The sequence below is a fragment of the Rhizobacter sp. P2_D12 genome, from assembly GCF_056404395.1.
On the sequence record NZ_JBFUEB010000055.1, the window covers coordinates 1 to 43092 of the forward strand.

Here is a 43092-nt window from a genome sequence, read left to right on the forward strand (position 1 = left end):
GCGGGCTCCCGACGATGCGAAGCGAGGCGGATGGAGAAGAAGATCCAACAATCGAGATGAGGGTCAGAGCCAGAACGGCCGTGTAAAGGCCGCTTGTGGCCGAAGCGTGCAGAACGAACTGCATGGTGTTCGGGTTGAGGCCCTTTGCTTTGGTTACTTTCATTTGGGCCGCAAATGAAAGTGACTCGCCCGCCGGGGCGAGACCCGGCAACAGCCTCACGCAGTGAAAAGAAGCCCTCGCGCAGCGAGAAAGAAAGAAAAAACGGGCCCCGAAGGACCCGTTGAAAGCACTTTTCAGCGCCAGGAGGAGATCAAGAAAACAAAAGTCGCTAACTACACACTACCCAGGGAAATCGGAAAACTCTTGAGCTGTTATCGGCCGCGTTCCGGCCGACTTGAGCCGCTCAGTGCATCTGGATGCCACCCGAGGCCTTGCCCTTGCCGGCACGTGCCGGCGGGTTGCACAGGCCGCACACGTAGTGCTTGGAGATCTCGTGCGGGTGGCTGACGAAATGGCCGCCGCACTTCGAGCACTTGGTCATCGTCAGCATGCCGTTGTCGACGAACTTGACCAGGCGCCAGGCGCGGGTGACGGACAGCAGCGCTTCCAGCCCTTGGGCCTGCGTCTGCTCGGAATACAGCTGGTAAGCCTTGATGACGGTGTCGATCTCGTCCATCTCGGCCACCTTGTTCAGGTACTCGTGGATGTTCAGGAACAGCGAGGCATGGATGTTCGGCTGCCAGGTCATGAACCAGTCCGTGGAGAAGGGCAGCTGGCCCTTGCTCGGCGACTTGCCGGAGACTTCCTTGTACAGGCGCAGCAGACGCTCGTAGGACAGGTCGGTTTCGGATTCCAGCACCTGCAGGCGGGCACCCAGGTTGATCAGCGTGACCGCACGTTCGATCTGCTTGGCTTCAGTGAGGATGCTCTTGCTGCGGGTCATGTCGGTCTCCTGGAATCTTGTTGGACTGGCGTGCTCTGTCGGGCTCAGGCGGCTTCGTGGTGGCGGCCGGCCATCAGGATGCTGGCGTGCAGGCGGCTCGTGGTGTCGTTCGCCGCAGCCTTGCCATGGTTGGTCAGCAGGCCCCAGACCAGGTCGTCATCCATGCGGAAGCGGCACAGCAGCGTGTTGCTCGCGGCCACCTTCATCATCTGCGCCGGGGTCAGCAGGCCGATCAGCGAAGCGCTTTCGTCGCTGATGCCCAGGCGGTACAGGGCTTGCTCGCGGTCGCTGCGGATCAGGCTCTGCGCCAGCATCAGGTAGGACAGGTTGGCTTCACGGATCTCGGTCAGGATTTGGTCTGCGTTCATGTCTGTTGCCTCGGTGTGTGTTGCGGTTTGCTTGCGACTTGTCTCAACGTGGAATGGATTGTGAAGATTTGATTTGGACGGTGACATCAGGTCAGTTCTGTGGCTTGAGTCCACGTTCTTCCATCAGCCGTGTCAGGCAAATTCCTACACGCCTGACAGGCAAGCCGAAGGCGCGCGCAAGTCCTTGTCGCAGAACGAAAAAAAGACCGCGCGTGGCGGTCTTTCGGGGTCGGGCGGGGGCGTTTCAGGCCTGGATGGCGGCCAGGTCGGCGGCGTAGCGGTCGCTCATGTCGTCCGGCAACGCGAAATCTGCCCGCATGACGCGGGCCGTGGTGCGCTCGCGCGGCGTCGTTTCCACCTTGGTCAGCACCACGCGCATGAAGGCAGCCTTGTCCTTCTGGCATTCGCGCAGGCCGTCGTCGAGGTAGCCGAACTGCGCCAGCTGGAAGCGGTGCTCGAACCAGCCCAGGTACCAGAACCAGTCGGTGTAGTACAGCCACGATTTCTCGTTCAGCGCCCGCAGGTGGGTCGGGTCCTGCCAGGCGGTGGGGGCGTGCTCGTACGGCACCTCGATGATGAAGCTGCCGCCGGTCTTCAGCAGCGCCAGGCAATTGCCCATCAGCTGCGGCAGGTCGGGCACGTGCTCGAGCACGTTGTTCGCGAACACCAGCTCGGCGCTGCCTTGCTGCAGCAGCATGTCGCCGCCATAGGACGAGCGGGCCTGCACCGGCCAGGTCACCGGCTGGCCCAGGTCGAGCACCAGGTCGGGCTGGGCGCGCTCGAGGATGTCGATGTTCAGCCAGCCCGGTTTGTAGTCCTTGCCCGAGCCGAGGTTGATGCGCAGCGGCTGCCAGGCCAGCTGCGGCCGGCGCTCCTGGTGCACCCGGCCGTAGCCGGCGGCGAAGGCCAGGATGTCGGCATAGGCCTCGACCGGATCGGTGGCCTCGAAGCGCTGCAGTTGCGCGCGCGCCTGCTCGAAGAACGCCGGCGTGCCGAAATGGCTGCCGAACATCTCCGCCAGGCTGGCCTCGTCGAACCAGGTCACGCAGTCTTCGAAGGCCGCATGCGGCCGCGTCTGCGCGCGGCGCTCGGACAGCACCGGCGTGCCCAGCGACAGGCAGTGCGACACGCGCGCCTGCTCGAAGCGGCTGGACGGGTAGAAGTGCAGGTTGACCACCGCCTTCGCCTGCAGGATCACCTCGTCGCGCTCGGGGCCGTATAGCGGCTGGTCGAACAGCGCGACGCGCCGGCCGCTGGCCTCGATGCGCTGCAGCATCTCGCGCCGGCGCTCGTTCATGCTGCCGATGAACAGCAGGTCGATCGGGCGCTCTTCCAGCGGCACGGCCTGCTCCGGCTTCAGGTAGGGCGCGTACAGCAGCGGGAACAGCGGCACGTCGTCGGCATGCGTCGTGTACGCGGCGATGTTGTCGGCGTCGTACTCGATTACCGCCGAGGCGGCCAGCAGCTTGACGTAGTCCTCGCCCAGCGCGGCGCCGCCGCGGCCCAGCTGCTCCAGATTCACGAACAGGCAGGTGTAGCGCTCGCGCAGCCCGGTGTCGAAGCCGAGGTGGGCGCCGAACACCAGGTTCACCGCGTCGTGGCGCAGCCGGTTCTTTGCCAGCGTCACGTTGGCGCCCAGGCGGCGGAACTGGTGGCGGAAGTAGCGCGCCTGGTCGAGGAAACCGAGCGAATGCACGTAGCCGGGCGGCTGCACGATGCTCAGGTGGATGTCGGGCAGGCCGTTCATGCGGGGGCTCCTTCGGCGGGCAGCGCGAGGTGGTCGGGCGGCAGGCCTTGCGACCAGCGCTCGGCCATCGCCCACAGCAGGCGGCCGAAGTCGCGCGTCCAGGTGTCGCTGTCGAACAGCGGCGCGGTGTCGCGGGCCGCGACCAGGTGGGCGCGCAGCGCGGCGCGGGCGGGCGCGTCGGCGGCCAGCGCGAGGATGCGGGCCTCGTAGTCGGCGATGCTCGGGCAGGCGAGCTGCGGCAGGCCCACCGCGGCCAGCAGGCTGGCCGCCACGCGCGACGCGAAGGTCTCGCCTTCGTACGTGACGACCGGCACGCCGGCCCACAGCGCATCGCTGGCGGTGGTGTGGCCGTTGCAGGGCCAGGTGTCGATGAACAGGTCGGCCAGCGCGAGCCGGCTCAGGTGCTCGCGCAGCCCGATCTTCGGCGCGAACACCAGGCGCTGCGGGTCGATGCCGCGCGCGGCGGCCTCGGCGCGCAGCTGGCCGGGCGCGTGCTCGTTCCACTGCAGCAGCCACAGCACGGCACCCGGCAGCCGGTGCAGCAGGCGGCACCAGCTGTCGAACACCTCGGGCGACAGCTTGAACGGCTGGTTGAAGCCGCACAGCACCAGCGCGTCCTCCGGCAGGCCGGCCTGGGCGCGGCTGTACGGGCCGGGCAGCGGGCGCTGGCGGTCGTTCGGCTGGTAGCAGCCGGGCATCAGCGCGAGCTTCTCGCTGTAGTGCGCGGCGTGCTCCAGCGGCGAGACGATCGCGTCGCCGATGAAGTAGTCGATGCCGTCGGCGCTGGCGGCACCGGTCGTGCCGGGGAAGCCGAGGAAGCTCGCCTGCACCGGCGCGGCGCGGTGCGCGAAGATCGGCAGGCGGCCGTCGCGCGTGTGGCCCTTCAGGTCGACCAGCACGTCGATGCCGTCGTGGCGCACCTGCTGGGCGACCTCGAGATCGCTGCGCCTGGCCACGTCGGCGAAGCGGTCGGCGCCGCGGCGCAGCCGCTCGCGCATCGGGCTGCCGTCCTCGGGGCCGTGCGAGTACAAGGTGATCTCGAAGCGGCTGCGGTCGAGCTTCTCGAACACCTCGGCCATCAGCACCGCGGTGGCATGCTGGTGGAAATCGGCGGAAACAAAGCCCACGCGCAGGCGCGCGGGCAGCGGGCGAGGCGCCAGCGGCGGCAGCGGCTCGACGCGCTGCACCTGGAAGCGCCAGCACGAGCGCGCGACGCGCAGCTGCGTGAGCGGATCGTCGGTCAGCGTGACCTGTGCGAACACCGAGGCCCAGCTGGCGGCGTCGTCCGGCAGCGCGGTGGCGCTGCGCTGCAGCGCAGCCACGTCGGCCTGCGCGTTCTGCCAGCGGCACAGCTCGCGTTCGACGAAGGCCAGCAGGCCCTGCGCCGCCAGGTCGCCGCTGCCCAGGCCCAGCACGAGCGCGGTGCGGAAGCACTCGGTGGCTTCGGTCTTCATGCCCAGCGAGTTGAACGACAGGCCGAGCCGGTAGTGCGACAGCGCATGGTCGACGTTGCGCGACAGCGCCTCGAACAGCGCGGCGATCGCCGCCTGGTGCTGGCCGGCATTGAACAGCGCTTCGCCCAGGTTCTGCCAATACTCGGCGCCGCGCGGCGTCTGCTCGGGTTGCTGCTGCAGGCAGCTCGCAGCCTCGGCATAGCGGTGCTGCGCACTCAGGCAGTCGGCCGCGATCATGCGGGCGATCGCATCGTCGGGCCGCAGCGCCAGCGCCTTCTGCGCGCTGGCCAAGGCCTTGTCGTGCGCGCCGTTCTTCATCTGCGCACGCGCGAGGTTCAGCAGGAACAGGTGGTCGCGCGGGTTGCGCTGGCTGGCGCGGTGGAAGGCGGTCTCGGCGCGCGCCCAGTCGCCGGCCTTGGCGTGGACCACGCCTTCCTCCCAGTCGCGCTGGGCGCTGCGGGCGGGGGACGACGGCTTGTGGGGCTTGGTATGCATCGCGAAATTCTAGGAAGCGCCCGTCGGGCGAAGCCGCGGAGATGCGCCGCGGATGCCTGCCAGTTCGGCGCTTGGACACATTCCGAAACGTCTTCGCAGACCCTCAAGTTCCGGCCGCAAATGCAGATAGATGCAGGGTCCCAGTCCCGTTGTTCGGGGGATTGCCCAGAAATTTTGGAGGGCAGGTCTCAAGTCCAGAAAGTGGCGGTCCGATAAAGCCTCCAACGGCGACGCAGAAACGGCGCCGGGGTCCGGCAGGCAACAAGAAAGCCGGGCGCAGCAAGCCGCACACCTGGGTGGGCGGTCGTTTAGGCAGAGAGGAAAGCGGTAGAGAAACCAATCTGCCGAGGCAATGCCGGCGCTCTCAGCCGGGTCTCAGTTCAACCGTTATTGGAGTTTTTCAAATGGCAATGTCAGTCAACACCAACGTCACGTCGCTGAATGCACAACGCAATCTGTCGACCACCCAGAACTCGCTGTCGACCGCGATGCAGCGCCTGTCTTCCGGCCTGCGCGTCAACAGCGCCAAGGACGACGCCGCCGGCCTCGCGATCTCGGAGCGCATGGGCGCCCAGGTCCGCGGCATGAACGTCGCGATCCGCAACGCCAACGACGGCATCTCGCTGGCGCAGACCGCTGAAGGCGCGCTGGGCAAGGTCGGCGACTCGCTGCAGCGCATGCGTGAACTGGCTGTCCAGGCCCGCAACGGCACGAACGGCGACAGCGACAAGGATTCGCTGAACAAGGAATTCCAGCAGCTGAGCGCGGAAATCACCCGCGTGCTGGGCGGCACGACCTTCAACGGCATCGCCATCATCGGCGCCAGCGCCGGTGCCAAGGACTTCCAGATCGGTGCCAACACCACGACCAACGACGTCATCACCGTGACGACGACCGACATGACGGCCGATGCCAGCATCACCGCCGTGACGGCCAACACCGTGGTGATCGACAGCACGACGAACTCGGCTTCGCTGAAGACCGTCATCGACAACATCGACGGCGCGATCGACAAGGTGAACAGCGAGCGCGCCATGTACGGTGCGGCGCAGAACCGCTTCGACTCGGTGATCTCGAACCTGCAGACCTCGGTCGAGAACCAGTCGGCTGCCAAGAGCCGCATCACCGACGCCGACTTCGCGTCCGAAACGTCGAACCTGTCGCGGGCCCAGATCCTGCAGCAGGCCGGCACGGCGATGGTGGCGCAAGCCAACCAGCTGCCGCAGCAAGTGCTGTCGCTGCTGAAGTAAGCCGCCAGGCTCGCTTCCAAGGCCCCGCCCGGGAAACCGGGCGGGGCTTTTTCGTTTCGCGGCTCGAATTGGCGGGTCAGACCGGCTCATTTCCCGGTTTAGGACCGCTCCAGTTCTCGGAACAATCACTTCCACAGGTTCCTCGCCCGGGATCTGCGGTCCGGATCCACTGAAGGATGCTGACGGGGCGGTGTGCAGCAGCACACCTTTCATGTCGGTGACCAACGGTGATTCGCGCCGGGTCTGACGCAGGGCATCACCCCCCTGCGGCAAGCGCCGGCGCATTTCGCCGGGAGTCATTGATTCTTGAGGAGTGCTTCATGCCACAAACCATCAACACGAACATCGTTTCGCTGAATGCGCAACGAAACCTGAATTCATCCCAGTCCGCGCTGGCCGTCTCGATGCAGCGCCTGTCGTCCGGCTTGCGCGTCAACTCCGCCAAGGACGACGCCGCGGGCCTGGCCATCGCCGAACGCATGAACGCGCAGGTGCGCGGCATGAACGTCGCGGTGCGCAATGCCAACGACGGCATCTCGCTGGCGCAGACCGCTGAAGGTGCGCTGTCCAAGGTGGGCGACGCGCTGCAGCGCATGCGCGAACTGTCGGTGCAGGCTCGCAACTCGACCAACAGCGGCAGCGACAAGGACTCCCTGAACAAGGAATTCCAGCAGCTGTCGGCCGAAATCGGCCGCGTGCTCGCCGGCACCACGTTCAACGGCCAGCCGATCCTCGCGTCGACCGGCGTCCAGACCTTCCAGGTCGGCGCCAACACGACGGTCAACGACACGATCGACATCAACACCGTCGACCTGACGGTCGATGCCTCGATCACCGCGGTGACCGCGGCGACGACCGTGATCGACAGCACGACCGACTCGACGATGCTCGCGACCGTGATCGACAGCATCGACCAGGCGCTGAACCTGGTGAACGACACCCGCGCCACCTACGGTGCGAGCCAGTCGCGCTTCGATTCGGTGATCTCCAACCTGCAGACGAACGTGGAAAACCAGTCGGCCGCCCGCAGCCGCATCATGGACGCCGACTTTGCCGCGGAAACCGCCGCGCTGAGCCGCTCGCAGATCCTGCAGCAGGCCGGCAACGCGATGGTGGCCCAGGCCAACCAGCTGCCGCAGCAGGTGCTGCAGCTGCTGAAGGGCTGAAGAATCCGGACGGGACGGCGCGGCGCCGGAAAAAAATCCGCGCCCGGCCCTCAAGTTGCATCGCCGAACATCCGATACACGCGATATCGGACTCCCCGTTGGGGGGCCCATCCTTCTTTTAGGACTGTGGCAGCGAGGCTTCCTCCGCTTGCCGTCCACTCTTCCGAAAGGTTCCGGCCATGGCATCAGTTACTTCAGCAGGGATAGGCAGCGGACTGGACGTCGAATCCATCATCACCAAGTTGATGGCGGTCGAAAAGCTTCCGGTCACGCAGCTCCAGACCGAAGCGACCAAGATCCAGACCAAGATCTCGGCGTACGGCTCGGTGCAGTCGTCCGTCTCCGGTTTCCGCGACGCCGCGCTGGCGCTGACCAAGTCGGCGACCTGGAGCGCGACCACGGCCACCTCGGCCGACACCTCGGCGATCACGGTGTCCAGCGGCAGCAGCGCGGCCGCCGGCAACTACGCGGTCAGCGTGCAGAGCCTGGCCGCGTCGCAGTCGGTGGCCAGCACCAGCTTCGCATCGACCAGCTCCGTCGTCGGTGAGGGATCGCTCACCATCGACGTGGGCAGCTGGGACGTGGGCGAGCCGGGCTTCAAGGCCCGCGCGACCATCAATTCGATGAACATCGCGATCAGCGCGACCGACACGCTGGCCGACGTGCGCGACAAGATCAATGCGGCGGGCGGTGGCGTGTCCGCGTCCATCGTGACCGATTCCAGCGGTGCCCGCCTGGTGCTGTCGTCGACGTCCACCGGCGTCGCCAACGGCTTTCGGGTGACGGCCAGCGGCAGCGGCCCGTCGGCGTTCGCGTACGACGCGACCGACGGCTCGGCGGCAATGACGCGCACGCAGACGGCCGCCGATGCCAAGGCGAAGATCAACGGGCTGGACATCACCTCGGCCAGCAACACGCTGAACGACGTGGTGCAGGGCCTGACGATGAACCTGCAGAAGGTCACGACCGGCGACGTGCAGGTCAGCGTGGCCCAGGACAACACCTCGATCAAGAGTGCGATCACCAGCTTCGTGGCGGCCTACAACGGGCTGTCCTCGCTGTTGAAGAGCCAGACCAAGTACGACGACGCGACCAAGACCGCCGGCACGCTGCAGGGCGACAGCACGGCGGTGTCGCTGCAGCGCCAGCTGCGTTCGATGCTGACGGGGACCGGGACGGCCTCGAGCGCCTTTCCGACGCTGTCGTCGATGGGCCTCGAGATCCAGACCGACGGCACGCTGAAGGTGAGCGACACCAAGCTGAACAGCGCGCTGGCCAACCTGCCCGAGATGAAGAAGGCCTTCGCGAACAGCGACGTGGCCGATTCGGCGAACGATGGCTTCGCGCAGAAGCTGCGCGCGCTGGGCGACCAGGTCCTGGGCACCGACGGCGCGCTGGCCACCCGCACCGCCGGGCTGAACAGCACGCTGAAGGACAACGAGGGCCGGCAGGACGACATCACCACGCGGATGACGGACACCGAGAAGCGGCTGCGCGCGCAGTACACGGCGCTGGACACCAAGATGGCCGGCCTGAACACGCTGAGCACCTACATCACGCAGCAGATCGCCARCTGGAACAAGAGTAGTTAGCCCCCCAGTCGCTTCGCTCCTGCCCCCAAGGGGCGCCACGCCTGGGCCCGGCAAAGCCGGATCCCGGCGCGTTGCTTGATGGGTGCTTCGCTGCGCTTGCACTGCTCCGTTCGGGCTGAGCTTGTCGAAGCCGGCGCACACTGCCGTTCGGGCTGAGCTTGTCGAAGCCTCATTCCGCCGCGCTCACGCCTGGTTTCACTTGAGGGCGAAATGGGCCCTGTTTCAGGCGGTTCCATCGGGCTAAAGGCTGCCCGGGCCGGGCCGATAAACAGTGCATCCAGTCACGACGCAGAAAGCCAACGACATGTTCGCTCCCGCCTACGCCGCATCGCCCTTCGGCCGCCGCCAGACCTACCAGGATGTGCAGGTCAGCACCGGCGTCGACGGCGCCTCGCCGCACCAGCTGATCGCGATGCTGTTCGACGGCCTGGTCGATTGCCTGGCCCAGGCCCGCGGCGCGATCCGTGCCGGCAACATCGAGGCCAAGGGACGTGCCATCGGGCGCGCCGTGCGCATCGTCGAGGAAGGCCTGAAGGGCGGGCTGAACCTGAAGGACGGCGGCCAGCTCGCCGCCAGCCTGAACGAGCTGTATGCCTACATGGCGCTGCGCCTGACGCAGGCCAACCTGCACAGCGACGAAGCGGCGCTGGAGGAATGTGCCCAGCTGGTCGAGCCCCTGCGCAGCGCGTGGGCCGAGATCTCGATGAAGACCGCCGCCTGAACGAACACCACCATGATGAAAACCTACAGCCAGATCGACCGGTCGAACGAGAGCGGAGACCACCCCATGAACAAGGCCCTGTTGAACTACTACGAGGCGATCGAGCGCGCCAGCCAGGACATGCTGGAGGCGGCACGCGTCGGCAACTGGGACCACGTGGTCAAGCTCGAAGGCGCCTGCGCCGTGCTGATCTCCCAGCTCAAGCATGCTGCCGCCCAGCGCCCGCTGGATTCGGAAGAGGCGCAGCTGAAGTCGCGCATCATGCAGCGTATCCTGGTGAACGACGCCGAGATCCGCCACCTGGCCGAACCCTGGCTGGAAGACCTGGACGCGCTGCTGGCCGGCAAGCCGAAAACCGTCCACTGAGCACCCCTTGAGCGGAAGGCCCGTGCGCACGGGCCCGATGCCGAACGGAGAAGAGCATGAGCTTGGACACCTTGCCGATGCCGCTGGACGCCCTGTCTGCCGCCCATGGCGGGCTGGAGGACTTTCGCATCACGGCGGTGCCCGAGGTGCTGGCGATGCTCAAGCGCCTGCAGGATGGCAACCTGCTCGTCAACCTGAACGGCAGCGACGGCTCGGTCTACACGACGACGCTGTGGTCGGTGGACCCGGCACGCGGCCTGATCAGCTTCAGCGCCGAGGCCGAAAGCAACCAGGTGCAGGCCCTGATCGAATCGGAGGACGCGGTCGTCGTCGCCTACCTCGACAGCATCAAGGTGCAGTTCGACGCGACCGGCCTGGTGATGGTGCACAGCGGCCGCAATGCGGTGCTGAACTGCGCGCTGCCGCGCGAGCTGTTCCGCTTCCAGCGCCGCAACGGCTACCGGGTGCGCCCGTTGCTGCGCAGCACGCCGACGGCGCGCGTGCGCCATCCGGCGATCCACGAGATGCCGCTCGCGCTGCGGGTGCTGGACGTCAGCATCGGCGGCTGCGCGCTGTTCCTGCCCGACGACGTGCCGCCGCTGCAACCCGGCGTGGTGCTGAACGGCGTGCAGATGGACCTGGACGTGGACACCCGCCTCAGCGTGGCGCTGCGGCTGCAGCACGTGACCTCGCTGAACCCGGAATCGCGCGGCGTGCGCCTGGGCTGCGAGATCGTCAACCCCGGCCACGACGTGGCGCGGCTGCTGCAGCGCTACATCGACCAGACCCAGAAGCGCCAGCGCATGCTGGGCGGCTGAACAGCCCCCCAGTCGCTTCGCTCCTGCCCCCAAGGGGCGCCACACCAGGGGCCTGGCAAAGCCAGTTCCCCGGCGCGTTGCTTGATGGGTCGCGTGCTGCGTTTGCTCCAATCCGGCACCGCCCCACACGACACCAGAGCGAGCGTAGCGCGCGACCCATCAAGCCACTCCCGCGGAGCCGGCTTTGCCGGGCCGCTGGGAGGCGCCCCTTGGGGGCAGGAGCGAAGCGACTGGGGGGCCATATAAGATCCGCTGATGCGAATCGAAATCGAGCCCGGTGTGCGGCTGTTTGTGGACGTCGAAGGCCCCGGCCTCATCCCTGAAGGCGACACCGTTCGCGAGAAACCCACCCTGGTGCTGCTGCACGGCGGCCCCGGCTTCGACCACGTCGCGTTCAAGCCGGCGTTCTCGCGCCTGGCCGACCTGGCCCAGGTCGTCTACTACGACCACCGCGGCCACGGCCTGAGCGACCGTCGCCCGAGCAGCGAATGGACGCTGGACACCTGGGCCGACGACGTGGTGCGCCTGTGCGACGCGCTCGGCGTCGTCAAGCCCATCGTGCTCGGCCAGTCGTTCGGCGGCTTCGTCGCGCAGCGCTACATCGCCCGCCACCCGGCGCACGCGGCCAAGGTGATCCTGTCCAGCACCGCCGGCAGCATGGCGATGCCGCGCAAGCTGGCGATGTTCGAGCAGCTCGGCGGCCCCGAGGCGCGCCGCATCGCCGAACGCTTCTGGGCCGACCCGAGCGAGGCCAACACCGCCGTCTACCAGCAGGTGTGCAAGCCGCTCTACAACCCGAGCCTCGTCGGCCGTACCGACCTGGGGCCGTGGCGCTTCACCGCCCCCGAGATCCTGCAGGCCTTCATCCGCGGCGAACAGCAGCAGATGAACTTGCTGCCCGGCCTGGCGCAAGCCCGCTGCCCGGTGCTGGTGATGGCCGGCGAGCTCGACCCGGTGTGCCCGCTGGAAGACGCCCGCGACATCGCCGAGGCGCTGCCGCCGCAGTGGATGCAGTTCCACGCCTTCCCCGGCATCGGCCACGGCGCCTGGCGCGAGAAACCCGACGACGCGTTTCAAGTGCTGCGCCGCTTCATCTCCGAAGCCGGTTGACGGCATGATGTCGGGTCTGCTGCAACGATCCACCCGCCTGCCGCCATGACCGAAGAACTGTTCCGCGAAGACGCCTCCCTGGACCACTGCGAGGCCCGCATCACCGTGCTGGACGCGCAGGGCGTGCAGCTCGACCGCACCGTGTTCTATCCGCTGGGCGGCGGCCAGGCCGGCGACCGCGGCGAGCTGCAGTTGCCCGACGGGCGCGTGCTGCAGGTCGCCGACACGCGCAAGGGCGCCGCGCCGGGCGAGATCGTCCACGTGCCGGCGCCTGGGCAGGAGGCGCTGCTGGCCAGCCTGGCCGTCGGCCAGCCGGTGACGGCCCGCATCGACCGCCAGCGGCGCGCGCGCCACATGCGCTTCCACACCGCGACGCACCTGCTGTGCGCGCTGGTGCCGCACCAGGTCGACGGCTGCTCGATCACCGCCGACTCGGCGCGGCTCGATTTCCACATGACCGAGCCGCTCGACAAGGAGACGCTGAGCGCCGGCATCGCCCGCCTGGTGGCCGAGGCCCACCCGGTGCGCCACCGCTGGATCAGCGAGGACGAGCTGGATGCCAACCCTGGCCTCGTGCGCAGCATGAGCGTGCAGCCGCCGCGCGGGCTGGGCCGCGTGCGCGTGCTGGAGATCGAAGGCGTCGACCTGCAGCCCTGCGGCGGCACGCACGTCGCCAACACCGCCGACATCGGCGCGGTGGTGGTGACCAAGATCGAGAAGAAATCGGCGATGACGCGCCGCGTGGTGCTCGGTTTCGCATGAACAGGATCCCGCTGTCGATCGGACGAGGCTGGTCATGACAGACGAAAGAGAGTTGCGCTGGGCGGACACGAGGTGGGGCGAGCACCCGCCGGCGCTGCCCACGCTCGACCCGGTGCTGATGGCCGTGCTGCTGGAGCACATCAACACCCGCGTCGCCGTGGTCGGTCGCGACTGGCGCTATGCGTACGCCAACCTCGAGGCGCTGCGCTTCATGGGCCTGCCGGCCGAGCGCGTGATCGGGCGCCACATGTCCGAGGTGCTCGACGAGGGCGTCTACCGCAGCTTCGTGCCGATCTTCGAGCGGCTGTTCGCCGGCGAATCGCTGCACCTGCAGGGCTGGGTGCAGTACCAGAAGCAGGGCCGGCGCTACCGCGAGCAGGCGCTGGTGCCCTACACGCCCGGCGGCGGGCCGGTGCAGGCGGTGGTGGTGTGCGGGCTGGACCACACCGACCTGCGCCTGGGCGAAGAGGAGCTGGCGCTGCGCCAGGAGCAGTTGCGCGCCAGCGAGGCGCTCAAGTCGGCCATCGTCGACCACGCGCTCGCGGCGCTGATCTCCACCGACGAGCAGGGCCGCATCGTCGAATTCAACCCGTCGGCCGAGACGATCTTCGGGCGCCGGCGTGCCGACGTGGTGGGCCTGCCGGTCAGCGAGGTGATCGTGCCGGAGCGCCACCGCGCCGCCCACGAGGCCGGCTTGCGCCGCATGCAGGCCGGTGGCGCGCCGCAGGTGCTGGGCAAGCGCATGGAGCTGCACGCGCTGCGCGCCGACGGCAGCGAATTCCCGGTCGAGATGGTGCTGTGGCGCAGCGACGTCGGCGGCACGGCGTTCTACACCGCGTCGATCGCCGACGTGTCCGAGCGTCACAACGCCACGCAGCAGATCGAGCGCCAGCGCGAGGCGCTGCGCCAGAGCGAGCGCCTGACGGCGATGGGCAGCCTGCTGGCCGGCGTTGCGCACGAGCTGAACAACCCGCTCGCGATCGTGATGGGCCGGGCCACGCTGCTGGAGGAGAAGTGCGAGGACCGCCCCGACCTGCAGCACGACGTGCGGCGCATCCGCGAGGCCGCCGAGCGCTGCGGGCGCATCGTGCGCACCTTCCTGAACATGGCGCGCAGCCGGCCCTCCGAGCGCGGCGCGGTGGCGCTGAACGACCTGGTGCGCGCGTCGGCCGACCTGCTGGGCTACACCTACCGCAGCCACAACGTCGAGCTGCAGCTCGACCTCGACCCGCAGCTGCCGCACGTCAACGCCGACGGCGACCAGATCTCGCAGATCGTGCTGAACCTGATGGTCAATGCGCAGCAGGCGCTGACGCTGACGGTGGGCGAGCGCCGCGTGCACGTGAGCACGGGCGTCGAGCAGCGCCGCACCGACCGCGAGCCGCGCGTCTGGCTGCGCGTGGTCGACAGCGGGCCGGGCGTCGAGCCCGAGGTGCGCGCCCGGCTGTTCGAGACCTTCTTCACCACCAAGCCCGAGGGCCTGGGCACCGGGCTCGGGCTGTCGGTGTCGCGTTCGGTGGCGCGCGACCATGGCGGCGAGCTGGTGCTCGAGGCGTCGACGCGCGGTGCGTCGTTCCGCCTCAGCCTGCCGCTGAGCGGCGAGGCCGAGCCGGTCGAGGCCGAACCCGCGGCTGCGCCGGTCGAGGTGCCGGCGCTGGCCCAGGTGCTGGTGGTGGACGACGAGGCCGAGCTGGCCGACCTGGTGCGCGACATGCTGGAGCGGGCCGGCTACTCGGTGGCCACCGCGACCTCGGGGGCGGTGGCGCTGGAGCTGCTGGACGCGGCGCGCTTCGACGCGGTGGTGTCCGACCTGCGCATGCCCGACATGGACGGCGCGGCGCTGTGGCGCGCCGCGTCGGCGAAGCAGCCGGAGCTGGCGCAGCGCTTCCTGTTCGTCACCGGCGACACGTTGTCGCCGGATGCGAGCGAGTTCCTGAAGGCGACGCGCTGCGCCGGCCTGGACAAGCCGTTCTCGAAGCCCGACCTGCTGGCGCGCGTGGCGGAGATGCTGAAGCCTCAGCCCAGCGTGTAGTGCAGGTCGTAGCTGTGGGCGCTGGCCGCGATCGTGATGGTCAGCGTGCCGGCCAGGCCGGTGAGTTCGCCGGTGCCGGAGTCGGGCACCACGCTGACCAGCAGTGTCGGTGCGCCGCGGTTCATCGTGCCGCTGTGCTGCAGCACGAAGCTGCCGCGTTTGCCGTGCAGCGTGCCGTCGACCCGTTCGAGCGCGACGTAGCCGGCCGAGCCCTGGGTGGCGGTGCCGGCGGCCAGCATCTCGCCCGTGCCGGTGGCGACCAGGTCGCCTTCGTAGCGCTTGTCGAGCGCCCTGCGGCCGAGCGTGCTGCCCGCGGGCTGTTCCTCCATCGGCTGGGGCGACATCTTGACGCTGAAGCTGCCGTGGGCGTGGTGGGTCATGGGTGTCTCCGGATCAGGTGCCGAAGCGTTCGGCGGAACGGGCGCGCGCCTTGGCGGCCTCGACCTCGCGGTCGCGCGGCTGGGCCGTCGTGACCAGCGAATCGATCAGTGTGCGCGCCGAGGCCGCGACCTCGGCCACGGCGCGCTCGAACGCCGCTTCATTGGCCTTCGACGGCACCGTGAAGCCGCTGAGCTTGCGCACGAACTGCAGCGAGGCGTCGCGGATCTCCAGCTCGGTGGCCGGCGGCTCGAAGTTGAACAGCGTCTTGATGTTGCGGCACATCGCAGCCCCTCCTAGCGAAGCTTCCAGGCCAGCAGCAGCGCGACCGCCGCCGGCACGGCGTAGTTGAGCAACAGGATCGGGAGTTCCTCGCCGACCGAGTAGCCGGCCCGCGCGACCCCGATCCACATGTTGACGGCGCAGATCAGCAGCCACAACACAAGGAATCCACCGCCCGCCCAGGTCACTGCCGACGGATAGTGGGCGCTGGACAATCGGGCGAGCACGAACATCGAACCGAGCAGCATCAGGCCGGCAGACAGGAAGTAGAGGGTGCGCATCAGGGGTCCTTGGCAGCGGGGTAGGGTGACGAAGCGGCAGCCTTTCGCCGATTCTGCCGCGCCTCGATGCGCTTGCGGGCCGCATCGGTCAGTCGCCGACGATGGCCAGCGAGAACCCGTCCCAGCCCTTGCTGCCCACCGTCTGGATTGCGGTGGCCGACAGGCGCGGATGGGCCGCCATCAGCTCGAAGAAGCGCCGCACCCCGACCACGTTCGCATCGCTGCTGGCCGCGTCGGCCACCGCGCCGTTGCGCACCACGTTGTCGCCGACGATCGCGGTGCCGGGGCGCGACAGCGTCATCGCCCACTCCAGGTACAGCGGGTTGCTCGGCTTGTCGGCGTCGATGAAGATGAAGTCGAACGGCCCGACCCCTTCGGCCGCCAGCTGCGGCAGGCTGTCGGCGGCACGGCCGGTGCGGATCTCGACGCGGTCGGCCAGGCCGGCGCGCGCGATGTTGATGCGCGCCACCTCGGCACAGGCCGGGTTGGCTTCCAGCGTCACGACGCGGCCACCCGCGGGCAGCGCGCGGGCCAGCCAGATCGTGCTGTAGCCGCCCAGCGTGCCGATCTCGAGGATGCGCCGCGCCCCCTGCATGCGCGCCAGCAGGTGCAGCAGTGCGCCCTGGTTGGGCGCCACGTGGTGGGCTGGCAGCCCGGCCGCATCGCTGTCGCGCAGCGCCTGGTCCAGGACGTCGTCGGCCGGCAGCAGCGTGCTGCAGAAGTAGCCGTCCACCGCGTCCCACGCGCGCTCATTCGCCATCGATGAACCCTTTCTGCAATGCCGTCGCCTCGTCCCCGAAGATCGCCATCGCGGTGCGCATGCGCTTGAAGCCGAAGCGGCGGTAGAACGCCTCCTTGCCCGGCACCGCATAGAGGATGATCTTGCGGTGCCCGGCACACAGCGCCAGCAGCCGCGACACCACCTCGCGGCCGGCGCCGGTGCCCTGGTGATCCGGGTGCACCGCGACGTCGCACAGGTAGGCGCAATCGGCGCCGTCCGACAGCACGCGGCCGGCCGCCACCAGGCGCCCGCCGTCGTCGCGCGCGAAGCAGCTGTAGCGGCTGTTGGTGAACACCGTCTGCAGCAGCGCCGCGGTCTTGGTGCCCAGGGGCGCGGCGCGGTACAGCGCCTCGAGTTCGTCCCAGCCGATGCCGTGCCAGGAGGTGGTCCAGGTCAATGCCAATCGATGCGCTCCGTGCTCAGGCGGCCCGCGGGCGCGCGACACGCTGCGCCGGGTCGTAGAAGAAGGTCTCCTCGGCGATGCGCTCGCCTTCCCAGCGCTGCCACGCCAGCTCTTCCATGTGCGTGCTGCTGCCGTCGGCCCATTCGAAATCGAAGATCCAGCGGATCACGACGTGGTCGCCGTTGACCAGCGCCGGGCGCACGCACTTCGAGCGCACCGAGGCGGCCCGCGCCAGCACCTTGCGCTCGTTCGCGACGTGCGCTTCGCGGCCGACGCGCGGTGCCGCCTGGTTCTCCTGCATCGTCGAGTGCTCGGTGTAGAACACCTCGCAGGCATCGGCATGCGCGTTGCTCTCGACCATCGCGATGAAGCGCTCCAGCGTCTGGGCAGTGGGCATCGGCTGTCTCTTTCCATGGGGGCAGGCGGACATTGTGCGACCAATGTCCCCCAGCGGGCGAGGGGTGACAGCCGATCGACAGCGCGCCTGCACATCATGCACGCCACGTCGCGGCCACCAGCGACGACCACCTGGAGACAACGCATGCAGATCACCGGCATGTTCCATGGAGCGCGCCTGTTGCAGTTCGTCGGCTTCCCCGCCACCGAGGTGCTGGGCCCCGGCGCCAGCGAGGAAGAGATCAAGTCCCTGATCGACCGCCACGGGCAGGTGTTCGTGAAACCGATGTTCAAGGGCGGCATCGGCAAGAACGGCAAGGCCGGCCTGCTGGGGCGCGCGCGCGACCTGCGCAGCGCGCTGGCCGAGAAGGAGCGGCTCTACTTCGCCGAGCACACCGTGGGGCCGCTGCGCGCCAAGGCCAACGGCGTCACCTTCGAGGCCGGCGTGCCGGCGCGCCACGAGGTGTATTTCTCGATCACCGATTCGACGCGCTTCCGGGCCCCGGCGATGACGCTCACGCACCGCGGCGGCGTCGACATCGAAGAGGTCGACCGCAGCGAGATCGCGGTCGTGCCCTTCGATCCGCTGACCGGGTTGAAGGCCTTCGTCGTCGCCAACGCGCTGAGCGAGATCGGCGCGCCGAAAGAGATCATCTCGCCGCTGGTGCAGCAGCTGCCCAAGCTGTGGGAGCTGTTCCACGACTTCGGCATGACGACGCTCGAGCTCAACCCGATCCGCCTGCGCGAGGACGCGAAAGGCCGGCTCACGCCGGTGGCCTGCGACTTCAAGTGCGGCTTCGACCGCGACGATCCGCGCTGGGCACGGCTGGGGCTGCCGCCGCACCTGTTCGCGGCCGACCATTCCGATTTCGAGCAAGAGATCAACCAGCTGCGAACCCACCAGGGCCAGAGCGACGTCTACGTCGTCAACGAGCAGGGCACGATCCTCGCGCCCACCTTCGGCGGCGGTGCCAACTCGCTGGTCACCGAGATGCTGGGCGACGCGGCCATCATCTCGTCCGACTTCGGCGGCAACCCGCCCTACGAGAAGATGAAAGAGGTGGCGCGCATCTGCTTTCGGCACTGGCTGAAGCAGACCAACGTGCTGTTCGTCATCGGCGGCAAATCCAACAACACCGACATCCACGAGACGCTGCGCGCGATCGCCGATGCGCTGCGCGAGCACGTCGGCCGCCATGGCGCGACGCCGCTGTACGTGGTGCTCGGTCGCGGCGGCCCGAACCTGGTGCGCGGCATGGCCGTGCTGCGCGACACCTGCGACCAGCTGGGCCTGCCGTACCGGCTGTTCGGCTTCGATTCCGACATCAGCCAGGTCATCGCCTACGCGAAGCAGGCGGATGCGTGGATGAAGTCCGGCGGCCGCGCGCAATTGGCCGCGAGGCTGGGCCTCGTCGAAACCGCCTGAGGGAGGACCGCATCGTGCACAAGCAAGGGCTGGGCGACTTCAAGTACTACGTGGGCATCGGCTCGCTGTCGCAGGTCGCGACGCGCGCCGACCGCGTCTGCGTGCTCAACATCCTGGGGGCCGAATCGAGCGAGGTCACGCCGGTCGGCCATGCCTGGTCGGGCGGCAACGTGGTGTTCGGCACCGCGCCCGGCAAGGGCGGCCAGGTGCTGCCCACCGCGATCGGCGACATCCCCGTCTACAACAACGTGCGCGACGGGCTGCAGGCGGGGCACCGCTTCAACTGCGGCGTGGTCTACCTGCCGCCTTCGGCGGCGCGCGACGGCGTGGCCGAGCTGATCCGCGTGAACCCCGAGCTGAAGAAGGTGTTCATCGTCACAGAGAAGATCTCGGTGCACGACGCGCGCGAGATCCGCGCGATGGGGCAGCAGGCCGGCGTCGACATCTTCGGCGCCAATGGCCTGGGCGTGGCCGACGCCTGGCACCGCGTGCGCATCGGCGGCGCGCTGGGCGGCGATGCGCCGGGCGACACGCTGCGGCCCGGCTCGATCGCGGTGTTCTCGAACTCCGGCGGCTTCTCGACGACGATCTCGCAATACCTGCGCATGAGCGGCTGGGGCACGACCACGGTCATTTCCAGCGGCAAGGATGTCTACATCCACTATGCCGCGCCGGAGTTCGCGTTCGCGCTGGCCAACGATGCGCGCAGCAAGGCGGCGGTGCTCTACTGCGAGCCGGGTGGCTTCTACGAGCTGGACGCCCACTTCACGAAGCCGGTGGTCGCCTGCGTCGTCGGCCGCTGGAAGCGCCGGCTGACGCGGGCGGTCGGCCATGCCGGCGCGATGGCCGGCGGCGACGACGACGCGCTCGCGAAGGAGCGCTGGTTCCAGGACAAGTTCGGTGTCGACGGCATCTTCACGCCCGAGGCGCCGCGCTTCTCGGCGCGCGGCGCGCTGGTCACCAACATCGCGCACATCCCGGCCGCGCTGATGGCGGTGATGCGCGCCAATGCGACGCTGCCCGATTTCGAGCCCGAGGGCGACCTTGCGCTGAAGCCCTGGTTCGGCTCGGATGCCGGCCTCGCGCTGCCGCCGCCGCTGGCGCTGCCGGTGGTGGAGGCGATCGCGCCTTTCGGCGCCCAGGTGGCGCAGGTGAACCGCCAGGTCGGCTGCAGCGTCGCGCGCCAGCCGATGAAGGATGCGTCGGGCGCGTCGCAGATGGACCCGCTGACGCAGGTCAGCAGCCTGCACGGCGTATCGATGCTGCAGGCGGCGACGCTGCCGCTCGAGGCGATGGTCAAGCTGGCGCTGTTGCACGAGGCGGGCGACGACAACGACCGGCACCTGGTGGCCACCGCGGTCGCGGCGCACGTCAACCTGCACGGCACGCCGGTGCTGGCCGCGGCGCAGGCAGCACGCGATGCCGGCAATGCGCCGAACGCGGTGCTGGCCGCGGCGGCCGCGATCGTCGGGCCGCGCAGCCAGCGGGCGGCGCGCGAGGTGGTGAAACTGCTGATCGATCGCTTCGCGGCGGCCGGTCTGAAGGATCCGCTGCACGACGCCTTCGATGTCGGGCGTGTCGACATCAGCGGCTGCGAGAGCCTGGTGGGCATGCAGCCCGATGCGCGTGCCCAGGCGTTGCTGGTCGCACTGGAGGCACGCGGGGCCCGTTCCGCGATGCTGCGCTGGCTGCGGGCGCTGCCGGGCCATCCGACCGCCGATGCGGTGCTGGCGGCGATCACGACCTCGCTGGCCTGGACGCCGCTGCTGTCCAAGCGCGTCTCGCGCCAGACGGTCGAAAGCCTGCCGTGGTGGATGGCGCTGTTCGGCACGCTGATCGGTGCATCGGCCGATGCCGTGCGGCACCGGCCCGGGCGCTTCGCCGGGCTCGACGACGCGCAACTGCTGGGCCGCTGCAGCCTGGCCGAGATCGCCTTCGCGGCGCTGCTCGGGCTGCAGCCGGCCGACGACGACCTGTTCGTGTTCCAGACCCTGCTCGGCCTGTTGCTGACGAACGGGCCGGGTGCGATCTCGGCGCAGGGGGCCAAGGGCGCGGTGTCGGCCGACGGGCCCGAATCGCCCGAGCGCGTGCAGCTGAACAAGGCGCTGGTCGGCTTCCTGACGCACACCGGCTACACGCACGGCGGTAACGGCTATGAAGGCATCGCCTTCCTGAACGACCAGTTCCGCGACACCGGTCTCACGGACCCGGGCGACCCGCAGCACGGCATCGACCTGCAGGCGCTGGCGGCGCGCACCGCCGAGCGCTATGCACGCTACAAGGCCGAGCGCCGCGGGGCTGGCAGCCTGGACATCGCCAAGCTGCCGGGCGTGAACCACCCGGTGTTCCGCGACAAGCCGGTCAACCACGACCCGCGCGAGGTCTTCATCGCGCAGCTGTGCGAGCAGCACGGCGGCYACAACGCCTTCCATGCCTTTTACCGGGCGCTGGTGCAGGCGCTGTTCGATGCCGGCGTGTCGCGCAACGTCTATTGCGTGAACGTCGATGCGGTGATCGCGGCCTTGCTGCTGAAGATGCTGTGGCAGCGAATGCGCCGCGGCGAATTCGCCGAGCACGACCTGGAGACGGCGGCGTTCACGCTCTTCCTGTACCCGCGCATGCTGGGCTGCGCGGCCGAGATCGACGACCACCTGAACCGCGGCCGCAACATGGACACGCGCACCCCCGCAACGCAGTGCCGCCACATCGCGTAGCCCGGATGCCAATCCGGGAATCGTGACCCTGGATCCCCGGATTGGCATCCGGGCTACCCTGGGGTGATCTCCTGCGCCTTCTTCATCGCCACCAGGCCTTGCTCGATCATCCCCGCGATGGCCGGCGCCAGCTCGTTCGGCAACAGGTCGGCGATCCAGACCAGGCGGCACGCGTGCTCGCCGGCCTCGAACACCTGCACCGATGCGTTGTGGTGGGTCAGGCGCCCGCCGACCGCGGCCCAGGCCAGCCGGCGCTGGGTGTCGTCCACGTCGACGATCAGCTCGCGCGCCTGCATGCCGTTGGCGAAGGTGACCAGGCGGGCATCGCCCTCCAGGCGGCAGTCGGTCACGAAGCCCGGCACCAGGCGGGTGTGCAGCGCGCCGACGTCGCGCACGGCATCCCACAGCTGCTCGGCGGGAACGTTGATCGTCACTTCTCTGCGGATCGAGGCCATCGTGCGCTCCTGGTGGGTGGCGGGACCTTCAGGCTAGTGGATCGCCCGAGGCGTACCCGCCGTTTCCGGACATGTTCATCCCGCCGGCGAATCCTTCCACTCGCGGCGCAGCAGCCCGTACAGCCAGCTGTCGGACACCTCGTCGCCGACGATCCAGCGTTCGCGCAGGTGCCCTTCGCGCACGAAGCCCAGCCGCTCCAGGCTGCGGGCCGAGCCGAGGTTGCGCGGATCGAGGTCGGCCTCGATGCGGTTCAGGTCCATCGCGGTGAAGCCGTGGCGCACCAGCGCGACCAGGGCTTCGTGCATGTAGCCGTGGCCCCAGGCCGCACGTGCCAGTGCATAGCCGATCTCGGCGCGCCGGCAGCCGGGGCTGAGCTTGAACAGCGTGCAGGTGCCGATCAGCGCAGCGTCGCTGCGCCGCTCGATGCCCAGCCGAAGCTCTTCGCCGGCCGCCATCGCCACGCGGTCGTGCTCGATCATCGCGTGCGCGGGGGCGATGGAAGTCCAGGGCGGCGTGCTCCAGTAGCGCATCACCTCGGGGTCGCTGAAGACCTGCAGCAGGGCCGGGGCGTCGCCGTCACGCAGCGGGCGCAGCAGCAGGCGTCCGGTGGCGAGGCGTGTCGATTCGAAAGAAGGCATCGGGGGTTCAGTACAGCGTGGTGCGCTGCCGCTGCGGCAGGTCGCGGTCGTAGGCGGCGCCATCGATGGCCGAATCGGTCAGCGCGGCCAGCATCGTGCCGGCCGATGGCACCGCAGTGGCCGGGCGCGACTCGGGCGGCGCCCAAAGCTTCGAGCGCTGCATCGCGCGTGCGCACTGGAACAGCACGCTCTCGACCGTGACCTCGATGACGCACTTCGGCGGCTGCCCGTCCATCGCCAGGCGCTGCAGCAGATCGGGCGAGACCGAGATGCGCGCGCGGCCGTTGACCCGCATCGTCTCGCCGACACCCGGAATCAGGAACAGCAGCGCGACGCGCGGATCGGCCAGGATGTTGCGCAGGCTGTCGATGCGGTTGTTGCCGCGCCGCTCGGGCAGCAGCAGCGTGCGTTCGTCGACCACCGTCACCAGCCCGGCGGGATCGCCGCGCGGCGAGGTGTCGAGGCCGCCCGGGCCGGCGGTGGCCAGCACCGCGAACGGCGAAGCCTCGATCCACTGGCGGTAGACCGGATGAAGGTGCGTGACCTCCTTGCGGATCGAGGCCTCGCCGACCGGGCCGAACAAGGCTTCGAGGGCGGACAGGTCGCTGATCAGGTGCGGGTCGGTCATGGAGGTCATTCCAGGAATCGGGTCTTCAGCGCGACGGGGAGCTTCTCCACCGCCTGGCGCAGCATCGGCCGGGGCATTGTCGTGGCGAACGCCTCGAGGAAGGCGAGCAGGCGTGACGGGTCGTGCTTGCCGGCCTCGCGGACCCAGGAGCCGACCGCCTTCTGCACCAGCGGGTGCGCGTCGTGCAGCAGCAGCTCGGCAAGCCGGAAGGTGTCGTCGATGTCGCCGGTGCGGATGAAGAACCAGGTCGCGACGATGGCGGTGCGGCGTTCCCACGGGTTCGGTGACCGGGCGAGCTGGTAGAGGGCGTCGCGCGGCCGGTCGGCCAGCCAGCCGCCGACCACGTGCGGCGCGGCGCGATCGACCAGGTCCCAGTTGTTGATGCGGTCGTGCCGGCGCAGGTAGAGCTCGAACAGCGCCTGGCGCTGTGCGGGCGGGGTGCGCCTGGCACGGGCCTGGAAGTCCATCACGCTGACGGCCGCCATGCGCACTTCGTAGTGCGGGTCGTCGAGCAAGGCTTCGACCTGGTCGAGCGGCAAGCCGGCATGGGCCTTGGCGATCGGGAAGACCTGGCCGATGGGGACGCCGAGGATCCGGTTGTCGCTGGAACGGGCGTCGGGATCGGCATGGAAGAACCGGGCGACTTCGGCCACGGCATCCGGGCGGGCCATCGCGCGCAATGCGGCAACGAGTGTGCGGTGCGGTGCGGCGGGCATCGGCGGCTCGCTTCAGCTCATGCGGGCAGCTCGCGCGCCATCAGGAACTTGCTGATGCCCGGCGCAAAGCCCTGCAGCTCGGCGCGTACCTCGTAGCCGAGCGAGCGGTACAGCGCGGGGGCCTGGAAGCTGAAGGTCTCGAGGTAGAAGATGCGGCAACCGCGCTGCTGCGCCTGCTGTTCGAAGGCGCGGACCAGCCGCGCGCCGATGCCTTGCCGGCGGTGCGCCGCGTCCACCCACAGCTGCTGCAGCTCGCAGCACGCGCCCCAGGTGCGCCCGACGGCGCCGCCGATGGCCTCGCCGGACGCGAGCCGCGCGAAGCACGACAGCGGCCGCACCTCGTGCAGCGGCGCGGCGGCGGCGTTCGAGCGGTCGAGGCCCTCGTCGACGAGCCGGCCTTCAGAGGCGGGAACGTCGTCATGCAACGTGATCGAGGGGGGCGAGGCGGGTTCTTGCATCAGGTCGCGTAGGCGTTCGACGCCAGGAATGCCTTCACGGCGCGGCTGCGAAAGTGAGCCGGCGCAGGCCGACGACCAGGCCCAGCAGGATGACGAGCGTTCGGGGAGCGCCAGAGAACATGAAAACTCCATTTGTTGCAGGACGCGCAGCTTACGCACGGGACCGTGGGGCGTCCAGGGGAACGCATGGGAGGACGACCGTGAAACCGACCAGGCGCATGGCCTGCGGGCCGTGTCCGCTAGAACGAGGCGCAGGCACGTGCCTTCACGCGCAGCACCGCCTCCTGCTGGAACCTCGACTTGTACTCGGCAACGATCTCGCGCACCCGCTGCTCGCTGGCCGCGTCGTCCGGGTGGACGAGGTCGAGCACATGCGACGCTTCCTGCACGATGGCGCCATCGGCGCCGCGCCACTGCCCCGACGCCTGCCAGGCGGTGAGGCCTTGCGGGAAACGGGGCGTGACGGCGCTGCCCAGGAATGCAGACCATTCCTCGGGCGAGACGGTGCCGCCGGGCTTGGCCGTGCCGAAGTACAGCGCGTCGTGGATGGACGATTGCCCGGCACCGGTGCAGGCGAGTTGCCGTGTGGATGCGCAAGCGCCGAGGGCGAGCGCCAGGACGCAAACTGCGGGACGAAGGTGCATGGAATCAGGCCTGTCGATCGGGGTGGCGCCTGCGGAACTCCGGCGGATACAGCCACCAGCTCGCCAGCACCAGCAGCCCGAAGAGCGAATAGGCCAGCACGAACACCCAGGGCGGTGCGTCGTGGTAGAGCAGCAGCTGCAGCCAGTGTTCGATGAAGCCGCCGGCGTAGGTGGGTGCGTCGGCCTTCGAGCGCAGCCACATCTCCAGCGTGGTGAGCGGGCAGGTGATGTCGAACCAGGATTCGAGCACGACCACGCCGATGGCCGCGGCGTGTGCCAGCCGGAACCACGGCCGGTTCACCCAGCGCCAGCGGCGCAGGTTGCCGGCGACGACGAGCACCAGCCCGAGGACGACGAAGGCCACGATGCCCAGGTGAAGGACCAACACGGCGTTGGCCAGCAACTGGAAGAGGGTGTCCATGCGGGTCAGTGCTTCTTCGTCAGCGCCACGCCGTCGACCGTCATCTCGCAGCCGCCAGCAAGGCCTTGGAGAGCGGCTGCAGGGCATCTATACTGTATTTAAATACAGTGTTTCTGGCCGGCTTCAGCGTGCGCATTTCCGATCCTCCCCTCGCGTGCATTCCGATGGCGCCGCAGCTTACGGACGGAAACGCCGTGCGTCCAGCGCCTGCCTGAGCCTGCCTCGCGATGCTGCCCCCCTACGCCGAGCTGCACTGCCGCAGCAACTTCAGCTTCCTCACCGGGGCCTCGCACCCCGAGGAGCTGGTGGCGCGTGCCGCCGAGCTCGGCTACAGCGCGCTCGCGATCACCGACGAATGCTCGCTGTCCGGCGTGGTGCGGGCGCACGTCGAGGCGCAGCGCCATGCGCTGCACCTGATCATCGGCAGCGAGATGCGCCTCACGCTGCCCGACGACGGCGGCCCGCACGCGCGCCTCGTGATGCTGGCGCAGACGCGCCGCGGCTACGGCAACCTGTCGCACTGGATCACCGTCGCGCGGCGCCGTGCCTCCAAGGGCAGCTACCTGGCCCATCCGTCCGATCTCGAAGGCGGCGTGCCCGATGCGCCCACGCTGGCCGGCCTGCCCGATTGCCTGGCCCTGCTGGCGCCCGATGCCTCGCAGGCGTTCGAGACGGTGTTCGCCCACGCGATGTGGCTCAAGACCTGGTTCCACGGGCGGGCTGCCCTGCTGGTCGAGCGGTTGCACCGGCCCGGTGACGACGACTTGCTGGCCACCGTGGCCCGCGTTGCGCAGATGACGGGCCTGCGCGTGGCGGCCGCGGGCGACGTGCTGATGCACCTGCGCTCGCGCAAGTCGCTGCAGGACACGCTGACCGCGACGCGGCTGAACCTGCCGCTGGCGCAATGCGGCCTGCAGCTGGCGCCGAATGCCGAGCAATACCTGCGCTCGCGCAGCCGCCTGGCCGGCCTGTACGACGCGCCGTGGCTGGACAACACGCTGTGGCTGGCCGCGCAGTGCAGCTTCTCGCTGAAGGAGCTGAAGTACGAGTACCCGCGCGAGGTCGTCCCCGAAGGCCTGACGCCGATCGCTCACCTGCGCAACCTGACGTATGCCGGTGTGCCCAAGCGCTTTCCGAAAGGTTTGAAGGACGAGCACGCAAAGCAGATCGAGGACGAGCTCGCGCTGATCGAGCAGCTCGGCTACGAGGCCTATTTCCTGACGGTGGCCGATGTCGTGCGCTGGGCGCGCAGCAAGGACATCCTGTGCCAGGGCCGCGGCAGCGCGGCCAACTCGCTGGTCTGCTACTGCCTGGAGGTGACCGAGGTCGACCCGGCCCGCGCCACGCTGCTGTTCGGCCGCTTCATCAGCGCCGAGCGCAACGAGCCGCCCGACATCGACATCGACTTCGAGCACCAGCGCCGCGAAGAGGTCATCCAGTACATCTACGGCAAGTACGGCCGGCACCGCGCGGCGCTCACCGCGGTCGTCATCAGCTACCGGCCGCGCAGCGCGGTGCGCGACGTCGGCCGCGCGCTCGGCATCGACCTGCAGCGCATCGACGCGGTCTCCAAGGGCCACCAGTGGTTCGACGGCCGCGGCATCAGCGCCGAGCGGCTGCGCGAGAACGGCTTCGATCCCGATGCGCTGCTGGTGCGGCAATGGGCCGAGCTCACGGCCGTGCTGGTGGGGTTTCCGCGCCACCTGAGCCAGCATCCCGGCGGCTTCGTGATCGCGCGCGACCAGATCGAGCAGCTGGTGCCGGTGGAGAACGCCGCGATGGACAAGCGCAGCGTCGTGCAATGGGACAAGGACGACCTCGACGCGCTCGGGCTGATCAAGGTCGACATCCTCGCGCTCGGCATGCTGAGCGCGCTGCGCCGCGCGCTGGCCTTCATCGGCGACAAGCAGGGCCGCCCGATGCGCCTGCAGGACATCGCCGACGACGACCAGCCCACCTACGACATGATCTGCAAGGCCGACACCATCGGCGTGTTCCAGATCGAGAGCCGCGCGCAGATGAGCATGCTGCCGCGGCTGCAGCCGCGCAACTACTACGACCTGGTGGTCGAGGTCGCGATCGTGCGGCCCGGGCCGATCCAGGGCGGCATGATCCATCCCTACCTGAAGAACCGGAAGCTGGCGATCGAGGACATCGACTGCCCCGAGGATCTCTGGCCCGCGCTGAAGCGCACGAAGGGCGTGCCGATCTTCCAGGAGCAGGTCATGCAGATCGCGATGATCGCGGCCGACTTCACCCCCGGCGAGGCCGACCAGCTGCGCCGCGCGATGGCCGCCTGGAAGCGCAAGGGCGGGCTCGGGCCGTTTCACGAGAAGCTGGTCGGGCGCATGGTGGCCAAGGGCTACGACCTGGAATACGCCGAGAGCATCTTCCGGCAGATCCAGGGCTTCGGCGAATACGGCTTCCCCGAAAGCCATGCGGCCGGTTTCGCGCTGCTGGCCTACACCAGCAGCTGGATCAAGTGCCACCACCCCGATGTCTTCCTGGCGGCGCTGCTGAACAGCCAGCCGATGGGTTTCTATGGCGCCGCGCAGCTGGTGCGCGATGCGCGCGAGCACGGCGTGCAGGTGCGGCCGGCCGACGTGGGCTGCAGCGACTGGGAGTGCACGCTCGAGTGGTCGCTGGAGGGCCCACGGGAAGGGCTGCGGCCGGTGCGCCTGGGCTTGAACCGCGTCAGCGGCCTGGCGGAAGACGCGGCCCGCCGCATCGTCGAGGCCCGCGAGGCCGGCGCCTTCCTCAGCCCCGAAGACCTGGCGCGGCGCGCCGAACTGAACGCGCACGAGCTGCAGTCGCTGGCCCAGGCCGATGCGCTGCACAGCCTGAGCGGGCACCGCCACCAGGCGGCCTGGGCGGTGGCCGGCATCGACACGCGGCCCACCGCGATGCTGCGCAGCACCCGGATCGACGAGCCGGCGCTGCAGTTGCCGGCACCGGACGAGGCCGCCGACACCGCGGCCGACTACCGCTCGCTCGGGCTCACGCTGAAGCGCCATCCCCTGGCGCTGTTGCGCCCGCAGCTCGACGGCTTCCAGATCCAGACCGCGGCCGTGCTGCGCGGCTACCCGGACGGCCGGCTGGCGCGCGCCAGCGGCCTGGTCACGCACCGGCAGCGGCCGCAGACCGCCAAGGGCACCGTCTTCATCACGCTGGAAGACGAGACCGGCGCAGTCAACATCATCGTCTGGCCGCGCGTCTTCGAGACCCAGCGCAAGGCGCTGCTGGGGGCGCAATTGCTGACGGTGTACGGCCAGTGGCAGCGCCAGGGCGACGTGATGCACCTGCTGGCGGTGAAGATGATCGACCATACCGGATTGCTGGGAGGTCTTGTCGCGCGCAGCCGGGATTTCAAGTGAATCCGGCACGGAACGTGGCACACCTGGAAACCAGGCCTCGCCCGCCGATTCGCTAGAGTTCGGGATTCCCGTCCACGCCTCCCACGCGCCCCGGCTTCATGCTGTTCCTGCTTTCGCCTGCCAAGACCCTCGACTACGACACGCCGCTGCGCACCGCGCACGCGCCGACGCTGCCGCAATTCCTGCCGCAGTCGGCCGAGCTGATCCGGATCCTGAAGACCCGTTCGGTGGACGACATCGCGGCGCTGATGCACCTGTCGCAGCCGCTGTCCGAGCTGAACGTCGCACGCTATGCCGCCTGGTCGCCGCGCTTCACCGACCAGAACAGCCGCCCGGCCGCGCTGGCCTTCGACGGCGACGTCTACGACGGGCTGCGCGCGCCCACGCTCAGCGATGCCGACCTGGCCTGGGCCCAGGACCACCTGTGCATCCTGTCCGGCCTGTACGGCGTGCTGCGCCCGCTCGACCGCATGCAGCCTTACCGGCTGGAGATGGGCACCCCCTTGCCGACGCCGCGCGGCGCCAACCTGTACGACTACTGGGGCGACACGCTGGCCGAGCACCTGAACCAGCGCCTGGCCGCCGACAGCAGCCCGGTGGTCGTCAACCTGGCCTCGAACGAATACTTCCGCGCCGCCAACCGCAAGCGGCTGAAGGCGCGCGTCGTCGAATGCGCCTTCGAGGACTGGAAGAGCGGCCAGTACAAGGTGATCAGCTTCTTCGCCAAGCGTGCCCGCGGGCTGATGGCCCGGCACGCGGTCAAGAAGCGCCTGGCCACCCCGAGGGGGCTGGAAAAATTCAACGCCGACGGTTACCGTTTCGACCTGGCCGCGTCGCAACCCGATCGGCTGGTCTTTCGACGCCGTCTTCCATCCGAGTGACTTCCATGAACAGCACGACCAAGCAGAACATCACGCCCGAACTGCGCCAGTGGATCGTCGACCAGGCCAAGGCCGGTCGCAGCCCGGACGACGTCCTCAAGTCCATGATGGACAGCGGCTGGACCGAAGACGTCGCGATCGAGGCGCTCGAGGAGACGCTGCAGGGCTTCCTGAAGGACCATGCGCAGGCCAACGGCCTGCCGGTACCGGTTCCAGTGCCCGAGCCCGACCTGCTCGATTCGCCCGGCTCTGTGATGGTCGATGGCCACGAGGTGAAGATCGTGATGACGATGCGCAACCCGCGCGTCGTCGTGTTCGGCGGGCTGCTGACGCACGACGAGTGCGACGAGTTGGTGGCGCAGGCGCGGCAGCGGCTGGCGCGCTCCGAGACCGTGGTCACGACGACCGGCGCCAGCGAGGTGAACGTGGCGCGCACCAGCGAAGGCATGTTCTTCGGCCGCGGCGAGAACCCGCTGTGCATGCGCATCGAGACGCGCATCGCGAAGCTGCTGAACTGGCCGCTGGACAATGGCGAGGGATTGCAGATCCTGCGCTACCAGCCGGGTGCCGAGTACAAGCCGCACTTCGACTATTTCGACCCGGCCCAGCCCGGCACGCCGACCATCCTGAAGCGCGGTGGCCAGCGCGTGGGCACGCTGGTGACCTACCTGAACTCGCCGACGCGCGGCGGAGCCACCACCTTCCCCGACGTGCACCTGGAGGTCGCGCCGGTGAAGGGCAATGCGGTGTTCTTCAGCTACGACCGGCCGCACCCGATGACGCGCACGCTGCATGGCGGCGCCCCGGTGCTCGAAGGCGAAAAGTGGGTCGCCACCAAGTGGATGCGCGAAGGCAGGTTCGAGTGATCGCGCAGCCCGGATGAAGCGCAGCGCCATCCGGGACCCCCTGCCGCTGGCCGGCGTGCAGGTCCTCGACCTGACCCGCCTGCTGCCCGGCCCCTTGGCCGCGCTGGAACTGCAGCGCCTGGGCGCGACCGTGCTGAAGATCGAAGGTCCGCCCGGCCAGCAGGATGGCGCGCGCGAACTCTGGCGCACCGACGCTGAACGCGAGGCCGGGGAGCCCGCGCTGATGTTCCGGCGCTTGAACGAAGGCAAGGCCCTGCGCACGCTGGACCTGCGCGTCGATGCCGATCGCGCGGCCCTGCTCGACGAGGTGGCCCGCGCCGACGTGCTGGTCGAGGGCTTCCGCCCCGGTGCGATGGGGCGCCTGGGACTGGGCTGGGACATGCTGTCCGCCCTCAACCCGCGCCTGGTGATGTGCTCGATCAGCGGCTACGGCCAGACCGGGCCGTGGGCGCAGCGGGCCGGGCACGACATCAACTACATCGCGATGGCCGGCGTGCTGCGCCAGCTGGCGGGGCCGGACGGCGAGCCGGTGGCGCCCGGTTTCCAGATCGGCGACCTGATGGGCGGCACGCAGGCCGCGGTGGCCGGCATCCTGGCCGCACTGCTGGCGGTGCAGCGCGGTGGCGGCGGGCGCCATGTCGACATCTCGATGACGCACGAGGTGTCGCGCCATCACGTGCTGGCCGGCCTGGTGCTGGCGCAGACGGGCAGGGCGCCGGTCCCGGGCCGGGACCTGCTGTCCGGGGGGGCCCCTTGCTACGGCGTGTACAGGACAAAGGATGGACGGCACCTGGCGGTCGGCGCGCTGGAGTGGCCGTTCTGGCAGCGGCTGTGCACCGCCCTCGGCCGGCCCGACTGGGCCGACCGGCACTGGTCGCGCGGGCTGGCGGTCGGCAGTGCCGAGGCACTGGCGCTGCGCACCGAGCTGGCGACCCTGCTGTCCACCCGGACGATGGCCGGCTGGTGGGCGCTGCTGGAGCCGGTCGATTGCTGCGTCACCCCGGTGCTGAAGCTTGACGAATGTCACGCTCACGTGCTGTTTGAAAATAAAGAGTGAACTTTCGTCAACGACGGTGTTTCGGGTCCCGTTGTGCCCCTCGAGCGTGTTGCTCGACCTTTGCAAAGGAGACCCCCATGACCAAAATCATCGCCGCGCTGATCGCCGCCACGTTCTCGCTGGGCGCTTTCGCCCAAGCCGCATCGGCTCCGGCCGCTGCAGCTCCGGCCGCCAAGGCGGCTCCGGCCACCTCGGAAAAGAAGGTCACCAAGAAGGCCAAGAAGACCAAGAAGGCTGCGGCAGAAAAGAAGGCCGCCTGAGAAACCAGGCGACTTCCGGGCGTTCAGCGCCCAGAGGCACAGGAAACCCGGCTCAGGCCGGGTTTTTTGTTGGATGACAGCCCCTCGGCGAAAGGGTACTTGCGCCGATCCCCCGAGGGGATGCGGGCCGGCTTGGGGCGGCCCGGCGCTCGGCCCGCTCGCCGCCTCGACCGCCGCCAAATCCCCTTCATGGGTGCGCGCTGATCTCTGTTCGACCCCTGTTGGAGTCGAGCAGGACCCGCAGTCGCCTCAGCTCATGCCCGCAAGCGCGGCTTGGCCGTCTCCACCGCCGTCGCGAACGGCCGGCTCGATGCGATCCGCTGCCACTTGCGCTCGTCCCAGGTCTGCGGGCCGACCAGCGTCCAGCGCTCGATGGCGCCGGCCAGCTCGCCGCGCGGCACGCGGCCGAACACCGGCTGCGTCGGCCGCAGCGGCCACAGCCCGCGGCGCAGGCGCCCGGGCAGCGCCGCGTGCGACTCGTGCGCCCAGAACACGCATTGCTTGCCAGCCCAGAAGGCCAGGCGTTCGAAGTGCACGCGGCCGGCGAAGCCGGTGTTGGCGGGCAACAGCAGGTAGTCGTCCGGCAGCTCCACCACCGAGTACGACAGGTCGCCGAGATGCTCGCCGCTGCCGTGCTGCACGAAGATCACGCGCTGAACGTCGGCGGCCTTGAAGCGGTCGACTTCGGCATCGTCATGAAACACGACGATGTCGGGCCCTTGCCAGGCCGTGTGCCAGGTGCTGTCCATGGGGTTGTCTCACGAGTCGAATGGGCGGGCGACGACGGTACGCCCCGATTCGACCCGGAATGTTTCGAGGCGCGACAAACGGTACGCCGCCCCCGTAGGCATTCGAACAATTGGATACAAATGACGGCTGTCTGTGAGTGCCGACTCCCTCGGCAACTGTCAGACAGCCGTGGTTCAGCCCCGGTTCAGCGCTTCGGCTGGGTCAGGCGCGGGCCCGGCTTCGGGCCACCGCCGCCACCGCCTTCGCGGCGCGGGCCGTTGCCGCTACCGCCCGGCTGGGCCGGACGGGGACCGCTCGGGCGCGCCGCCGACGGGGCCGGTGCCTGGCCGCCCGGCGCGCGCGCGCTGCCTTGTCCGCCACCGCCACCCGTGCGTGCCGGCGCGGAACCGCCCCGGCTGTCGCGGCCACGGCCACCACCGCCGCCATGTCCACCGCCGCCACCGCCCGCACCGCGGCCGCCGCCACCGGCATGCCGATGGCCGCCCCGGCCGGCACCTTCGCCGATCACCATGCGGCCCAGCACGATGGGCTCGGGGCGCTCGCTCGGGTTCGGCTCGAAGCCCGGGACGACTTCCTTCGGGATCTCGCGCTTGATCAGCTTCTCGATGTCGCGCAGGAAGCCGTTCTCGTCGACGCAGACCAGCGACACCGCCTCGCCCAGCGCGCCGGCACGGCCGGTGCGGCCGATGCGGTGCACGTAGTCCTCGGGCACGTTGGGGAGCTCGAAGTTGACGACGTGCGGCAACTGGTCGATGTCGATGCCGCGCGCGGCGATGTCGGTCGCCACCAGCACCTGCAGGTCGCCGGTCTTGAAGTCGGCCAGCGCCTTGGTGCGCGCGCTCTGGCTCTTGTTGCCGTGGATGGCCATCGCGCTGATGTCCTGCTTCAGCAGGTGCTCGACCAGCCGGTTCGCGCCGTGCTTCATGCGCGTGAACACCAGCACCTGGTGCCAGTCGTTCGACTTGATCAGGTGCGTCAGCAGCTCCTTCTTCAGCTCGCGGCCGACCGGGTGCACCTTCTGCGCGATCGCGTCGTTGGTCTGGTTGCGGCGCGCCACYTCGATCAGCKSCGGSTTGTTCAGCAGGCGRTCGGCCAGCGTCTTGATCTCKTCSSWGAASGTGGCCGAGAACAGCAGGCTCTGCTTCTGCGCCGGCACGATGGCCAGCACTTTCTTGATGTCGTGGATGAAGCCCATGTCGAGCATGCGGTCGGCTTCGTCGAGCACGAAGATCTCGACGTGGCTCAGGTCGAGCGTGCGCTGCTGGTGGTGGTCGAGCAGGCGGCCGGGCGTGGCCACCAGGATGTCGACGCCCTTGCGCAGGCGGTCGATCTGCGGCTGCATGCCGACGCCGCCGAACATCACCATCGACGTCAGCTGCAGGTACTTGCCGTAGGTGCGCACGCTCTCTTCGACCTGGGCCGCGAGCTCGCGCGTGGGCGTCAGGATGAGGGCGCGGATCGGCAGCTTGCCGCGCGCGTCGCGCACCGCGGGCTTGGCCGACAGGCGSTGCAGSATYGGCAGCGTGAARCCRGCSGTCTTGCCGGTRCCGGTCTGGGCGCCGGCGAGCAGGTCGCCGCCCGACAGCACGGCGGGGATGGCTTGTGCCTGGATCGGGGTGGGGATGGTGTAGCCCTGTTCGTGAACAGCACGCAGCAGGGGCTCGGACAGGCCGAGGGTGTCAAAAGACATGGGGATCCAACGAGGAGATCAGCCCGTCGCCGATAGCGTCGGCGCCAGTCGCAGGCGGAAGGTGAGGCGGGCGCGAAGCCCAGGTCAGGGATGACGGCAGCGAAGTGACTGGTGTCTGCGCTGGTGGGCGGATTCTACCTGCTGAACGCGGTTTCATCGCTTGAACTGCAGGGCGCGGGCCGGCCAGATCCGGGAGCGGTGACAATAGCGTGTCGGCGCCCGTGTTCTGCGGCTCGCCTCTCTCCTCAGCTCTACCGCTCTCTCCAGGACCCAACACGCCATGGCTCAGTACGTTTTCACGATGAACCGCGTGGGCAAGATCGTCCCGCCCAAGCGCCAGATCCTCAAGGACATCTCCCTCAGCTTCTTCCCCGGCGCCAAGATCGGCGTGCTGGGCCTGAACGGCTCGGGCAAGAGCACCTTGCTCAAGATCATGGCCGGCATCGACAAGGACATCGAGGGCGAAGCCACGCCGATGCCCAACCTGCGCATCGGCTACCTGCCGCAGGAGCCGGTGATGGCGCCGGACCAGACGGTGCGCCAGGCGGTCGAGGAAGGCCTGGGCGGTTCGCTGGCCGCGAAGAAGCGCCTCGACGAGGTGTATGCCGAGTACGCCGAACCCGATGCCGATTTCGACGCGCTGGCCGCCGAGCAGGCCGAGCTCGAGGCCATCATCGCCGCCGCTGGCAGCGAGAACACCGACCTGCAGCTCGAGATCGCGGCCGATGCGCTGCGCCTGCCGCCCTGGGAGGCGGTGGTCGGCAAGCTGTCGGGCGGCGAGAAGCGCCGCGTCGCGCTGTGCCGCCTGCTGCTGTCCAAGCCCGACATGCTGCTGCTGGACGAGCCGACCAACCACCTGGACGCCGAATCGGTCGACTGGCTGGAGCAGTTCCTGCAGCGCTTCGGCGGCACCGTGGTGGCCATCACCCACGATCGCTACTTCCTGGACAACGCGGCCGAGTGGATCCTCGAACTCGACCGCGGCCGCGGCATCCCGTACAAGGGCAACTACAGCACCTGGCTGGACCAGAAGGAACAGCGCCTCGAGCAGGAGCAGAAGACCGAGGACGCGCGCACCAAGGCGATGAAGAAGGAACTGGAGTGGGTGCGCCAGAACCCGAAGGGCCGCCAGGCCAAGAGCAAGGCGCGCCTGGCACGCTTCGAGGAGCTGTCCGACGTCGACTACCAGAAGCGCAACGAGACCACCGAGATCTTCATCCCGGTGGCCGATCGCCTGGGGCACGAGGTGATCGAGTTCAACGGCGTCAGCAAGAGCTTCGGCGACCGCGTGCTGATCGACGACCTGAGCTTCAAGGTGCCGGCCGGCGCGATCGTCGGCATCATCGGCCCGAACGGCGCCGGCAAGTCGACGCTGTTCCGCATGATCGCCGGCAAGGAGACGCCGGATTCGGGCTCGGTGAAGATCGGCCCGACGGTCAAGATGGCCTTCGTCGAGCAGAGCCGCGAGTCGCTGGAATCGGACAAGACGGTGTGGCAGGACGTGTCGGGCGGGCTCGACAACATCGTCGTCGGCAAGTTCGTGATGCCGTCACGCGCCTACATCGGCCGCTTCAACTTCAAGGGCAACGACCAGCAGAAGCTGGTGGGCAGCCTGTCGGGCGGTGAGCGTGGGCGCTTGCACCTGGCGAAGACGCTGGCGCAGGGCGGCAACGTGCTGATGCTGGACGAACCGTCGAACGACCTGGACGTYGAAACSCTGCGSGCGCTSGAAGAYGCGCTGCTCGAGTTCGCCGGCAGCRTSATGGTSATYWSCCACGAYCGCTGGTTCCTGGAYCGYATCGCGACSCACATCCTGGCCTGCGAGGGCGATTCGAAGTGGGTGTTCTTCGACGGCAACTACCAGGAATACGAGGCGGACAAGAAGCGCCGCCTGGGTGAGGAAGGCGCCAAGCCCAAGCGCCTGCGCTACAAGGCCCTGAAATAGGCCCCCCAGTCGCTACGCTCCTGCCCCCGAGGGGCGCCACCCTGCGCCCGGCAAAGCCGGATCGCGGGGCGTGGCTTGATGGGCGCTGCGCTTGCGCTAGAACGCGCGCTGGCAGGTGGTCAGCCTGTCCTTCGCCGGCAGCGACAACATCCGGTTCACCTCGGAGTTGTACGTGCTGCGGTAGCCATCGCTCTTGCGCACGGCCGACAGGTCCGACTTGGTCTTCGCAGCCAGCTGCTGCAGCATCTCCAGCCCCGGTTTCACGCTTTTCGGGTCGACCGGCGTGCAGACGAAGACGACGGCATCGATGCCGGCCACCATCTGCTCGACGGCGTCGTCGGCAAAGGCGGGTGGGCAGAGAAGGCAGGCTGCAGCCAGCAGCCCCGGGATGGCAAACGCGGATTTCAAACAGCAGTCCAACAGTGGGACGCCGCGCGGCGGCCTCGTGGGTGCTGCGTCGGCATCGGATAACAACCGTTGATTGTCCCGAACTTCCGGCGCTTGCGCCCTCGGGTACACGCGAATGAGGGGGCTGCGGGCGTGACGGACTCGTCGTGGTGCCAGTCGTTACAAGGCGTTTCGCCGGGCCGCCCGGCGCCACCTCACGCCGCCGTCACACCGACATGTTCATGATGTCGGAATAGGCCTGTACCAGCCGGTTGCGCACCTGCAGCGTGGCCTGGAAGCCGATCTGCGATTTCTGCATCGCCACCATCGTCTCCTCGAGGCTGACCGTCGGATTGCCCAGCGACACCTGGCGCTGCATCTCGTCGGCCTGCAGCTGCGTGTTGCTGACCGACCGCAGCGCCTGAGTGAGCGCCTGCTGGAAGCCCGCCCCCTCGACCGGCTTGCTGCTGTTCACCAGCGGCGTGCCGTTCGTGTTGAGCCCGGCGCGGGCCACGGCCTGCGCGAAATTGAAGGGCTTGAGGGTGACGTCCATGGGATCGAACTGTAGACAAGACCACGTCGCGGGATGGGGCGAACTGCAGGCCATTTCCCGGGCTGTTCCACGCAACTGAAACCTCAAGTTTCCAAATAATCGCTTCATTCAGGCGGCCTGTGCCCGTCTGCCAAGACAAGCGAAGAACATGGACAACGCGGTCACCCTTGCCAATCCGAACCAGCTCGCCGCACCGGCGGGCTTCGGCGCGCGCCTCGCCGCGTTGCCCGCCAAGAGCAAGGCCAGCCTCGGCCTGGGCATCGCCGCGCTGATCGCCGTGCTGGCCGCCATCACGCTGTGGAGCAGCCAGGGCGACTACAAGGTGCTGTACGCCAACCTGTCCGAGAAGGACGGCGGCGCCATCATCGCCCAGCTGTCGCAGATGAACGTGCCCTACCGCTACTCCGACGGCGGCGGCGCCATCCTGGTGCCGGCGGCACAAGTTCACGACCTGCGCCTGAAGCTCGCGTCCGCCGGCCTGCCCAAGGGCTCGATCGTCGGCTTCGAACTGATGGACGGCGCCAAGTTCGGCCAGACCCAGTTCCAGGAGCGCCTGACCTTCCAGCGCGGCCTCGAAGGCGAACTCACCCGCTCGATCACCGCGATGTCGGCGGTGCAGAACGCCCGCGTGCACCTGGCGCTGCCGAACCAGAACGGCTTCTTCCGCGAACAGCAGAAGCCCAGCGCCTCGGTGATGCTGACGCTGCACCCCGGCCGCACGCTCGACCGCGCGCAGATCGCCGGCATCGTGCACCTGGTCTCGTCCAGCGTGCCCGAGATGAACCCGAAGGCCGTCAGCGTGCTCGACCAGACCGGCACGCTGCTGTCGGCCTCGACCGACGGCAACAACGGCGCCGGCCTGGACGCGCAGCAGCTGCAGTACGTCAACCAGATCGAGGCCGGCTACAACAAGCGCATCCTCGACATCCTCGAGCCGGTGATCGGCCGCGACAACCTGCGCGCCCAGGTCACCGCCGACGTCGACTTCTCGCAGGTCGAGTCGACCGCCGAGGAGTTCAAGCCGAACCAGGGCGAGAACGCCCAGGCCAGCGTGCGCAGCCAGCAGAGCAGCGAGCAGATGGGCCAGAGCGGCAGCGGCGCCACCGGCATCCCCGGGGCCGCATCGAACCAGCCGCCGGTGCCCGCCACCGCACCGGTCACCGGCGCGGCGCAACCGCTGCAGACCGCGCAGAACGGCCAGGGCACGCAGACCAACAGCCGCAAGGAAGCCGTCACCAACTACGAGGTCGACAAGACCGTGCGCGTGACGCGCAACGCCACCGGCACCGTCAAGCGCCTGAACGCCGCCGTGGTCGTCAACCATCGAAGCGTCACCGACGCCAAGGGCAAGACCACCACCGTGCCGCTGACGCCCGAAGAGATCGAGAAGCTCAACGTGCTGGTGCGCGAGAGCATCGGCTTCAAGCAGGAGCGCGGCGACTCGGTGAAGGTGATCAACGCGCCGTTCCGCATCGAGAAGATCGAGCCCGACTCCACGCCGCTGTGGAAGCAGCCGCAGACGCTGGACATGCTGCGTGCCGCCGCGGTGCCGGCCTCGCTGGTCCTGGTCGCGATGGTGATCGTGTTCGGCCTGATCCGCCCGGCGCTGAAGGCCGCGCTGCCGCAGCCGGTGTCTCCGGTCGACGCCCGCGGCAGCACGCTGGATGCGGTGGTCGACGACGCCGAGTCGCTGCCGCGTGTCGGCCACGAGGCCGACGCCCGGTTGCCGCAGCTCGAGGCGCCGCGCATGAGCCCGACGCTGATCGCGGCGCGCGCCTACGCCAAGGAAAACCCGGGCGCCGTCGCGAGCATCGTGCGCGGCTGGGTCAGCGGCGAAGCCGCCTGATCGCCACGACAAGAACGACAGGACAACGAGATGAATACCCAGGGACTGGAAGACGCGGCGATCCTGATGATGTCGCTCGGCGAGGAAGAGGCTTCCGAGGTGTTCAAGCACCTGACGCCGAAGGAGGTGCAGGGCCTGGGCGAGACCATCGCGCGCATGAAGACCATCCCGCGCGAGCGCGTCGAGACGGTGCTGAACCGCTTCGCCGACCAGGCGCAGGAGCAGAGCCTGCTCGTCACCGACACCGACGAGTACGTGAAGACCGTGCTGCGCAAGGCGCTGGGCGACGACAAGGCCAACCTGCTGATCGACCGCATCCTGCAGGGCGGCGACACCAGCGGCATCGAGAGCCTGAAGTGGATGGACGCGAACTCGGTGGCCGAGCTGCTGCGCAACGAGCATCCGCAGATCGTCGCGGCGATCCTGGTGCACCTGGATTTCGACCAGGCCTCGTCGGTGCTGAAGTGCTTCGGCGAACGCCAGCGCAACGAGGTGCTGGTGCGCATCGCCACGCTGGACGGCATCCAGCCGTCAGCGCTGAAGGACCTGAACGACGTGATGAGCAAGGTGCTGGCCGGCGGGGACAAGCTGCGCAAGGCCTCGCTGGGCGGCGTGAAGACCGCCGCCGAGATGATCAACCTGCTGGGCGGCAGCGTCGAGACCGCGGTTCTCGACTACATCCGCGAGGCCGACAACGAGCTGGCCCAGAAGATCATGGACAACATGTTCACCTTCGACGACCTGGAGAAGGTCGACGACAAGGGCATCCAGCTGCTGCTGAAGGAAGTGCAGTCCGAATCGCTGGTGATCGCGCTGAAGGGTGCGACGCCGGAGATGCGCGAGAAGGTGTTCCGCAACATGTCCACCCGCGCCGCCGAGACGCTGCGCGAAGACCTGGAAGCGCGCGGCCCGGTGCGCGTCAGCGAGGTCGAGGCCGAGCAGAAGGAAATGCTGAAGATCGTGCGTCGCCTGAGCGACGAGGGCCAGATCGTGCTCCAAGGCGGCGGCGATGACCAGTTCCTCTAAGCCGAACGGTCCGCGGCAGGTGCCGCCGCCGGCCGGCGCCAAGCCGACCAGCGCCTACAGCCGCTTCATCCCGCGCGAGGAGCTCAGCTCGTTCGCCGCGTGGAACCCCGGTTCGCTGTCGGGCGGCACCGAGGCGCCGCACAACAACATGGGCGTGCACCGCCCCGAGCCGCCGGCCCCGCCGCCCCCGAACCCGGTCGACGAGCTGATGGCGCAGCTCAAGCAGGTGCGCCAGACCGGATATCAAGACGGCTACCGCGACGGGCTGGTCGCGCTCGACGGCTTCAAGCAGAGCTATGCGGCGCAGATCACCGCGCAGATCGGCGCGATCGCGCAGAGCTACGGCCAGCAGCTCGACGACCTGCAGCAGGACATGGCACGCGCGCTGGCCGTCACCGCGACCCAGCTGGCCAAGCAGATGGTGCGCAGCGAGCTGAGCGTGCGCCCCGAGCTGGTGGCGGTGGTCGCCACCGAGGCGGTCGACACGCTGCTGCTGAGTGCGCGCCACATCACCGTGCGCGTGCACCCCGACGACCACGCGCTGGTCGCGCAGGGCGCGGCCGACGTGCTGGCCGCGCGCGGCGCGCGGCTGCTGTCCGACCATGACGTGCTGCGCGGCGGCTGCCTGGTCGAATCGGACATCGGCGTGATCGATGCGACGCTCGAGGCGCGCTGGCGCCGCGTGGCCTCGACGCTCGGCTGCGAGCAGGAATGGACCGACGAGCTGGCGACGCCGGCCGTCGACGAGGGCGACGACCGCGAGGACGACACCGCATGATCACCTCGCCGCAGGAATCCCGGGCCGTGGTGCGCGCCGACAAGTGGCAGCGCTACCTGGCCGACCTGAAGAACTTCTCCGCCGACGCGATGCCGCTGGAGACCCAGGGCACGCTGGTGCGCGTTGCCGGGCTGGTGCTCGAAGCCGCCGGCATCCGCGTGCCGGTCGGTTCGGTGTGCGAGGTGCGCATGGAAGGCCAGCCGCCGGTGCTGGCCGAGGTGGTCGGCTTCTCGGGCGACCGCGCCTACCTGATGCCCACCGGCGAGATCCACGGCCTGGCCAGCGGCGCGCGCGTCGTGCCGCGGCCGTCGCCGATCGTGCCGCTGCTGCTGGGCGCCACCCACCACCCGTGGCGGCGCAGCGAAGACCGCACGCTGCACCTGCCGATGGGCGACGGGCTGCTCGGCCGCGTCGTCGATTCGCAGGGGCTGCCGATGGACCGCAAGGGCCCGCTCGCCAGCGTGCACAACGAGCCGCTGGTGCGCCGCCCGATCAACGCGATGGACCGCGACCCGATCCGCCAGCCGCTGGACACCGGGGTGCGCGCGATCAACGCGATGCTGACGGTGGGCCGCGGCCAGCGCATCGGGCTGTTCGCCGGCACCGGCGTCGGCAAGTCGGTGCTGCTGGGCATGATGGCGCGCTACACCGCGGCCGACGTGATCGTGGTCGGCCTGATCGGCGAGCGCGGCCGCGAAGTGAAGGAATTCATCGAGGACATCCTCGGCGAGGAAGGCCTGCGCCGCTCCGTGGTGGTGGCCGCGCCGGCCGATGCGCCGCCGCTGACGCGCCTGCAGGGGGCGAGCTATGCCACCGCGATCGCCGAACATTTTCGCGACCGYGGCCAGMACGTGCTGCTGCTGWKSGATTCGCTGACCCGCTATGCRATGGCGCWGCGCGAGRTSGCGCTGKCSMTSGGCGAGCCGCCGGCCACCAAGGGCTATCCGCCGAGCTGCTTCGCCAAGCTGCCGCAGCTGGTGGAGCGCAGTGGCAACGGCATCCACGGCGTCGGCTCGATCACCGCGTTCTACACCGTGCTGRSCGARGGCGACGACCAGCAGGAYCCGRTSGYCGACKCGGCGCGCGSSATCCTGGACGGCCACATCGTGCTSWCGCGCGARCTGGCCGAGGCCGGGCACTATCCGGCGATCGACGTCGAGCGCTCGATCTCGCGGGTGATGAACAACGTCAGCCCGCAGGAGCACATCGACGCGGCGCGCCGCTTCCGCCAGCTGAGCGCCAAGTACACGAAGGCGCGCGACCTGATCCAGCTGGGCGCGTATTCGCCCGGCCACGACAGCGAGCTCGACGCCGCCGTCAAGCTGCACGGCCCGATGACGGACCTGCTGCAGCAGGGCATGAACAAACCGGCCAGCCTGGTCAACAGCGTGCGCGACCTGCGCAAGCTGTTTGCATGACCACCCCCGAAGCGCCTGCGGCGCTCCCCCTCAAGGGGGCGCCGCCAGCGGCCCGGCAAAGCCGGTTCCGCGGCGTCCGCTGAGACTGAATGCATTGGAGTACTGACATGAGCAACGACCGTTCGATCGAACCCTTGATGGCCTTGCTGGGCCAGGCCGAGCGCGAGCGCGACGAGGCGCTGGCCGAATCGCGCCGCGCGGGCGAGGCGCAGGCGTCGGCCGCCGCGCAGGCCGAGCAGCTGATCACCTACCGCAGCGAGTACGAGGTGCGGTTTCGCGAGCAGTTCAGCCGCAGCAGCTCGATCGACGTGATGCAGTGCTACCAGGGCTTCATGCAGCGGCTGACGATGGCGATCGACCAGCAGCAGCGCGTGGTGGCGCATGCGCAGGCGCGCGTCGAGCGCCTGCTGCAGGCGCTGCGCGAGCAGGAGCTGCGCGTCGCGTCGGTGCGCAAGCTGCTGGAGCGCCGGCTGCAGGAGCTGCGCCTGGTGGCCGACCGCCGCGAGCAGAAGCAGACCGATGAGTTCGCCTCGCGTGCCGCCTGGAACCGCCTGAGCCAGGCCTCCGCCTCCCCGGTGCTGTAAGGCCGCTTTCCATTTCCCCCGACAACGCCCATGTCCGCAGCCGTTTCGTCCCTGCCGATCTTTTCCGCGAACAACCCGCTGGCCGTCGCGCCCGCGCCGTCGCCCGAGGCGCCGCATCCGAACGCGTTCTCGCAGATGCTGAAGCAGCGCCAGCAGGCGCAGGCCCCGGCACCCGCGCCCGTCGCCGCGGCGCCCGTGCCCGCGCGCGCGCCGGCCACACAGCCTGCCAG

General features: G+C 69.1%; 43 protein-coding genes and 1 pseudogene. 23 read left to right on the top strand and 21 right to left on the bottom strand.

The annotated features are described in order from the left end of the window. Positions 1–404 precede the first annotated feature (404 nt). The 4 genes from flhC to AC1DYN_RS18515 all read right to left on the bottom strand — a co-directional run bounded on the left by flhC (position 405) and on the right by AC1DYN_RS18515 (position 5008). Positions 405–944: a flagellar transcriptional regulator FlhC gene (gene flhC, locus AC1DYN_RS18500; protein ID WP_477962184.1), complete on the bottom strand. Its 540-nt coding sequence runs from the start codon at positions 942–944 to the stop codon at positions 405–407. A gap of 44 nt (positions 945–988) precedes the next feature. Continuing rightward, entirely contained in the window at positions 989–1312 is a 324-nt protein-coding gene (gene flhD / locus AC1DYN_RS18505; protein WP_477962186.1) for a flagellar transcriptional regulator FlhD, read from the bottom strand. Between the two features lie 244 nt (positions 1313–1556). Next, complete coding sequence (locus tag AC1DYN_RS18510; protein ID WP_477962188.1) at positions 1557–3059, bottom strand: class I SAM-dependent methyltransferase; 1503 nt, start codon at positions 3057–3059, stop codon at positions 1557–1559. Further along, positions 3056–5008 carry an O-linked N-acetylglucosamine transferase, SPINDLY family protein gene (locus AC1DYN_RS18515; protein WP_477962190.1) on the bottom strand — a complete coding sequence of 651 codons (1953 nt, stop codon included), beginning with the start codon at positions 5006–5008 and terminating at the stop codon, positions 3056–3058. The genes AC1DYN_RS18510 and AC1DYN_RS18515 overlap by 4 nt, the downstream gene beginning before the upstream one ends. A 404-nt stretch (positions 5009–5412) precedes the next feature. Between AC1DYN_RS18515 and AC1DYN_RS18520 the strand changes: the two genes are divergently transcribed. The 9 genes from AC1DYN_RS18520 (at position 5413) to AC1DYN_RS18560 (ending at position 14825) form a co-directional block, all read left to right on the top strand. Continuing rightward, the gene (locus AC1DYN_RS18520; RefSeq protein ID WP_477962192.1) at positions 5413–6258 is read left to right on the top strand and encodes a flagellin domain-containing protein; all 846 of its coding nucleotides are present in this window, start codon (positions 5413–5415) and stop codon (positions 6256–6258) included. 320 nt (positions 6259–6578) lie between these two features. Then, on the top strand, positions 6579–7424 hold the full coding sequence (locus tag AC1DYN_RS18525) for a flagellin N-terminal helical domain-containing protein (RefSeq protein ID WP_477962194.1): 846 nt from the start codon (positions 6579–6581) through the stop codon (positions 7422–7424). 179 nt (positions 7425–7603) lie between these two features. Next, on the top strand, positions 7604–9016 hold the full coding sequence (gene fliD / locus AC1DYN_RS18530) for a flagellar filament capping protein FliD (RefSeq protein ID WP_477962196.1): 1413 nt from the start codon (positions 7604–7606) through the stop codon (positions 9014–9016). 304 nt (positions 9017–9320) lie between these two features. Next, positions 9321–9737, top strand: coding sequence for a flagellar export chaperone FliS (gene fliS / locus AC1DYN_RS18535; protein ID WP_477962198.1), 417 nt, complete (start codon positions 9321–9323; stop codon positions 9735–9737). A gap of 66 nt (positions 9738–9803) precedes the next feature. Next, the gene (locus tag AC1DYN_RS18540; protein ID WP_477962200.1) at positions 9804–10103 is read left to right on the top strand and encodes a flagellar protein FliT; all 300 of its coding nucleotides are present in this window, start codon (positions 9804–9806) and stop codon (positions 10101–10103) included. Positions 10104–10159: 56 nt separating this feature from the next. Further along, positions 10160–10921, top strand: a complete 762-nt coding sequence (locus AC1DYN_RS18545; RefSeq protein WP_477962202.1) for a flagellar brake protein — start codon at positions 10160–10162, stop codon at positions 10919–10921. Between the two features lie 255 nt (positions 10922–11176). Further along, positions 11177–12031: an alpha/beta fold hydrolase gene (locus AC1DYN_RS18550; RefSeq protein ID WP_477962203.1), complete on the top strand. Its 855-nt coding sequence runs from the start codon at positions 11177–11179 to the stop codon at positions 12029–12031. A gap of 45 nt (positions 12032–12076) precedes the next feature. Beyond that, positions 12077–12793, top strand: a complete 717-nt coding sequence (locus AC1DYN_RS18555) for an alanyl-tRNA editing protein (RefSeq protein ID WP_477962205.1) — start codon at positions 12077–12079, stop codon at positions 12791–12793. 34 nt (positions 12794–12827) lie between these two features. Then, a complete protein-coding gene (locus AC1DYN_RS18560) occupies positions 12828–14825 on the top strand; it encodes a hybrid sensor histidine kinase/response regulator (protein ID WP_477962207.1) in 1998 nt (665 codons plus the stop codon). On the opposite strand, the gene AC1DYN_RS18565 is transcribed toward AC1DYN_RS18560, so the two are convergent. The 6 genes from AC1DYN_RS18565 to AC1DYN_RS18590 form a co-directional block, all read right to left on the bottom strand. Then, positions 14810–15205, bottom strand: a complete 396-nt coding sequence (locus AC1DYN_RS18565) for a DUF3224 domain-containing protein (RefSeq protein WP_477962209.1) — start codon at positions 15203–15205, stop codon at positions 14810–14812. The genes AC1DYN_RS18560 and AC1DYN_RS18565 overlap by 16 nt on opposite strands. A 13-nt stretch (positions 15206–15218) precedes the next feature. Next, positions 15219–15488 (bottom strand): DUF2277 domain-containing protein, encoded by a 270-nt coding sequence (locus AC1DYN_RS18570; protein ID WP_056802365.1) that lies wholly within the window; start codon positions 15486–15488, stop codon positions 15219–15221. Between the two features lie 11 nt (positions 15489–15499). After that, positions 15500–15766 carry a hypothetical protein gene (locus AC1DYN_RS18575; protein WP_477962211.1) on the bottom strand — a complete coding sequence of 89 codons (267 nt, stop codon included), beginning with the start codon at positions 15764–15766 and terminating at the stop codon, positions 15500–15502. A gap of 88 nt (positions 15767–15854) precedes the next feature. After that, a complete protein-coding gene (locus tag AC1DYN_RS18580) occupies positions 15855–16526 on the bottom strand; it encodes an O-methyltransferase (protein WP_477962213.1) in 672 nt (223 codons plus the stop codon). Then, entirely contained in the window at positions 16516–16950 is a 435-nt protein-coding gene (locus AC1DYN_RS18585) for a GNAT family N-acetyltransferase (protein WP_477962214.1), read from the bottom strand. The genes AC1DYN_RS18580 and AC1DYN_RS18585 overlap by 11 nt, the downstream gene beginning before the upstream one ends. 16 nt (positions 16951–16966) lie before the next feature. Further along, positions 16967–17347, bottom strand: coding sequence for a nuclear transport factor 2 family protein (locus tag AC1DYN_RS18590; RefSeq protein WP_477962216.1), 381 nt, complete (start codon positions 17345–17347; stop codon positions 16967–16969). 144 nt (positions 17348–17491) lie between these two features. Between AC1DYN_RS18590 and AC1DYN_RS18595 the strand changes: the two genes are divergently transcribed. Further along, positions 17492–18772, top strand: coding sequence for an ATP citrate lyase citrate-binding domain-containing protein (locus AC1DYN_RS18595; protein ID WP_477962218.1), 1281 nt, complete (start codon positions 17492–17494; stop codon positions 18770–18772). Between the two features lie 14 nt (positions 18773–18786). Next, positions 18787–21486, top strand: coding sequence for a CoA-binding protein (locus AC1DYN_RS18600; protein ID WP_477962220.1), 2700 nt, complete (start codon positions 18787–18789; stop codon positions 21484–21486). Positions 21487–21539: 53 nt separating this feature from the next. On the opposite strand, the gene AC1DYN_RS18605 is transcribed toward AC1DYN_RS18600, so the two are convergent. The 7 genes from AC1DYN_RS18605 to AC1DYN_RS18635 all read right to left on the bottom strand — a co-directional run bounded on the left by AC1DYN_RS18605 (position 21540) and on the right by AC1DYN_RS18635 (position 25447). Next, positions 21540–21941: an SRPBCC family protein gene (locus AC1DYN_RS18605; protein ID WP_477962222.1), complete on the bottom strand. Its 402-nt coding sequence runs from the start codon at positions 21939–21941 to the stop codon at positions 21540–21542. A 75-nt stretch (positions 21942–22016) separates the two neighbouring features. Further along, entirely contained in the window at positions 22017–22580 is a 564-nt protein-coding gene (locus AC1DYN_RS18610) for a GNAT family N-acetyltransferase (protein ID WP_477962224.1), read from the bottom strand. 7 nt (positions 22581–22587) lie between these two features. Beyond that, entirely contained in the window at positions 22588–23208 is a 621-nt protein-coding gene (locus tag AC1DYN_RS18615; RefSeq protein ID WP_477962226.1) for a pyridoxamine 5'-phosphate oxidase family protein, read from the bottom strand. A gap of 5 nt (positions 23209–23213) precedes the next feature. Beyond that, positions 23214–23924 (bottom strand): DNA alkylation repair protein, encoded by a 711-nt coding sequence (locus AC1DYN_RS18620; RefSeq protein WP_477962228.1) that lies wholly within the window; start codon positions 23922–23924, stop codon positions 23214–23216. A 17-nt stretch (positions 23925–23941) separates the two neighbouring features. Beyond that, entirely contained in the window at positions 23942–24382 is a 441-nt protein-coding gene (locus tag AC1DYN_RS18625; protein ID WP_477962230.1) for a GNAT family N-acetyltransferase, read from the bottom strand. Between the two features lie 239 nt (positions 24383–24621). Continuing rightward, the gene (locus AC1DYN_RS18630; RefSeq protein ID WP_477962232.1) at positions 24622–25026 is read right to left on the bottom strand and encodes a DUF3574 domain-containing protein; all 405 of its coding nucleotides are present in this window, start codon (positions 25024–25026) and stop codon (positions 24622–24624) included. Between the two features lie 4 nt (positions 25027–25030). Then, positions 25031–25447, bottom strand: coding sequence for a DUF2784 domain-containing protein (locus tag AC1DYN_RS18635; protein WP_477962234.1), 417 nt, complete (start codon positions 25445–25447; stop codon positions 25031–25033). Between the two features lie 227 nt (positions 25448–25674). Here AC1DYN_RS18635 and AC1DYN_RS18640 point away from each other — a divergent pair, with 227 nt between their 5' ends. The 5 genes from AC1DYN_RS18640 (at position 25675) to AC1DYN_RS18660 (ending at position 31885) form a co-directional block, all read left to right on the top strand. After that, entirely contained in the window at positions 25675–28821 is a 3147-nt protein-coding gene (locus tag AC1DYN_RS18640; protein ID WP_477962236.1) for an error-prone DNA polymerase, read from the top strand. 98 nt (positions 28822–28919) lie between these two features. Beyond that, positions 28920–29702: a peroxide stress protein YaaA gene (gene yaaA, locus AC1DYN_RS18645; protein ID WP_477962238.1), complete on the top strand. Its 783-nt coding sequence runs from the start codon at positions 28920–28922 to the stop codon at positions 29700–29702. Positions 29703–29707: 5 nt separating this feature from the next. Continuing rightward, a complete protein-coding gene (locus AC1DYN_RS18650) occupies positions 29708–30568 on the top strand; it encodes a 2OG-Fe(II) oxygenase (RefSeq protein ID WP_477962240.1) in 861 nt (286 codons plus the stop codon). A 13-nt stretch (positions 30569–30581) separates the two neighbouring features. After that, on the top strand, positions 30582–31625 hold the full coding sequence (locus tag AC1DYN_RS18655; RefSeq protein WP_477962242.1) for a CaiB/BaiF CoA transferase family protein: 1044 nt from the start codon (positions 30582–30584) through the stop codon (positions 31623–31625). Positions 31626–31702: 77 nt separating this feature from the next. Beyond that, positions 31703–31885 carry a hypothetical protein gene (locus tag AC1DYN_RS18660; protein WP_477962244.1) on the top strand — a complete coding sequence of 61 codons (183 nt, stop codon included), beginning with the start codon at positions 31703–31705 and terminating at the stop codon, positions 31883–31885. A 254-nt stretch (positions 31886–32139) separates the two neighbouring features. Here the strand turns inward: AC1DYN_RS18660 and AC1DYN_RS18665 are convergent, their stop codons facing one another. Further along, positions 32140–32634: a hypothetical protein gene (locus AC1DYN_RS18665; protein ID WP_477962245.1), complete on the bottom strand. Its 495-nt coding sequence runs from the start codon at positions 32632–32634 to the stop codon at positions 32140–32142. Positions 32635–32819: 185 nt separating this feature from the next. After that, positions 32820–34325: a DEAD/DEAH box helicase gene (locus tag AC1DYN_RS18670; protein ID WP_477962247.1), complete on the bottom strand. Its 1506-nt coding sequence runs from the start codon at positions 34323–34325 to the stop codon at positions 32820–32822. A 280-nt stretch (positions 34326–34605) separates the two neighbouring features. Here AC1DYN_RS18670 and ettA point away from each other — a divergent pair, with 280 nt between their 5' ends. After that, on the top strand, positions 34606–36270 hold the full coding sequence (gene ettA / locus AC1DYN_RS18675) for an energy-dependent translational throttle protein EttA (RefSeq protein WP_477962249.1): 1665 nt from the start codon (positions 34606–34608) through the stop codon (positions 36268–36270). A gap of 96 nt (positions 36271–36366) precedes the next feature. Here the strand turns inward: ettA and AC1DYN_RS18680 are convergent, their stop codons facing one another. Together AC1DYN_RS18680 and fliE are read right to left on the bottom strand one after the other, a co-directional pair. Then, complete coding sequence (locus tag AC1DYN_RS18680; RefSeq protein ID WP_477962251.1) at positions 36367–36678, bottom strand: hypothetical protein; 312 nt, start codon at positions 36676–36678, stop codon at positions 36367–36369. Positions 36679–36883: 205 nt separating this feature from the next. Continuing rightward, positions 36884–37210 carry a flagellar hook-basal body complex protein FliE gene (fliE, locus tag AC1DYN_RS18685; RefSeq protein ID WP_477962253.1) on the bottom strand — a complete coding sequence of 109 codons (327 nt, stop codon included), beginning with the start codon at positions 37208–37210 and terminating at the stop codon, positions 36884–36886. 148 nt (positions 37211–37358) lie between these two features. On the opposite strand from fliE, the gene fliF reads away from it, so the two are divergent. The 6 genes and pseudogenes from fliF to AC1DYN_RS18715 form a co-directional block, all read left to right on the top strand. Continuing rightward, positions 37359–39056, top strand: coding sequence for a flagellar basal-body MS-ring/collar protein FliF (gene fliF / locus AC1DYN_RS18690; protein ID WP_477962255.1), 1698 nt, complete (start codon positions 37359–37361; stop codon positions 39054–39056). A 30-nt stretch (positions 39057–39086) separates the two neighbouring features. Continuing rightward, the gene (gene fliG / locus AC1DYN_RS18695) at positions 39087–40082 is read left to right on the top strand and encodes a flagellar motor switch protein FliG (RefSeq protein ID WP_477962257.1); all 996 of its coding nucleotides are present in this window, start codon (positions 39087–39089) and stop codon (positions 40080–40082) included. After that, entirely contained in the window at positions 40066–40860 is a 795-nt protein-coding gene (locus AC1DYN_RS18700) for a FliH/SctL family protein (protein ID WP_477962259.1), read from the top strand. Before fliG ends, AC1DYN_RS18700 begins: the two co-directional genes overlap by 17 nt. Next, positions 40857–42278 carry a FliI/YscN family ATPase gene (locus AC1DYN_RS18705; RefSeq protein ID WP_477962261.1) on the top strand — a complete coding sequence of 474 codons (1422 nt, stop codon included), beginning with the start codon at positions 40857–40859 and terminating at the stop codon, positions 42276–42278. The genes AC1DYN_RS18700 and AC1DYN_RS18705 overlap by 4 nt, the downstream gene beginning before the upstream one ends. Positions 42279–42385: 107 nt before the next feature. Further along, on the top strand, positions 42386–42862 hold the full coding sequence (gene fliJ / locus AC1DYN_RS18710; protein WP_477962263.1) for a flagellar export protein FliJ: 477 nt from the start codon (positions 42386–42388) through the stop codon (positions 42860–42862). A gap of 30 nt (positions 42863–42892) precedes the next feature. Then, a pseudogene (locus AC1DYN_RS18715) lies at positions 42893–43092 on the top strand (hypothetical protein); the annotation flags it as partial.

Coding starts and splice junctions, on each gene's coding strand:
- flhC (WP_477962184.1), bottom strand. CDS start 944: ATGACCCGCAGCAAGAGCATCCTCACTGAAGCCAAGCAGATCGAACGT.
- flhD (WP_477962186.1), bottom strand. CDS start 1,312: ATGAACGCAGACCAAATCCTGACCGAGATCCGTGAAGCCAACCTGTCC.
- AC1DYN_RS18510 (WP_477962188.1), bottom strand. CDS start 3,059: ATGAACGGCCTGCCCGACATCCACCTGAGCATCGTGCAGCCGCCCGGC.
- AC1DYN_RS18515 (WP_477962190.1), bottom strand. CDS start 5,008: ATGCATACCAAGCCCCACAAGCCGTCGTCCCCCGCCCGCAGCGCCCAG.
- AC1DYN_RS18520 (WP_477962192.1), top strand. CDS start 5,413: ATGGCAATGTCAGTCAACACCAACGTCACGTCGCTGAATGCACAACGC.
- AC1DYN_RS18525 (WP_477962194.1), top strand. CDS start 6,579: ATGCCACAAACCATCAACACGAACATCGTTTCGCTGAATGCGCAACGA.
- fliS (WP_477962198.1), top strand. CDS start 9,321: ATGTTCGCTCCCGCCTACGCCGCATCGCCCTTCGGCCGCCGCCAGACC.
- AC1DYN_RS18540 (WP_477962200.1), top strand. CDS start 9,804: ATGAACAAGGCCCTGTTGAACTACTACGAGGCGATCGAGCGCGCCAGC.
- AC1DYN_RS18545 (WP_477962202.1), top strand. CDS start 10,160: ATGAGCTTGGACACCTTGCCGATGCCGCTGGACGCCCTGTCTGCCGCC.
- AC1DYN_RS18550 (WP_477962203.1), top strand. CDS start 11,177: ATGCGAATCGAAATCGAGCCCGGTGTGCGGCTGTTTGTGGACGTCGAA.
- AC1DYN_RS18555 (WP_477962205.1), top strand. CDS start 12,077: ATGACCGAAGAACTGTTCCGCGAAGACGCCTCCCTGGACCACTGCGAG.
- AC1DYN_RS18560 (WP_477962207.1), top strand. CDS start 12,828: ATGACAGACGAAAGAGAGTTGCGCTGGGCGGACACGAGGTGGGGCGAG.
- AC1DYN_RS18565 (WP_477962209.1), bottom strand. CDS start 15,205: ATGACCCACCACGCCCACGGCAGCTTCAGCGTCAAGATGTCGCCCCAG.
- AC1DYN_RS18570 (WP_056802365.1), bottom strand. CDS start 15,488: ATGTGCCGCAACATCAAGACGCTGTTCAACTTCGAGCCGCCGGCCACC.
- AC1DYN_RS18575 (WP_477962211.1), bottom strand. CDS start 15,766: ATGCGCACCCTCTACTTCCTGTCTGCCGGCCTGATGCTGCTCGGTTCG.
- AC1DYN_RS18580 (WP_477962213.1), bottom strand. CDS start 16,526: ATGGCGAATGAGCGCGCGTGGGACGCGGTGGACGGCTACTTCTGCAGC.
- AC1DYN_RS18590 (WP_477962216.1), bottom strand. CDS start 17,347: ATGCCCACTGCCCAGACGCTGGAGCGCTTCATCGCGATGGTCGAGAGC.
- AC1DYN_RS18595 (WP_477962218.1), top strand. CDS start 17,492: ATGCAGATCACCGGCATGTTCCATGGAGCGCGCCTGTTGCAGTTCGTC.
- AC1DYN_RS18605 (WP_477962222.1), bottom strand. CDS start 21,941: ATGGCCTCGATCCGCAGAGAAGTGACGATCAACGTTCCCGCCGAGCAG.
- AC1DYN_RS18610 (WP_477962224.1), bottom strand. CDS start 22,580: ATGCCTTCTTTCGAATCGACACGCCTCGCCACCGGACGCCTGCTGCTG.
- AC1DYN_RS18615 (WP_477962226.1), bottom strand. CDS start 23,208: ATGACCGACCCGCACCTGATCAGCGACCTGTCCGCCCTCGAAGCCTTG.
- AC1DYN_RS18620 (WP_477962228.1), bottom strand. CDS start 23,924: ATGCCCGCCGCACCGCACCGCACACTCGTTGCCGCATTGCGCGCGATG.
- AC1DYN_RS18625 (WP_477962230.1), bottom strand. CDS start 24,382: ATGCAAGAACCCGCCTCGCCCCCCTCGATCACGTTGCATGACGACGTT.
- AC1DYN_RS18630 (WP_477962232.1), bottom strand. CDS start 25,026: ATGCACCTTCGTCCCGCAGTTTGCGTCCTGGCGCTCGCCCTCGGCGCT.
- AC1DYN_RS18635 (WP_477962234.1), bottom strand. CDS start 25,447: ATGGACACCCTCTTCCAGTTGCTGGCCAACGCCGTGTTGGTCCTTCAC.
- AC1DYN_RS18640 (WP_477962236.1), top strand. CDS start 25,675: ATGCTGCCCCCCTACGCCGAGCTGCACTGCCGCAGCAACTTCAGCTTC.
- yaaA (WP_477962238.1), top strand. CDS start 28,920: ATGCTGTTCCTGCTTTCGCCTGCCAAGACCCTCGACTACGACACGCCG.
- AC1DYN_RS18650 (WP_477962240.1), top strand. CDS start 29,708: ATGAACAGCACGACCAAGCAGAACATCACGCCCGAACTGCGCCAGTGG.
- AC1DYN_RS18655 (WP_477962242.1), top strand. CDS start 30,582: ATGAAGCGCAGCGCCATCCGGGACCCCCTGCCGCTGGCCGGCGTGCAG.
- AC1DYN_RS18660 (WP_477962244.1), top strand. CDS start 31,703: ATGACCAAAATCATCGCCGCGCTGATCGCCGCCACGTTCTCGCTGGGC.
- AC1DYN_RS18665 (WP_477962245.1), bottom strand. CDS start 32,634: ATGGACAGCACCTGGCACACGGCCTGGCAAGGGCCCGACATCGTCGTG.
- fliE (WP_477962253.1), bottom strand. CDS start 37,210: ATGGACGTCACCCTCAAGCCCTTCAATTTCGCGCAGGCCGTGGCCCGC.
- fliF (WP_477962255.1), top strand. CDS start 37,359: ATGGACAACGCGGTCACCCTTGCCAATCCGAACCAGCTCGCCGCACCG.
- fliG (WP_477962257.1), top strand. CDS start 39,087: ATGAATACCCAGGGACTGGAAGACGCGGCGATCCTGATGATGTCGCTC.
- AC1DYN_RS18700 (WP_477962259.1), top strand. CDS start 40,066: ATGACCAGTTCCTCTAAGCCGAACGGTCCGCGGCAGGTGCCGCCGCCG.
- fliJ (WP_477962263.1), top strand. CDS start 42,386: ATGAGCAACGACCGTTCGATCGAACCCTTGATGGCCTTGCTGGGCCAG.